We start from the raw sequence: 56,860 nt of genomic DNA on the forward strand, positions 1-56,860 counted from the left end.
GGCGGATAATCTCCGGACTGGTTTTGAAATACTTGAAGGCGGCAGGTTTGGTCATTCCCAAACGCTACGCACTCGCCCTGCCCCGCTCAAGTAAAGTTAATCTGACAAGACCTCTGTGCCTGTGATCGATGCCGACAGCAGCAATATGTGCTATGATTTCCTTTGTTGTTTTCAGAAACGCAAGAGGTCGGACTTGTCTAACCGTCGTGTAGAACTGCGTTATTTTTCAATAGCATTGGTGCCGGTTTTCATTTTTGGATTGCATGAGCTGATCCACCATCATCTGATTGCAACAGATTTGAACGTGCCGCTCGAAATTCTGAATGACGAGAATACATGGCTGGAAGCCGTTGGCCGTCTTCGGTTTCTTGCGGCGTCCTGGTTTTTTGCGTCTCTTGCTGTGTTGGCAGTAGCTTTGCTTATCCGCAATCTGACACGACCAATGGCGCGCGATACAAGAATTGCAGCAATTGCCACGGTACTTGCCATATTCATGCTGGCGGTGGTTCCTACGATCCAACAATATGTGACGTCGACCACTCCCAGAATTTATCATCAGGTCGGTAAGGCTGTGTTTGAAACGGCGTTATCACGTGGAACCCTGCCAGGGTGTTTGGAACCTGACGATTATTGGCTGTTGGGCACGTGCGGAGAGATACCTGTTTTTACGATGTTTATGCGGGTATTGGATATTATCAATGCGCTCGCCGGGCTTGCGGTCGGTGCACTGATAGTTGGCATGATCCTGTGTCTGGCGACCGGAAATCATGAAAGTGTCGAGGAAACGGCTGCAGAATTGGCCAGAGGCCTTCACCAGATGCGGCAGCAACTATACTTGTCCAGCCTGGTTCTGACCTTTGGAATGTTTTTTGCGTCGAGCTGGATGTATTGGCCTCTGCCTTTGATCTCCGAAACAGAAAAAGCCGCTTATAACTCGCTCATTACTGCATCAGCGCTCTTCACGGGAACTTACTTCTGCCTGCTTATGCTAAGTTTCTACCTTCCGGTCGCACTGATACTGGATAGCAGGGTCAAAAACCTTACTCGTGTGGTCAGCCAAGTTGAAATGAATAAGAAGGGCTTTGATATCGAAGACTGGAAGGCCTCGCGTGGGTTGAAAGAAGGTGTGGGTGAAGTCTTGCGCACAGGGTTCGCAATCGTTGCACCAATTCTGGCATCGTTCGCAGGTGGAATAGCTCCCCTTGCTGTATAGTCCGTGTTGCAGGACGAATGCCATCCGGTCTCTGGCAGGTCATCGAGGCTAACATTAAGCCTCCCCGATCGAACGAAGTACCCGGTCAATACGGGAGCCAAACAATCACCCCACCGGATGAAACCGCAGACCGTCTCCTCTGACCCATAAGTGCTAAACTCAGGCGTCGGTGCTGTCAGACGAATTCGAACCAGTCTGAGCTAGTCCAGTAGAGCTACCCTTTATGCCGCACCAAGTTCGCGCCACTCGGCGAGAGCGGCGGTGCGCATTAGCTTGAATGTGTCTCGGCTGGCTAGCGATCTTTCCTGGTTGAAGTGGTTGTAGACGGAGGAGTGGACGGAGGCGAATTTCTGTAAACTTCGCATGCGTTTGAAACGTTGCATGGCGCGTTCGCGTCGTCGAAACGGCAGGTGCGAGTTCTCGACTCGGTTGTTAAGCCACCTGCCCGTCCTTTGATTTTTGAGCGCGCCCATTTGTCCGAGCGCAGCCTTGTAGGAAGCGAAGCGATCTGTGACGATCTCTTCGGCGCAACCGTGCCGCTTCATCAATTTCTTGAGGAATTTTAGTGCTGCAGCTTTGTTTCGGCGTTTGGTGACAACGGCTTCAAGCACTTCACCTTCGTGATCAACTGCACGCCAGAGGTAGTGACGTTTGCCGTTCACCTTCACAAATACCTCGTCCACGTGCCACTTCCATTTGGAGAACGCGCGCAGCTGCTGAACACGCTTCCGTCTGATCTCAGCAGCAAACATCAGCCCGAACCTGTTCCAACAATATCGGACGGTTTCGTGGCTAACGTCGATCCCGCGTTCGTGTAGCAGATCTTCGACATTCCGAAGCGACAATGGGAAACGGATGTACAGCATCACCGCAAGGCGGATGATCTCGGGACTGGTTTTGAAGTACTTGATTGAGGCAGGCCTGGTCATGGGCAAAAGCTACGCAACCACCCTGCCCCGCTCAACCCAAGTTCTTCTGACAAGACCTTCTAATAGTTCATTGAAACAGGCTGTAGGGGCGTTCTTGATACGAGCAGGCAAGCTAAGATTTTGAACGAGCCTTCGGGGGCATGACGGCGGCGGCGACTTTGATGCCGTTTGTGATTTCCAAAGCGCTAATGGCCGCCTTGCTATCTAAAACTGTGATTTCGTGATATCCTGATATCGCCTTGGGGGGCTGTTATGGGCGATTTCATTTGGATTGGAACGGCAATCGGCACCGCGATTGGCCTGCTCAATATGTTGTTCATTTTGAGTTCTCGCCTCGGTCAAACCGGGTTAAATCAAGCTAAGACAGTTTGGCAAGGCCTGTGGGTGTGGGCGCTATGGATCGTGTTCGGTGCCTATGTTCTGGCGCTGTGGTTTCTAGGCGTCGTTCTCCTGAGTTTTTCGCGATTTTTGCGACGGGGAACTGAGGCATGATAGTAGGGAAGGTCAAAACCGCCGTTATCATTGGTGCCGGGGTTTCTGGGCTTGCTACTGCAAAATGCCTTAAGCAGGTCGGCATCCACTGCACTGTTTTTGATCGCAACCCGTACCTTGGCGGCGTCTGGGCGGATGGATACCACGATTTTGGCGTTCAGGTGCAGAAGGACCTGTACGAATTCCCGGATTTTCCGCTTTCCGAAGAAGCGTCTCATTTCACTCCGGGGCCGGTCTTTCGGGAGTATCTGGAGGACTATTGCGATCATTTCGGAATACGAGAGTGCTTACGGTTAGGCACCCGCGTCACCATGATTGAGCGCAAAGGCGACGGGTGGTTACTTGAGGTTGGTGGTTCCGAAAGTTCTGAAACTATTGAGGCCGATCTCGTTGTCGTTGCAGCCGGGCTCTATTCGGAGACACCAAATGCCCCAAACATTCCCAAACGTGAAGATTTTGGAGGAGAAGTCCTTCACGCGAGCGAAATTAAAGACATATCACAACTCAAAGATCGTCGTGTCGCTGTAATCGGTTACGGAAAAAGTGCCACAGATATAGCGGGTTCGGCTGTGGGTGTCGCGGAGAAGGTTCACCTCGTATTCCGAACCGCACACTGGCCTGTTCCGCGCAAATTACTGGGCGTTCTTCCTTTCAAATGGGGAATGCTTACACGCCTTGTTGCAGCTCTGATCCCTCCGTATGTCAGACCCAGCCCAATCGTGCGCGCTATCCACTCAATAGGATATCCGTTGCCCTGGCTGTTTTGGCGTGTCGTAGAACTGCTGCTAAGCACCCAGCAAAGATTGCGAACGCAAATCGAACATGGTGAGACCCTGATGCCTGAGACGCCTGTCGAATTCGACGCGTTTACGGAAGTGACCATGGTTCCACGTCCGGGGCTCATCGACTTTATCCGATCAGGTAAGATTTCAGCACATCGAACAGGTGTGAATGCATTCTCTTCCAACGGGATCGACCTTGCGGACGGGGATTCTCTTGAGGTCGATTGCGTGGTCTTCGGCACAGGTTGGAAGACCGGCTACCCATATCTACCGAAGTCGATCCTTGCGTCCTTGGATGATGGCCCAGATGGATTCTATTTATACCGCCATGTTCTACACCCCTCGGTGCCAAACCTTGCATTCGTGGGTCGGGCGTCCTCCTTCATGAGTGTGACGACCTTCGCGCTTCAGGCCAAATGGCTTGCGGAAGTCGTTGCAGATCGTGTGCTCCTACCGGATGCTGAGGCCATGCAAAGCGATATCGATGCGCTCAAGTCCTGGAAACAATCTTGGATGCCAGAAGGGCCAGCACGTTCCGCCACACTTCTACTTCACATGTGCCACTATCACGATGAACTCTTACTCGACATGAGTGCGGACCCGCTTCGCAAACGCGGTTTCCTGGCGCCGATTTCTGAGCTGATTGTGCCTTATCGTGCGGCCGACTTTCGAGACGTGGTCTGAGCGATTTGTACGCGAAGTCCCTAATATCTTTTTGACATTTCTTTAAATGGATACGAGTGAGGATTTTTGTTTGGAACGACACCTGGCGGCCATACTCGCAGCTGATATTGTCGGTTACAGCGCTCTTGTTGGTGCGGACGAGGAAACTGCGCTACGCACATATATAGGCCACTTTCGAGCGCTGGAACCGCATGTGGCTTTGAATGGCGGGCGGCTATTCAAGAAAACTGGGGACGGTTTTCTTGCAGAGTTTACCTCGGTTGCGGATGCCGTGGCATGCGCGGATACGATGCAGCGTCAGATGGTTGAGCGGAACGCGGCACGCGGACAAAGCCCGGAGATGCAATTCCGCATGGGAATTCACGCGGGTGATGTTTTTGATGACGACGGTGACATTCTTGGTGACGGCGTCAACATTGCAGCCCGATTGGAAGCTCTGGCTCCTCCCGGAGGCATCATCGTTTCAGGGCGGGTATACGAGGACGTCATAGGGAAAGTGGATGTTTCGTTCACCGAATTGGGGCCACAATACCTAAAGAATATTGCGCGCCCTGTGACAGCTTACTCAGTACAGACTTCATTCACCACCACACGCCCAGCAGCTCAATCTCGCCCTGACAAGCCTTCCGTGGCCGTATTGGCGTTTGATAATCTGTCACCAGACGCAGAACAGGACTACTTTGCAGAGGGTATTACCGAAGACATTATTACCAGCTTGTCCAGAGTGCCCTGGATTTTCGTGGTCGCCCGAAACTCCTCTTTTTCCTACAAAGGGCTTTCGGTTGATGTGCGCCGCATTGGCCGTGAACTTGGTGTTCGCTATGTACTGGAAGGGTCTGTCCGTGGGGCAGGTAACCGGCTGCGTGTCACGGGTCAGCTGATTGATGCGGAAACAGGATCGCATGTCTGGGCGGATCGATATGACGGGATGCTCGACGGTGTTTTTGATCTCCAGGATCAAATTACTGAGGCCGTCGTGGCTTCGATTGCACCGGGCATAAGACAGGCGGAAATAGACCGTTCTGCCCATAAACGCCCGGATAGTCTGGGAGCATATGACCACTTCCTACGCGCGCAGTCCTTGATCTACCGGTTCAATTTCGCAGAAGCGGACGACCATCTGTCAAAAGCTCTCTCGCTTTCAAGTGAGTACCCATTGGCCAGCGCCCTTCGAGGCTGGATCAGAACTTTGCTTTGGAACCCGGACACGCGCCCAAGCAAGGACCGTTTTGATTACGCTATTCAGCTGGCACATGAGGTTCTGAGGGCGTCATACATTGATCTGGAGGCGCAAGCATATGCCGGCTACGTGCTTGCGTTTCTGTCCAAAGACACGGAGTACGGCTTATCCTTGGTAGATCGCGTGGTTGAATCAAGCCCGAACTGCGTGTCAGCCTGGGGCTCTAGTTGTTTGTTGCACGGCCTGATGGGCGAGGCGCAAGTGGCCCAAGCTCATGCCAGAGAGGCAATCCGGCTCAATCCAAACGATCCGCTGAATTACCGGGTCTACATGGGAATTAGCCTATCGCAAATTGCAGAAGAGAATTGGCTCGGTCTAAAAGAAACCGCTCAAAAGATGAGTGCATTTCATAACACTGTGACTGTATTCCGCCTAAACGAACTTGTCGCAGAGATGGCTCTCGGCAATGTGGAACGAGCCAAAGAACTCGCGCGTATTCACATGTCGCGGGAACCTGACTTTAGCGTTTCAATGTTTCGGGAAATGCGAGCGCGTATCTCTATCGCAAAGCCAGAGATCTATGACGCCTACTACACGATGCTGACAGCCGCAGGCATTCCTGAATAGCGCCACCAATTGCAAACTAACTGCCAATAATCAAAAGCGATCAGTATGTAGAGGAGAAATTTTTCTGGATGGTTGGATGTCTGGTGAGGGCTTCCAACAGTCTAATGTTCACACCGTAGAAAACGGCGACACTGAACTCAAAGCTGACCCAACCTTTTAGACATCTAGGCCATTTGCTCTGCCGAAGTCTGTGTAGAAAGTCTCGCTGCGAAACTCCGCGAGCGATTTCTCATCAACTTCGCTGGGCTTCTTGCTTACTCTACTGATCCCTGTCCCCTCAACGAGCCGGTTCACCAAATTGAACACTCCACAAACCTGTACCGCATCGAAGAGTGCATCTTCAGACCACCCCGCGTCATACACCGCCTTGGCATCCTCTTCAGTCATATGGGGAGGAGAAAGAGTGAGTTTCGAGACATAGGCCAGTATAGGCTTGAAACGTTGATCGACGGGCGCTGAATGAAAGTTTTCCATGAGGGCTTCGATTAGTTCTGGATCGATGCCATAGGCGCGGGCAAATATCGTATGGGCACCGTGGCAGTAGGAGCAAGAGTTCAGCCCGGACACGTAGGCAGCGATCAATTCACGCTCAGAAAAGGAAAGCTCGCTCTCACCCCGCATCACGAGGCTTTCATATTCGCACCAAGGGGCAAGCTTATCCGGAAACGTGCTAAACACACTGCCAAGCGTCGCGTCTTCAGAAAGAGAAGGGAATAGCCGCTTCATTGTTGCCCCGTCAATCGGGCCTGGCATTGATCTTGCCGATGCCTGTTACCATTTAATGCGGCTAGTTTAACAGCATTTCCCTGTTTGGGAAGTGACCGCATTAATGTGCATGCTGGAAACTGCAAAGCTCAGTCATGAATGTCCGGCTAGGGCCGCCAACTTTTACCGTATCCTCCGCAGAATTAGTCGCCTCAAAGGACAAAAGTAGTCGCTTGATCTAACGAATTATCGACAGTCTTTCACTCAAAGAGACCATCTTCTGACTTATCGGCAGCGGCAAGAATATGCGGCCGGGGTTTGGTCAATTGGAAACTTGGTCGAGAAAGCAACGGTTCAAAACGATCAAAGCGCGCATCAGCCAATTCTCGTCCAGCCACCTCACGATCACGTGCCCAGTATAGAAAAACGGCGGCGACCATACTGGCGATCTCTTCGATTTCAATTTTTTCGGATAACCAACGTATCGTCCGGATGAATCTATCCAAGTTTCGCGCACCCGGTTCAAAACCCAACCCGTTTTCGGCAAATTGGCCGAGTCCAGCCCATTGCTGATATGCCGCCTGAGCCAATACGTCGCCGGCAGAAAGAGCAATCACCAGGTTCCCACGTGTTTGATCGTTGTAAGGATACGGGGCGTTTTCGGCGGCAAGAGGGGACAGGTGCTCAATTATGTTGAGCGTTGGAAATAATGGAGACTTACCTTCGCGGATCAAGAGAGGAACCTGCCCCATTGGTGTCAATGCATCTGTTTCAGGCGGCAAGGGAAAGGGCACTTCAGTGCACTTAACTTCAAGCCGCCACTCATGAACCAAAATTCTGGCCACTCGTGCAAATGGTGAGCCGTCAACATAAATCAGTTCCATCGCAACCAACCCTCTTATTGTTTTTGAGTACCGAGCCAAAGGCCGACGCAACCAGCTGGTCTCAATAGTAAATCAGTCAGCGGCCACGTCAGGCGGTAAAGCAAGCTCGCAGCGCTGCACCGCCTTCATTGGCTCAACTTGGTGCCAATTGCCCAATTTCAGTCGTTCCCGAGATTACAGCTCCAGAAGAGAAACCAGGTCGAGCACCAGCGCAATCTTATCGACAGGCTGTGCAAATGAAGCGGTAAGTCAACAAACGACGTTCATCCAGAGCCAGAAGTTGGATCTGAACCATATCGCTGGCGATTTCCCCAAATAGAATCTATGCCTGTAACCTTAGCGTTTGCTTCTTCCGCAATTGTTCTAGTGACCCCGCCCAGACCACAACCAATATCAAGCACATTCGCACCTGGCGCCAGCGCCAGTTTCTCCAGCAGCTGCGAAGTCGCTTGTCTGCCTCGAAAATGAAACTCATCGATAGGCTCAAAATCAGCGGCGCGCAGTTTCGTGGGATCAACGCCCGCGTCCCTAAGGCCATCAACTATCTGGTCGATTAAACTGCTGCTGCGGCCGTAATGGTCGGAAACTTGCTCTCTCATTCTCAACCCCTTTCACCAAGCATGTTGAATGCCACTGAATGCCCATAAGATCAGAATTCTCGGAGGGTCGGCGGGCACTCAAGTGCTCAAGGTAGAGCTTCGAACCAGTCGAGAACTTCGTCCCGCCAGCCCTCTGGAACGCCGTGTCCACCTTTGGTGACCTTCAACCGGATGGAGCCTTCCTCACAGTCCACCCAATCCTTTTGCATCGAGTCATCGTCGCCAAAGCTGTTTTCCGCGCTTCCCAAACAGGCGTTCTCGCGGCGCCAGACATCCACGCCCTTCATGACGTTACCCTGGTGAAAATCAACACCCTCCCATGTCAGCTGTCGGCCTTCGAACGGCACCATTCGATCCTTGAAGCCATGTACGTGAAATAGGTGAACTGGCGCATCGCACTCAGTGGTCATGGGCTCCCAGAATGCTCCAGCCACAGCGGCAAAGCCTCTTGCCATCTCTGGCGCTTGGCACGCAATGTCCCAGACCATAGAACCGCCGCGGGAGAAACCTGCGATCAGTATTCTCGACGGGTCTATACCGAAGCGCTCCACCGCGTCGGCGCGCACGGCGTCGATAAAGGCGACATCATCGCGTGCCAGGTCATACCCGTCAGCCACGCCCCAATCGAGGTCTTTGTTATTAATACTGGGCTGCCCGCTCGGCATAATCACAGCGTAGCCGCGCCGGATGAAAGGATCGACATAGGCGGAGTTCTGGATCATCCCTTTCCCAGACCGTCCATAACCGTGTAACCAAATGATGGCAGGCGGTTCATCCGGAGCCTCTGGCAGGGCCACGTAGTACTCACCGCCTTCCAGTGTGCAAGGTGCATCTGGCGCGCCACACTCTCCATCAGAAGCGAGGGCAGCGTTCGGCTTCGCAGCAGTAAGAACAATGGCAATACCGAGCGTCAAAATGCGATTGCGCGTTTCCGGTCGCATCATAAGTGTACCTCTGTCGCTAGATCACAGAAATCATAGCACAGCGTAGCGCATCTCCGAATGTACCGGCCCGGATGTCTGGGAACACCTCTACTGTGTACTTCAGTGGCGACGAGTGATCACTCTGAGCCCATAACACCAGAATTCGCGCCGTGATATGTTGAGCCTATCATCAATGCCGGGAAAACTTCATGACGCTGCCTGATCTTATTAAGCGATTTTATCACGAAGTATGGAACGCGGCGGACATCGACTGCGCCCGAGAAATCCTACACCCAGAGTTCGATTTTCGTGGGAGCCTTGGGCCGAAACGCTCAGGGCCGGATGAGTTCATTCGCTACATGGAAGAAGTTCGAGCGGCTCTTCCGGATTCTCAATGCAATATCGTTGAAATCGTCGATGCCGAAGAAAAAGCAGCTGCGCGAATGTCCTTCGTCGGCACGCACCATGGTAAATTCTTCGGTGTAGACGGAACACAGCAACGGATCGAATGGTCCGGCGCGGCATTCTTTACATTGCGGGAACAAAAAATCGGGAGTCTCTGGGTTTTGGGTGACATTGATTCAATCAAGAGACAATTGAATGCCCACCCAAAAGTTGCGTTTCTTGATCCATATGCATAGCGGCGGCTTTGGTTGCGAAGGCAGACCTCGACGTGACGTGCGCTGGAAGGTGTGTAATTTTGAGGGATAAAGGGAGCTATCCCAAGCGGGAAAGGACACGCTATGAAACTGAAAAGAAATTCCCGCCGTAAATTTCTAGGTGGCATCACAGGACTAATTGGCGTCAGTTCGCTGGGTGCAAAGGCCGCTGCGGCTGTGCTAACACCAAGCGCCGCAGAAGGGCCGTATTATCCAACACCAACCATGCGGACGCCCGATATAGATAACGACCTCGTTAAGATCAGAGGACGTGTTGAAGAAGCCGGTGGCGAAGTCTTTACACTGCGTGGGAGGCTCACGGGGGCCAATGGACAACCCCTTGCCAGACATCGCATCGAAATCTGGCAATGCGACATGGACGGCAACTATATGCACCCGCGCGACCTTCGCAGTGCTAACTTTGATCAGGCTTTCCAGGGCTTTGGCCACGACATAACTGACAACGGCGGGAACTACGTGTTTCGCACAATTAAACCTACGATCTACCCAGGGCGTGCACCACATATTCATGTAAAGGTATTTGACGGAAAGCGCGAACTGTTGACGACGCAGTATTACATTAAAAGACATCCTAACAATTCCCGCGATGGTTTATTCAACCGTATGTCCAAGGCAGAGGCCGATGCGGTGTCTATGGAATTTGTACAGGGTGCGACTGGTCTTGAAGCGACCATCAATGTTGTCGTGTAAAGAGAAAGCATCAGCCCGCAAAGTTGGAGTTGCAAAGCTTGATTTTAGATGTCCGCTTTGGGCTGCGACCAGCCAATCATGCAAGCCGCAGAGAACGGAAACACTGAGCCCATCCTGTGAATTTAGTTTTCTCGCTGCGCGCAATCGCAGCACAGATTTTGCCGCGTGCGCATCATCAATTGCGGGCAATGCTGAACAAAAAGCGGCCATTCGTACCGCGCGCAGCGAGATATTGTCGGGCATTTTGCGAGACGAGGGACAAAGTTGCTGTTGCTCACTATCTCAGGTCTGATCGGACTTCTTTCTTTTCTGCCTGTTGGCAACGCGCGTCTCAGAAGACGAAGGTGTTGGGCCAGAACTTTGTTCGCCTACAGAAACCCAACGAGAGGACATCCGCGGATCTTCTTCTGTTCTAATTCTGGGTAAGTCGTCGTGTATGTCCACCCATGGGATTTGACTTTCCACTCCATAGTGCAGTTCGGGTGGAAAATCGGCTGGGTTGTCCAGTGTTCCGACCCGGATTGAATAATACCCGAGGTCGCTAATGTCGGTATAAATGCTCGTCCCGCAATTCTTGCAAAAGGCTCGCTCAGAGAGCTTCGAAGAAGCATACAAACCGGGCTCCTCACCCTCGAAGGTCACATTTGGCTTCTCAAAAATCGCCCATGCATTGACAGGAGAGCCAAGAGCCAGTTGGCAATGCCTGCAATGGCAAAATCCAACTGCAACTGGCTGAGACCAAACCTGGTACCGAATTGCGCCGCACAGACACCCACCTGCAGTGACCGGTTCACTTTTCGCCGCTGTGAGGAAAGGCCACCCAATTGGTTTCGCCTCTTCACCGGAAGCTGTCAAAGTCGAACGATAGGCGCGGACAGGCTGAACGATGTTTTTCAGCTTTCGATGGCCAATATCTACAAACGAATGCTCAATCTTTTCTTTTACTTGGTCCAAGACGCTCCCGGAGACGCAGAGCTCACCGGGTTTGGCAATTTCCTGAAGTCGGGACGCCTGATTGACACCGTCGCCATAGATATCGTCGCCTATGACGACAATATCACCAAGATTAACGCCAATGCGAAAGGTGATTTTTTGTTTACCCGCGTTATCGGCTTCACGTTCAGCCATAACCGTCTGGACTTCCAGCGCGCAAGCGACCGCGTCAACAGCAGTAGGAAACTCGATCAGTAGGCCGTCGCCCATCGATTTGACTATCCGCCCGTTATGAGTCGAGACCCGACGTGAAACGATGCCGTCAAAGTACATGCCGAGCCGCGCCAGAGTGCCTGCTTCGTCTCTTTGCATAAGGCCCGAGTATCCTACGACATCGATCGAAACGATAGCAGCAAGTTTTCTGATCTCTGGCTTTGGCATGTGGTCAAGTTACGGCAGTTTAACCACCGCGCATAGTCTGCGTCGTTGGTTGCGGTGACTTTGCTTCTGCCTGAAATCCCGACACCTCACATAGCATTTGAACGACTGCTTGGGGCTCAGGAATGGTCATTCAATGAAATCTGTTAACATCTGGTATGCGGACGGAAGCTGCCGTCCAGCACCTCGAAGTGGATGTCAGCTTCAACTATTTTCAGAGCGAAGCTCCCAATTTAGTAGCCTTCACACGGTAAAAGGCTTCCACTGCGATCGCGGTGTCCTGTGCGCCGGTTCCCGTCAAATCGCAGATCGTCACGGCACCAGCTGGGCGCGAAAATTGATCCGCTCCTGAAATGATTGAACCGAGTTCTAATACTTTTCTGCTGCCTTCGTCCAAACTCTGAAGCTCGCCGCCGATAACGCACTGATCAATCACATCACAAACCACGACGTCTGCGCGCTCGAGTACATTCGAATGTAGTTCTTGTTTGCCTGGTAAATCCGATCCCATGGCAGTGATGTGCAAGTCGGTGTGAAGCCATTCGGCCATGATGATTGGTTCCGTCGCCGGGGTCGTTGTGACGACAACTTGCGCAGACGTCACCAACTCCGCGAGGGACTGGCAAGGTTGCACCGGAATTCCAAGCAGATTTGTCATTTCAGAACAGTAGCTCGAAACAGATGCCGCGTTGCGCCCAAAAACCAGAAGGCGTTCGAACCTACGCACAAGGGCGAGGCTTTCAATCTGATATCGGGCCTGTACACCAGTGCCTACCACGCCGACAGTTTTTATTTCTTGGGGTGCTAGGTGCTTTGCAGCCACTGCACCGGCAAGTCCGGTGCGCAAGTTCATCAAGTATCCGTTGTCTAGGAATATACAATCAAAGGTACCTGTCTTTGCGCTCATCAAAGCGATGATACTACTGCAACTGGGCAGTCCGACCTGCGGGTTCCGAAAGAAGCCGGTGGCGATTTTGACAGCAAGATGCTCGAGGCCATTCACAAAAGCGCCCTTCGTGTCGACAGCGCTCTCCTTATCAATGTCGATATGCATCACGGGCGGCATTGAAACACGCCCTTCTGAAATCCACGAAAAGGACTGTTCGGTTGCGCCGAGCGATCCGTTGTCTATCGGAAGACAATTTCTCGGTGCTGTCAGACGAATTCGAACCAGTCTCAGTTTCCCACAGAAACCGCGAACCTATGCGGAACAAAGTTGACGCCACTCGGCGAGAGCGGCGGTGCGTGTCAGCTTGAAGGTGTCTCGGCTGGTGAGCGATCGCTCCTGGTTGAAATGGTTGTATACGGAGGAATGGACAGCGGCGAATTTCTGTAAACTTCGCATGCGCCTGAAACGCTGCATCGCGCGTTCGCGTCGTCGAAACGGCAGGTGCGAGTTCTCAACGCGGTTGTTGAGCCACCTGCCCGTCCTTTGTTTTTCGAGCGATCCTAGTTCTCTGAGGGCAGCCCTGTAGGATGCAAAACGATCCGTCACGATCTCATCGGCGCAACCATGGCGCTTCATTAATTTCTTGAGGAATTTCAGTGCTGCAGCCTTGTTTCGACGCTTCGTGACGACGGCCTCAAGCACTTCACCTTCGTGATCGACAGCACGCCAGAGATAGTGGCGTTTGCCATTCACCTTCACAAAAACCTCATCCGCGTGCCATTTCCATCTAGAGAACGCGCGCAGCTGCTGAACACGCTTCTGTCTAATCTCAGCAGCAAACACCGGCCCGAACCTGTTCCACCAATATCGGACAGTTTCGTGGCTCACGTCGATGCCTCGCTCGTGCAACAAATCTTCGACATTCCGAAGCGAGAGCGGGAAACGGATGTACAGCATCACCGCAAGGCGGATGATCTCGGGACTGGTTTTAAAGTACTTGAAAGAGGCAGGTCTGGTCATGGAGAAAAGCTACGCAACCGCCCTGCCCCGCTCAAGCAAAGTTAATCTGACAAGACCCTCCGCGATATCTCAAGAAACACCGTTTCTTGCCCTACCTCCTGAAAGCGCGACGTATTCACCTTACACAGAAGATGAGTTTCCGGACCAAGTTTACTTTGGCGACACACACCTTCACACAGCGCTCTCGGCTGATGCTGGTCTGGCGCTTGCTTCGCTGACGCCTGACGATGCTTTCCGTTTTGCCAAAGGAGAAAAGGTCATTTCCTCGCTGGGCGTTCCAGCGCGGCTGAAACGTCCGTTGGACTGGCTCGTTGTGACTGACCACGCGGAAAACCTTGGCCTGCCAGTGGCGCTCGAAACGAATGACCCGATCATGCTCAAGAACGATTGGGGGCGCGACATGGTGGATGTCTACGCGCCAAAAACCCAAGACTCTACGCGGGCTGCCTATGTGAAGTGGTTCGAGCCGGTCGCGACGCCGGGTGCGCCCGATCCTATGGCCGGTACGGGCTTGGCCGAAAGCTATTGGGGTATGGCCACGTCTGCCGCAGAATTGCACAATCAGCCAGGCTTGTTTACGGCCATGATAGGGTTTGAATGGACATCCGCGCCGGGTGGCAACAACCTGCACCGCAATGTCATCTTCCGCGACGGCAAGGACAAGGCCGACCAGATCGTTCCGCTGTCCTCGTTTGACACGGTTGATCCGGAAGACCTCTGGGACTGGATGCAAGCCTACGAGGATGCGACTGGTGGCAAACTGCTTGCAATTCCACACAACGGGAACCTCTCCAACGGCCTGATGTTCGATGATGTCACACTGTCTGGAGAGCCGTTGACTGCAGACTACGCGGAACGTCGCCAAAGATGGGAGCCCATCTACGAGGTCACTCAGATGAAGGGAGACGGCGAGACTCATCCCATGCTTTCGCCTGATGATGCCTTTGCCGAATACGAGAAATGGGACACAGGAAGTTTCGGCCCTGAAAGAAAAACCCCGGAAATGCTGCCACGAGAATATGCGCGAGAGACATTCAAACGTGGAATGGCCTACGAAGCGCAGCTTGGTGTGAACCCGTTCAAGTTTGGGATCATCGGTTCAACTGACAGCCATACGGGCCTATCCACAGCACAGGAGAACAACTATTTCGGCAAGGTGTCCGCGTTTGAGCCAAGCAACGACCCTATCCGCTTTGCCGAGCCCATTGTGGGAATGCTTACCCCTGAAGACCCCAGCGATGACATTGTCAGTTCGCAGGCGTCTGCCTCCGGCATGGCTGCCGTCTGGGCTACGGAAAACACGCGGGAAGGCATTTGGGATGCGCTCAAACGGCGCGAGGTTTATGCGACGACCGGCTCGCGTATCCGGGTGCGCGTCTTCGCCGGATACGATTTTGAAGAATCTGACCTGCCCCGGTCAGACTTTGCGGCGCATGGCTATTTGAATGGCGTCCCAATGGGTGGTGAATTGGTCAGTGGCAATGGCCGTGCACCACGGCTGCTCATTCGAGCGCTCCGGGATCCAGATGGAGCCAACCTCGACCGGGTGCAGGTTGTCAAAGGATGGCTGAACGCCGACGGTACAACGAATGAACAGGTTTTTGATGTCGCCTGCGGTGGACGCGCGTTGTTGGGCAGTCGTTGCGACGGCGAGGTTGGCAACACAGTGGATTCTGAAAGCGCGACCTGGACCAATGATATCGGTCAGGCAATCCTCTCCGCCTATTGGGAAGACCCCGACTTCGATCCAGTACATTCTGCTTTCTATTACGTGCGCGCTATCGAGATACCGACCCCACGTTGGACAACCTATGACAGCGTGATCTTTGGTGTCGATATTCCTGAAGGTACACCGCTCGACATACAAGAAAGAGCGTACACCTCTCCGATCTGGTACACACCAAGCTAAGGAATTTAAAATGAAAACCTTCTTTCTTTCCTTATCGGCAATCGTGTTGGCAACCGCTGTTTCAGCCCAAGATAGCTTCATTCCTGAAAATGCTGAAGGCGTCCTTAAGGGGCCTTCCTATTCGCCCTATGCGAACCGAGGGTTTCCAACCAATGTGTATTTTGGAGATACACATGTTCATACCGCGCTTTCAGGTGACGCGGGTGGTGCGGGCACTCGGTTGATGCCGCGTGACTCCTACCGCTTTGCACGAGGCGAGCAGGTGACATCAAATACAGGTCAACCGGTGCAACTCTCGCGGCCTCTGGATTTTTACATGGTCACTGATCATTCGGATGCCATGGGCGCTATCGCCGATGTCATCAACGGGGCGCCGCATGTCCTTGCTGACGAGCAGGGACGAATGTTCCATGAGGGTTTCAACTCGCCCGATCCGCGGGTGCGAGTCGATACAGCTCGGGTAATGACGCGAACATTTGGTTCTGGTCAGCTGTCTGACGCGCTGAATTATCAGCCGGGCAACCCGGCATTTGCCGATGTATGGCAAGGAATCGTCGAAGCATCAGAAGAGTTCTATGACCCCGGTGTATTCACGACATTTGCGGCTTACGAATGGACATCCTTTGAGGCGGGTCGGACGCTGCACCGCAATGTGATTTTTCGGGATGGGCCGGAAAGAACGCTGCAGATCGTGCCGTACACAACAACTCCACCCATCGGCTCGAACGATCCTCGGGATCTATGGAAATGGCTTGAAAATTATGAAAGCGAAACCGGCGGTCGTGTGCTTGCCATCCCTCATAACGGGAACATCTCGAATGGATGGATGTTCCCTTTGAGAAATGACTTCGCAGATGGCGAACCTTTGGATCAGGCCTACGCCGAAACGCGCCAGAAATGGGAGCGTATCTACGAAACGACGCAGTTCAAAGGCGACGGTGAGACACATCCCGCACTGTCTCCAGAAGACGAATTTGCAGATTTTGAAACATGGGATTTTGGAACGGGCGACGCCACGGAGCGTAAAACAACAGACATGCTGCCGGGCGACTACACCCGCTCCGGTTTGAAGCGTGGATTGCTGCTTGAAGCCCAACTCGGAACGAATCCTTTCAAGTACGGGTTGGTTGGAGCAACAGATACCCACACAGGTCTGACTGCTTACGAAGAAGAGAATTTCTTCGGCAAATTTCCTGCGGAAGAGCCTTCGGCTGAACGCTTCGAGGGTGTGGGTGCGAGATTCCCGGACGGGTCACCAGCTGTTTTCGGTTCAATGTTTCAAGCATCCGGTCTGACAGCTGTTTGGGCAACTGAAAACAGCCGAAAGGCCATCTGGGACGGTATGCACCGCCGAGAGACCTACGCTACAACGGGCCCGCGTATGCGCGTACGTCTCTTTGGAGGGTGGGACTTTGACGAAAGCGATGCACATCGTCGTAACCTTGCTCAGATCGGTTACTCCAAAGGTGTTCCAATGGGTTCTGACCTGCGTCCGGGGAACGGGTCTCCGTCCTTCCTTGTCTACGCGCTTCGGGACCCAATGGGCGCGAACCTCGACCGCATTCAGATCATCAAAGGCTGGCTCGACGCGAACGGTGAGCAGCAGGAAATCGTCCATGACGTTGCTTGGTCTGATGACCGCGAACCCAACGGCGAGGGTAAGCTGCCTAAGGTCGGTAACACGGTCGATCTGAGCGTCCCATCATGGACAAACACCATAGGCTCGCCAGAACTTGGAACGGTCTGGCAGGATCCAGACTTCGATCCCAAGCTCTCCGCTTTCTATTATGCCCGCGTCATCGAAATTCCAACGCCACGCTGGACGGCGTATGACGCGGTCCGGTTCAACATCAAAATGCCGGAAGATGTGCCTCTTGTTACACAAGAGCGCGCTTACACCTCACCGATCTGGTATACGCCTTAGAGCCATAATGAAGGTGATTGTTAGAAGTTCAATTGCCGGAAGATTGTAAGTGTGCCTTGGGGTTGCGCCTGTAGCGAATGGTACTCCGGCTGGTCGATATGGCGGAATCAAGTAATAGGGGATGGGAGTTGGCTAAGCGCCGATCATGCTCAACTAAAACCCTCAAAACTGGCTCGGTCGTTCAATCTTCGCAGGGCACACGTGTGAATAAGAACGCACCAAGATCGGCAGGTATTGGCGCGGGCCGTTTTGTGCGCAACACGCAAATTTTCGCGGCCTGTCCGTCGAAATGTCTGTACCCGACTATGCTGTCATAGAAGAATTCGCCATTGATCACCAAACACTGCATGGGCGCAACTCCGACGCATGGCACTCGATCGGTGGCAATCTCGAACACCAGTTTTTCATCATCATTGCCAGCATTCGCGCTTGGCACAGGAAACGCGCAGATAACCGCCATGATCGCAATCGTCGGGGATCCGGAACATCTCGATTTAATCATTAGGATTAACGTGCCTCATGCTTGTTGAGTGTTTCCGCCGCAGTATCGGGTGCCAGATCTTAAATACCGCGAATCCAACAGCTTAGTTCTGAACCAAAGAAATCCCCGGATGATCAGGTACAGGCATGTTCAGAACCTTGGGATTTTTCAAAATGCCCGCGTCCAATACGGGCAGGTCAGCGGTCAGCTTCTCATGCGCATCTTCGATCGCATCCGCAAGATCCGCAACAAGGCTGGCTTCAACCCCATCGCGTGCCACAAGAGCGGCGACGACGGATATCGTGGGTATTTCTCGACCCGGCTGCCCATATGGTTCCATGTTAATTGTAGCGATTTGATATACCGGATTTTGGCTCAGGAATTCTGAAACGCTGGGGCCCGTGACCGATACTATTGTCGCCTCACATCTGTCTAATGCCTGTTGGATCAGTTGATTGGGATGCCCCAGCACAAAGATACTCGCATCAATGCGCCCTTCGCAAAGCTCTTGCAGTGCATTGGACGGTTCCAATTCGTATGTGGAACCGAACCAATCCAGCCCGAAGCCCGTTTGGTCAAAGAAACTTCGGATGGATGCGTTTCTGCCGGACGCAGAACGCCCTAGATCCACAGCTTTGCCGCGTAGATCACGAATTGTTCGGATACCTGAGTTAGGCGCGGCCAGGATCGTCACCGCCTCTTTGAACAGAGGGGTGACGACGCGCAGATCGTCCATTGCTCCATCTTTCGCGAAAAGGGTCGTGCCCTGAAAAGCCGCCTGCTGCCAGTCGGACTGTGCGATCGCAAATTCCAGCTCACCGGATTGCATCATTTTCAAGTTGTATACGCTACCCGGTGTAGGCTCTGGGCTGCATCTTCGCAACGAGTCGTCCCGGCTGTTGAATGCGTCGCAGATTGCACGCGCAACGGGAAAATAATTTCCGGATACATTCCCTGATCCTATACTAAAAACTTTGACGTCCTGAGCGGTCAAAAATCCAGGAAAAAATAGGGAAAAACTCAGGAAAACGCCGAATAACCGTTTTGTCATCGTTCGAACCAATCGTATTATTTCAAGGGTATTTACAAGTGGCAGGGATATGCCTGATTTCATTTATGACATCCCGACCCAAAGCTTGGCTATATGGTTTGTTCTGATCGCTCTGGCTGCGGTCGTGATCGGGCTGTTTGTTGTCAAACCCATTCTTCGTATTCTTCTGGGAACGGGCCCGGATTTCAATTCATCAATTAACTATGTGACGTCCGGGTTCAGCTTGTTTTATGGCCTTTTGCTGGGCCTTCTGACGGTTGCAGCCTACCAGAATTCTGAACGTGTCAAAGAAAGCATTCTGCTTGAGGCGACTTCGCTGGGATCGCTTTACGCGCAGCTCAACGTCTACGCTGAACCCTACCGCAGCGAAGTAAAGCTGATCATGCGGGATTATGTGCTCTACACCATCCACACTGAGTGGCCTGCCCACCAAGAAGGCCAGATTCTAAACGGCGGTTACAATCGCGCAGAGGCTATTCGCCGCAAGCTGGCCGAGTATTCTCCCCAGACCGGGGCCGAGCAAATCGTGCACACCGAAGTTGTGTCATCCTTTCAGGACTTTTCCGACGCACGGCAGTTGAGATTGGCCGGAGTTGGAACGGCAATTCCAGACGTGCTATGGCAGGCTGTTCTGGTAGGTGCCGTAATCAGCATTCTGTTGATGACCATGTTTCGGATCAGGATCCGTCAGCACCTTGTTCTGGGCAGCATCACGGCGGTTTTTCTGGGTGTGATCCTCTTCGTTATTGTAACCCTTGATCGACCCTTGCGCGGTGGCGCGGCGTTGCAACCCGAACCCTTCAGGCTTCTCTGGAGTCGCCTGATGGTCTGGGATGAACCCCCGGGCGAGAGGTTCTGAAATGGCCAGATTCGACGTTACAAATGTTGAGGGGATGCGCCAGTTGCGTATGCATCTGGATGAGGAAACGGTTCAGGCCGCCCGGGGCGCGTTGTCGAACTTTCGCGGTGACATCTCCTTTACGCCCAGACTGCCCGGGGTGGGTGATATCTTTCGCAATATCTTCGCTCGTGAATCCCGGATCAGGCCATATTACAGCGGGACCGGGACAATCCATTTACAGCCATCGCTTGCCGGGTTTCACGTGTTCGACGTTCAGCCAAACGAGAAATGGATACTGGAGCCCGGCGAATACTGGGCAAGCGAAGGATCGGTAAAGCTTGGCCTGCACCGCGACCCGATGCTGGCAAGCTGGTGGGCCGGTGACGGACTGTTCGCGTGGAAAACAACACTGCGCGGTGCCGGCAAAGTAGCCATCAACGCGCCGGGCCCGGTCGAAGAGATTTCTGTGACCGACGGAGAGCTCAAAGTGCAGGGCCGCCTTGTTTTAGGCCGCACCTCGGGGTTGAAGTTTCGGTCCGTGCGATCGGCGAGGTTTCCCCGGAACCTGATTTCTGGTCAAACCCGGCTGCGGTTGTTTGAAGGAACCGGAAAAGCGTTGGTGTCCTGGACGCCTTACTGGAACGAGTACCTGCATAATCAGATGAGCGGTGGGGACCATATCCAGGGCTCTTTGTTTGAATAGCGCAAGGTCGCTCTTGGTACGTTCAATTCGCAATTTCTGTGATCATCTCAGCGGGAAGGCGTCCGGAGTGATAAGACCTGTCTCTTCCACGATCCAGTCACGTGATATTAGGTTGTCCTTTGCGGGACCGGATATTTCGCCCAACACATAGAGCGCGACCGGGCCTTCGCTCACCTCCGTAAGATTTACATAGAATGTATCCAGCGTTTCGGTCCAACTCAGAATGTTCCAGCAAGACCCATAGTAGTTTCTACGGCATCGTCTCTCTTTTTTGTCAGTTTTTGCCAAGCTTGATCGATGGAGATGGACGGGCTCACTTCCCGATGTACCGCAGCAGTTCGGTGTCCCACGCCGGGCTTTTTCGCACAGAAAGCAAAGCGCGATTGAGAACCTCGACATATTCGCTCTCATCCTGCAGGGCGAAGGCGTAATTCTGTTCTTCGAACTCATAAGGCAGCACTTCAACATCCTGGAAACGCCCCTGCTCTCTGCCACGCAGGATTTCATATTTCAGGGCGGGTGCATCCATAACAACCGCATCGACCTGGTCCGCATCCAGGCTGGTCACCACTTCTGACAAAGTAGCAAAGCTGCGCGCGGCGATGCCTGACCGTTGCAGATATTCCGCCGACGTTGAATCCGCCAGCGTCGCAACCCGCACATTTGCCAGATCGTCAGGCGAGCGTATTTCAGATCGGATTTGCTCCAAGGTAAAGGCACTGGCCAGTATGGCTGTGATGCTGGCAACCATAATCGTGCTGCCCACTGCTAATACGGCGGACAGAATGCGCGCCGTTGGTGTTTTGAACTCGTAGTACCGAATGGGACCGCGCGTCACGAACAACAGGCCGATGACCAGCGCCTCCATCACCTTGCCACCGCGCGTTTTCATCGCATAGAGCTTTGCGTTTATTTTATGTTCGAGCAGATAGAACACCCCACCCACCAGCGCGGCTGCACCCAGCACGATGATGATCGCGGTCAGAATGCGTGGGCTTAGCAGGAATTGCCGAATAGAGCTGAGGTAGCTGGCTTTCTTGACCCCGATGGCCTTGTGGGTCTCGAAAAACGAATGCGAGAAATCCACCCGTTCTTCGCGCTCGGAGGTGATCGACAGGCAGGAAATCCCAACGGCCGATTGCCCCGTAGCAACGCTGTCGATCATGTCTCCGAAGTTCATCAGTGTGATGTCGTAGTCCAGCGCAAGTTCCCGGGCCACCCGATCCCACAGGAAGATGGCCAGACCATCCAGCTTGTCTGCCTCACCAATCACAAACGGCGGGCACAGCGCGGCGGCAACAGGCACTGGTCCCGAACGCTCTTGTGCCTGCGACGACATGGGAGCAAGCACTGCGAAGATCATCAGGATCGCGGGCAAAATCAGAAAACGGCTATGTGTCATATCCTTTGCGCATCAGGGCTAAAAACTCACGGACGGAAAACAAATGCGTCTGTTGCATCCACATTATCTTCAAACAAACTCAGGCAACCAAAAGAGGCTTCGGCAAGAATGGCCTTGCCCATTCTTGCACGCAGGCCCAAACGAGTCGACCAGATCGGGCACGGTGGACGATCGCCATTGCAGGACAGCGGAAATAGAGAGCGCTGAAGTATATCCCAGAACTGGCTCAATAGTCGTCCTGACGGCTGCTATCAGTCTGAATTTCATTCGTTTTCCTTCAAGGTCAGAGTTGTCTTGCTGCGAAGGTATCGCAGCTGTTGGGGTTTCCGGACTTGTAGCCACGGTAAAACCAGTTTTGCCGTTGTGCGCTGGTGCCGTGGGTAAAACTGTCCGGGACGACCACGCCCCGTTGCGCGCGTTGCAGTGCGTCATCCCCGATCGCTGCGGCTGTATTGAGTGCTTCTTCAATGTCGCCAGGTTCCAGCACCCCAAACCGTTGATCCATGGCCCGTGCCCAGACGCCGGAGTAGCAATCGGCCTGAAGTTCCACGCGCACGGACAAGGCATTGGCATCGGCCTGGCTGGCCTGACTTTTGGCGCGGTTCACCTGCTCCAACAGTCCCAGGCTATGCTGAACGTGATGGGCCACTTCGTGTGCAATGACATAGGCTTTGGCAAAGTCACCACGCGCGCCGAGGCGCTGTTCCATCACCTGAAAGAAGGATGTATCGAGATAGACGCGCTGGTCGATCGGACAATAAAATGGACCGGTCGCGGACATAGCCCGCCCGCAAGCCGATTGGGTTCTGCCTGCAAACAGGACCAGCACCGGTGGTGTGTATTGAATGCCCGAGTCTCTGAATATCTCACCCCAGACCACTTCGGTATCTGCAAGGACGACGGCCACAAACTCCTCTGTTTCATCGTCAATCTGAACCGGCGCATTTGCCTGCGGAGGCGCAACCTGCCCCCCACCACTTAGAAACGGTGTGATATCAACGCCAAAAAGCAGGCCGATCACGAGGACCACAACCAATCCGGCGCCACCCATACCGGCACGAGATACGCCACGGGATCCATGGCGTCGGTCGTCGATGTTTTTGCTTGTACGTCGTCCTTTCCAGCGCATGTGGCCTCCGATCCATCCGGGCGTCTCAAAACCAGTTTCTGACGGTCCCCCGATCTACGAGGTTTGAACGGGGAACCGATCCGGAATTTCAAAACCTGAGGCAGTGACAACCGTTACATCAGGACGATATCGGGTGTCACTTCGCCACCACTCAAATTGCGCTCAGTGTTTTGGGGCATCCGAATTCCTTATCCGTCGATACCTGCAGTATCGCGTGCAGTCTCAGCCGGTGTGCATCTGTTGGTGCTGACACCAATCGTCGCTTGCTGGACTTGTCTTTTGGCCGCCTTTTCCGGCGTGCAGTCCGGATCTGCGATATCGCAGCCTGCAAGCATGAATGCAGCAAGCAACATCACCCCTCCACATGTTTTGATCATTGTCCCTTCTCCTTCCTTCTTTTGTTCAAAATCCGGCGAGCCGTTCGGCCAGCCAAAACGCTGCAATGCATCCGATGGGATATCCAAGCATCTGGCGCGACGGCCCATGTGCCATTGACCAGCCCCAGACAACCTCCAGTGTCTTTTTCAGTGTCAGGAACACACCTAGCACGGCAAAGATGAAAGCCAGTTGCCCGGCCTCGACCCCAAGGTTGAAGGCCAACAAGGCCGCGGGGATGTCTTGATCGGGTAGGCCGATCTCGGCCAGCGCTCCGGCAAAGCCCAGGCCGTGCAGCAGGCCGAACCCAAAGGAAATCACCCAAGGGAACCGGCTGGCCAATGTCTTGGGTTTGTCGTCAGAGCGCAGAACTTCGGTCGCCAGAAAGACAATCGACAGGGCAATCACGGCCTCAACCGGCGGGCCCGGGACGTTCAGCACGCCGAAAGTGGCCAGACCTAACGTGATCGAATGCGCGACGGTGAAGGCAGTCACCGCCCAGATCAGCTGGCGCAGGTTGCGGATCAGTACCAACAGGGCAAAGACAAACAGCAGGTGATCCCAGCCTTCGAGGATATGTTCAAACCCCAACACGCCATATTGCCATAGCGTCTGGAGAAGCCCCTGTTGCGCGGGCAGCGTCACAGCGGGAGCATCCGGCGTCAGCCGGAAGGTCGCCATGTTCACCGTGTCCAGATATCCCACCCGCAGCAAAACGTCCGTGCGTTGCGCTTCAAGCTTGTCGATCCGTATCGCGTTGCCACGCAGGTCTTCGGTGCAGGTCATGCGCCAGATCTGAGTCCAGGCGCGACCGTCAAAGACTGGTGCATCAAAGGTGGGCGCGGTACAGACCTCCGGAAGCACAACGTCGATATCCATTGGAGCGCCCCGAACATCGGGCTTGCGCCAGAACACGTACCAGTCGCTATCGGTCTCCTGCGAGATTTCCAGATACCCCGGCTCCAGCGCGTGGGCATGGCTAAAGGCGGGCACCAAAAGCCCAACCAGCAGCGCGATCACGGGCAGAAGATGCCTCATGACTCACCCGCGGGCATGCCCGTTGTCCCAAGGTCTTCGATCACATAGGTGGATCGCAGATTGTCTATGAACAGTTCCGTCGCACGCTCGGCTTGCTTCTCGCGCCAATCTGCCAAAACGCGATCCCGGATCGCGCCAAAAGGCGGTAAGACGGCATCCCATCTGTTGTCGATCCGAACCATGTGAAGCCCGAAAGACGATTGAACAGGTCCGCTCCACTCCCCCAATGGCAAGAGCTGCAGTTGATCAAAAAAGCCCGTTCCAAAGTTGCTATCAACCGAAGTACGAGCGCTCAGTTCAAACCCTGCCGGAAGTAATGATGTCTGACCCAATTGGCGGTGATCTTCCCCCGTAGCCAAACGTGCTCGCGTCTGGTCGACAAACGTGCCGCTGGGATTTTGACCCAGGTAAACAAGGCTGGCCGCAATGCGCGGGGGAGTCGTGAACGTCTCGGCATTGTCCGTCAGGTAGGTCTGCAGCACCTCATCCTCGGGGCGGGCCGCGCCTGCCTCGGAGGTCAGAAGAAAGTTCATCTTCTGCACCATCCGGTTGCGGATGATCTCATCATTGCCATCCAGCCCCAGCGCCAGCGCCTCGCGGTACAGAACCTCGCGGTTAAGCCAATCCTCTTTCATATTGGCCAGCTCTTCAGCTGTCGGAGGGCGCCGCCAGGTGTCTTCGAACTGGCCGGCCAGAACATCGATCTGCCGCTGATCAATGATGATGACCCGTGGATCCGAACCCGCAGACCACTCGCCCGGTTGCGCAAGTTTGAACCAGCCAAAGATCGCAAGGCTGAGAAGCGCAAAATGGACAAAAGGTTCCGTCACAATCCGCCGGATCAGGCTTTGCTTGCGTATCGACGGCAGAGCCCCAGATGGAGGGTTCGTTGTTTGCCAGCTCACATTCATCAGATCATTACCCATCTCTTCAGACGCCCTTGGGCATCAGCAGTTTCAACGTAAAGCTCACCGTGTCGGCGGCCGAGATCGTGTCATCGTCAAAGTTGTGTTCGTAGGACAAGGACCACTGCCAGGGCAGACCTCCGCCTTTGACGAGCCTGGACACTTTGACCCCCAGCGGCAGGCTGCTGAATTCGCCGGCTTCCCAATCATAAACGAACACCATCTCGGATGTTCCGGCGGACCAGCCATTGCCAAGGTTGTAATTGAACACGGGCTGGATTGTGGACAGGTTGACATCTGGCCGGTCGTCATCTCCGGCGACGGTGAAAAGGTTCTGGTTGAAAAATCCCCAGAGCCCCCATTTTTCCTGTTTCGCAAATCCTGCCGCTGGTCCCAGAGCCCATTTTTCCGCGCTCAATCCATCCTCACCGGCGGGCAACAGAGCCACGGCACCCACTCCGAAACGACCCCAGCGCCGATCAAAGGTTATGAGGTCAAACAGGGTGGTGTCGCTCAGCCCCGACTGCCCAGTGGCGCTGTCCGTCACATATGGCAGTGTAAGCCGTGCAATGTGGTTGGTTGATCCCAACGTAAACGGGATCGCGGCGCGGAACTGTACCAGACTGCTGTCCTCTGGCGAGTTGTGCAGATTGAACGAATGAAACCCTTGCAGCTGAAACGACATGATCGACGCCGTCGGATCGTTGGCTGCAGATTGCAAAGACTCAGATGTCTCCTGTGCGTGGATAACGCAAGGGACCAGAACTCCTGCAATCACCCATGACAGTGTCAGCTTCATGTTGAAAATCCCGCAGGTCAGAACGCTAATGAAACCACGGCCGTCAGGATATTGCTTTCGAACCGCCGCTTTGCCGCAAACTCATGTGTGTATTTAAGTTTGAGGGAAGCTTCGGCGCCCAACAGCGTTCCGCCATCATAGGTAACAAGCGGCCCGATACCGCTGACCTGAGCCCGCAGGCTACTTGCCCCCAGGGCGATCCGGGTAAGCTCAGCACCCGCGCCGCTGTCATCTTCAAGCTGATGGTAGGTATAGCCAGCTAGGCCAACGCCCCAGCCCGAGCGGAAGCGCTGCACCACCGCACCTTCTAATTGAAACGCGGGAGCCGTCTGATAGTCGGTCGCATCGTTTTCTTCGCTGAACAAAAGGCTGGCCGCGCCTGAAACCTCAAAACCACGTTCCGGAACGAACCACGTCGCGGCAAAAAAGGGCTGAAAAGACCAGAAATTCTTGCCCGCATTCAATACGTGAACTGTGCGCTCCTGCAGATTGACGGATGCCGTATTATACTCGCCAGTTGGCGCATAAACGGTCAGCCCCGTGCTGTAATGTAGATTACCGCGGTGCCACCCCATCAAACCTGTCAGGCTGATGTCCCCGAAGCTGGAGAGCGTGTCGTCAATGTTCGCACCCTCCAAAGGGGGGCGGATTGCAGTGAAGGTCAGCTCTGCGATGGGAAAAGGAACAGTTAAGTTAAAGGCAGGTGTTCCGCCAAAAATTTCGGCGTCGAACACCTGAGTAACACCCAGTCGCCAGAGATTAAGTTCAAGGTCTGCGTCCGCTGCAATCGGAAGCCCTGCAAGCGAAACGCCGTCCACGCTGCCATCAAGATGGTCGAATGTCAGGCTTGTGTAAGTTCCCGGCTCGGGGACAAAACCCGCAAACGTATCTCTGGTTCCCAGAAAATAGGCGCCCAACCCTCCTTCAACCGCAATTGCTGGTTTTACCGTCAGAAAAGTAAGGGCAGCAATGACGGCCGCGCCCATCATCGGGCGCTTGTCACGCAAAAACATCTTCATTTGTCACCTCGTTCAAATCACTTCACGCGTTTGCCGCGCTTTTTTCGAGTTTTAGGATCAGGGCGTGTACCAAATGGGTGAGGTATAGGCCCGTTCCTGAATAGTCTCAGGCGCGCCTTCAGGCAGTTCGACACCAAAGAACTTGCGGTCATAGGTCGTCCAGCGCGGGGTCGGGATTTCCAGAACCCGCACGTAATAGAACGCGCTCTGATCAGGATCGAAATCCGGGTCTTCCCAATAGCCGCCTAATATCGCCTGACCGATATCGTTTGTATATGTGGCCTCTTGCGCGTTGACGGTATTGCCGACCACCCCATCGCAGGCCGCGTCAATCACCTCGCGCCCGCCGCAGGAAATGTCGTAGACCTTCTCGCTGGTGGAGCCATCCGCATTCAACCAGCCCTTGATGACCTGCACCCGGTCCAGGTTGGCCCCATCGGGATCACGCAATGCCCGAATTAGGAATCGCGGCGCACGGCCTTCACTCTTTCCCAGATCACCCCCCATAGGTACGCCATTGGCGTAGCCATGCGCCGCGAAGTCCGACCGAGGGAGGTCGGATGCTTCAAATTCATACCCGGCAAACACACGCACACGAAGCCGCGTGCCCGAGGTCGCATAAACCTCGCGCCGCATCATCGCGTCAAAGATTGCCTCGCGCGTATTCTCGCGCGCCCAAACTGCCGCCAGACCGGACGCTGATGTTTGCCACGCATGGATCGCATTTTCAGGCGCACCCAGTCTTCCGGCGATGGTTTCTTCGAACCGAACGGGGTCAGCAGTGGGTTCAAGCTGCGCAACCTTTCCAAAGAAACTTTCTTCACGCGTTGTGGGCAGCGAGGTATGCGCGTCTGTAGATCCGATCATGCCGAATTTGAAAGGGTTTGCACCCAATTCAGCTTCGTAAACCAGACCCCTTCGCAATGCTGGTCGAGCGTATTCGTTCGGCAACATATCCGGTGTTTTCGCATCGGAGCCAAAATTGGCCGTGTCCCATGTTTCGAAATCCGCGAATTCGTCGTCCGGTGACAGCATCGGATGCGCTTCACCGTCCCCTTTCATCTGGGTGACCTCGTAGATCGGTTCCCATCGCGCGCGACGCTCGGCAAAGGCCTGATCAATTTTTTCATCCGAGCCATACCGGGTGTCGTCGAACATCAGCCCGTTTGACAGGTTGCCGTTGTGCGGAATGGCAAGCACGCGCCCACCCGTTTCTTCCTCAAGCGCCTCCATCCAATCCCAAAGGTCTTCGGGGTTTACGCCTGCATCCGACGAAAGCGGAACACGGGCGTTCGCGACGTCCTTGCCGTCGCGGTAAACCACCACGCGGTGCATGTTGTTTCCATTTGGAGTTGAAGACCATTCGAACCCAATAATCGCCGAGAACAAACCCGGTTCGTTTGCGGATTCCGCTGCGTCAATTGTTTCTTCCCACGGACCACGCGAGAAATCGGGGTTGTTCGAGTATGGGTTCTTACCTTCAAACCGGGAGCCGGCCCACAGGTTCCACGCTTCTCCAGCCGCCTCGGCTGAACCATCCTTGACATAACCATGCAACGTTTGACCGAATTCGGTATCCAATACTGCGGGGTCGTCCCGCTTGAGCATGGGCGCGACGCCAAGCCCTTCGGCGTGATCCGAGATCACCAGCCAGTCTAACGGACGAATGAGGCGCACGGTAACACCCATCTAAGACTCAACCTCTTCGCCCTTAGCGAACCGAAACGCTTCGGCAGGGCCAAGGTTGTTGCCGATCATTCCGGCATCCGGCGAATAGGATGTGTGCAGGTGGGTATCACCAAAAAGGACCTGATTAGGGAAATCCTGTTGGGGGTAAGGTGAGTACTCACGCTCGCCCGGATTCGGCGGTGGTGCGTCCTGAGCGAAGGCCGTTGAGTACAAAGCAATGATGGATACCGTAAGCGCTTTTAGATGCATGGTTAAATCCTCAAGATGGCGTGTACCAGATGGGGGATGTATAGGCCCGTTCCTGGATTGAAACCGGAGCGCCGTCGGGCAGTTCGGTGCCAAAGAACTTGGCGTCGAAGGTTGTCCAGCGCGGGGACGGAATTTCAAGCACGCGAACGTAGTAGAAAGCCGACTGCGTCGGGTCGAAATCGGGGTCTTCCCAGAAACCGGCCAGAATGGCCTGACCGATATCGTTGGTCCAGGTGGCCGTTTTCTGATCGACCGTATCACCGACCGGACCATCGCACGCCCCATCTATCAGCTCACGCCCGCCACACGCGATGTCGACGACCCGTTCGGTAGTGGTGCCGTCAGCATTCATCCAGCCCTTAACGATCTGGACCCGATCGAGATTGGCCCCGTCGGGGTCTCGTAAGGCTCTCACCATGAAACGCGGTGCGCGACCATCGCCCGAAACGGCCAGACTCGCGCCCATCGGTACTCCGTTCTCATAGCCGTAAGTGTCGAAATCCGAGCGTGGCAGGTCCGTCTCTTCAAAGTCATATCCTGCAAAGACACGAACTCTCATGCGCGTCCCGGTCGTCGCAAAAACCTCGCGTCGCATCATGGCGTCAAAGATGGCCTCGCGGGTGTTTTCGCGCGCCCAAACGGCTGCCAACCCCGAGGCCGATGTCTCCCATGCCTTGATCTGGTTGGCCTCGTCGCCGAGCCGGCCAGTAATAGCTTCATTGAAGCGCATCTCGTGGGCCGAAGGCTCAAGGGCTGTGATCTTGCCAAAGAAGTTCTCTTCGCGGGATGTGGACAAGGACGTATGAGCGTCCGTCGATCCAATCATCCCAAACTTGAACGGGTTAGCGCCAAGTGCGGCCTCATGTTGCAGACCCAGACGATAGGCCGAGCGCGCATATTCGCGCGGAAGCATTTCGGGTGTTTTGACCTCGGTTCCGAAACTGCCTTTGTCCCATGTCTCAAAGTCCGCGAATGCGTCATCCGGTGACAAGGCCGGGTGGGTTTCCCCGTCCCCTTTCATCTGGGTCACCTCGTACAGAGGCTCCAGACGTTGCCGCCGCTCGGCATATTCTGCGGACAAAGGTTCCCCCGAGAACCGTTTGTCATCAAACATCAGCCCGTTGGACAGGTTCCCATTATGTGGGATGGCCAGAAGCTGGCCGCCGGTTTCGGACTGGTAGTCCTCCATCCAATCCCACAGCGCCTCGGGATCATTGCTAAGCTCATTGGACAGAGGAATACGGGTATTCGCCTCTTCCTTGCCATCCCGATAAACGACGACACGGTGCAAGTTGTTGCCGTCCGGGGCCGAACTCCACTCATATCCGATAAAGGCGGTAAAGCTGCCCGGCACATTGGCCTCTTCAGCGGCATCGATGATCTCTTCCCACGGAACCTTGGGGACATTCTGATCCGACGCCAGATGGTTCGTACCTTCATAGGCGCGGCCCAGCCACAGGTTATAAGCAGCTTGTGTGCTTTCGATCGTTTTCTGGTTGACCAGTTCGTATAGTTCTGCGCCCAGTGGATCTTCCAACAATGTCGGATCAGCGCGTGTCAGCAGCGGGGCGATGCCAAGCCCGTCGGAATGATCGGATACCACCAGCCAGTCCAGTGGTCTCTGCAATCTGGCCGGGATGCCCGTGGACGCAACCACCGTTTCGCCTTTGGCAAATTTATAAGCATCCGCGGGGGACAGTTTGTTAAAGACCAATCCGGCATCCCACGAGTAAGACGTGTGCAGATGCGTGTCGCCGAAAAAGACCTGATTGGGAAAACTCTGATCCGGATATGGGGAATATTCAGCCCGATCTGGCGCAACATTGGGCGCATCCTGCGCCACTGCCGAATGTGCTAATATACCTGCAATGCAAGTCACAACAACGCAAGTGACCGCAGAAGTCGAGAATAGAAGTCCACGAGAACCCTGAGCGGAATACATCTCCAATGCCCCCATAATATTGTTTATTATCAGGTAATTACGCTATTGTAACGTGAACGTTATTGGGCAAAGCTAACAGAACGGTTTGCCAAATACTTTCCCATATGGGGTAATTGAGATGAAGAAATCCGAGGTTCAGCTTTTTCCCATTTTCTCCTCCGCCTGGCTCAAAGGTGTTTCGGAAGACAGTCTGGAACAGCTCAAACAGATTTCGGAAATCGTCACGTACAAGGACAAGGAAACGATTTACGCTATTGGTGGGCCGCAAAGCTTTCTCTATGGCACCGTCTCGGGAAAGGTTCAGGTTCGCCTCGCCCTGACCGAAATAGAGCCGGTCTTGGGCCATATCCACCACCCCGGTGCCTGGTTCGGTGAATCAGAGTTGTTGCTTGGCGTTGACGGCCTGGTGGAAATGAAGGCCGCAGGCGGTGTCAGATTGGTCAGGATCGCCTATTCCCGGTTTCGGCCACTGGCCAACGAACGCCCTGATCTGTGGGAGGCATTTGCCCGCCTTGCCTCGATGAATCAGCTGCTGGCCATGTCAGCGGCCAATGACCTTGCGCAACGAAACACACGCAAACGCATCACGGCCGCGCTTTTGCGATTGGGCGGATGGCGTGGCGCTTTGCAGGGTGCCGAACCGACAGACACCGTTGTAGCCAGCCAGCAGGAACTTGCGGACCTGTCGAATATCGCCCTGTCAAAGATCTCGGTGTATTTAGGAGAAATGGCGACCGAAGGCCTGATACGCTTGGAATATGGTCGCACCGTCTTGCTCGATTTGGACGGGTTGCGTCGCGTGGTCGAGGAATAGAGCTATGCTTGCTGGGGCTCATCATATGCACAACCGATTTTGGAAACGAACCCCCCTGACCTTTTCTCGGGTTTTAACAATCGTTTTAATCTTCTGTTTTGGGGTGTTCGGTCCACGTTCGGCTTTGGCATGCCAAATTTGCGTCACGTTGCCCGAGACTTCACTTGCGGATCATTTGATCACGGCAGATGTCGTCGTTTTGGCGGTACCGGCGCCGGACAACGCGTTCAAATTGGTGCTGTCAGACGAATTCTAACCAGTCTCAGTTTGCCGCAGAAACCGCGAACCTATCCGGAACAAAGCTGACGCCACTCGGTAAGAGCGGCGGTGCGCGTCAGCTTGAAGGTGTCTCGGCTGGTTAGCGATCTTTCCTGGTTGAAGTGGTTGTGGACAGAGGAATGGACGGAGGCGAATTTCTGCAAACTTCGCATGCGCCGGAAACGTTGCATGGCGCGTTCACGCCGTCGAAACGGAAGATGCGAACTCTCTACGCGGTTGTTGAGCCACCTGCCCGTCTGTTGTTTTTCGAGCGCGCCCATTTCTCTGAGCGCAGCCTTGTAGGAAGCGAAGCGATCTGTGACGATCTCTTCGGCGCAACCGTGCCGCTTCATCAATTTCTTGAGGAATTTCAGTGCTGCAGCTTTGTTTCGGCGTTTGGTGACGACTGCTTCCAGCACTTCACCCTCATGGTCTATGGCCCGCCAGAGGTAGTGCCTCTTACCATTCACCTTCACAAAGACCTCGTCCACGTGCCACTTCCATTTGGAGAACGCGCGCAGCTGCTGAACACGCTTCCGTCTGATCTCAGCAGCAAACATCGGCCCGAACCTGTTCCACCAATATCGGACGGTTTCGTGGCTAACGTCGATCCCGCGTTCGTGTAGCAGATCTTCGACATTCCGAAGCGACAATGGGAAACGGATGTACAGCATCACCGCAAGGCGGATGATCTCGGGACTGGTTTTGAAGTACTTGAAAGAGGCAGGCCTGGTCATGGGCAAAAGCTACGCAACCACCCTGCCCCGCTCAAGCAAAGTTAATCTGACGAGACCCAGTAAAATTCTTCTGACAAGACCCCCTAAAGATCTCGCATCGCTAGCATTGGCTCAGCGAGTTACGTGAACCGAACACTTGGCGTGATGCACAACTTTGTTCGCAGTGGAACCTAAAAATAAATCCTCGAAACCAGGCTTGTGCGAAGCCAAGACGATGCAATCCGTGTCGCTCACATTTGCGAAGTCGACAATGGCCCTGCCCGCGTGCCCAGAGATGAGCCGAGCCTTCGAGCCTGGAAATTCAGAGGCAGTCTGCTGCAGGTTTTCCAGGATTTCATGCCGCGTATTGGCAAGTACTTCGCTGGGGATCTGAGACCCTACGTAAGCCGGAATTGGCTCTTGGACGTGCATCACGGTGAATACAGCGTCCGCATCAGCCAATTGGCGCGCGGCCTCAAACGACGCTTGTGTGTCGTGTTCTTGGTCCAGAGCAACCGGGATCAGGATATTCTTGTACATTTGACCTCCTATCTACTGCTCCGATGATTTCAATTTGGTTCCTCGGCAGCAGGAAACCTACACAGGCTCAGACTTTGAAGATTTCCCCGCGCTCTTTGTAGCGGCTACAACATCATCAACTGTTTTCTCAACAGCTTCAGCTTCGGTTTCAGCGACATAAGATGCACAACGGGACACGGTTTCGAACCATTCCTGCGCGTCAGCAACCAACCGCTCAGCCGAATGGCGCTGCCATTCCGCAATGCTCTGAAGAGCTTTCGATGGATCGGACGGGTTCGCGGAAGACACATTGCGTGCAGCTTGTAGAGCCGTCCGGACCGCCTCATGACGCCGTTCGAACCAATGCTGCGCAAAGGCCTCTGTTTCTTCGAGCAATTTTTCTTGCGCGTCCCAAAATTGTTCGATCTGGGCACCGAAGGCCGGATTGCCAGACATGGGCGGCTGCATTTGCTTGAAAACATCCAAAAGTGAGGTCGGGTTATTTGTGTTGGATTTCTTTGTCGACATCGAAAACTCCTCCTCATCTACTGAATGAGCTATTGTGCCACCTGCGGCGCGCTTTCGCCTTAATACAGATCAATATCCCTTATTTTTAAGTCCCTTGGCATAGGCTGCGACGGGACACTCGCATTCTTTCCAACATCGGTTCCTAGAAGGCAGGGTTGGAGTTAGAGTCGTTTAGACAAGAACTTAACGCTTGGTTTTCTATGCACATTGCCGGCTTTCTGATTACCCTTGGTGTCCTCTTTCTTGCCGGATTGGCGGCCGACCAACTTGGCCGGGCCACGCATCTCCCTCGTGTTACAACCTTACTTTTCCTCGGTCTGATCGCCGGGAACGCCGGAATGGGGTTGATCCCACTCGACGTTGCAATGTGGTTCGACGAGATATCCATTGTGGCCTTGACGATGGTCGCGTTTCTTCTTGGAGGATCTTTGACCCGCGAGAACCTGGTTCGGCATGGCCGAGCCATTCTGACGATTTCGGTTTCAATCGTGGTGGCAACCCTTGTTATTGTGTCTGCCGGACTGACCGCAATTGGCGTACCCTTCGGGTTGGCGTTGGTGCTGGCGGCAATTGCTACGGCTACAGCTCCGGCCGCAATGACAGACGTGATCAATCAATCTGGGGTGTCCAACAGCTTCACCGAGACATTAAAGGGCGTCGTCGCAATTGATGACGCTTGGGGTCTGTTAGTTTTCAGCATCGCCTTAGTTCTGGCCGGTCATTCGGATGGTTGGGCCACAGTCACGACCACGGCGATTTGGGATTTCGGAGGGGCTATTTTGTTGGGTTCCGCACTAGGCGTGCCATCCGCTTACCTGACTGGCCGCTTGAAACCGGGAGAGCCAATGCAGGCAGAAGCAGTGGGAATAGTCTTTCTTACAGCGGGCCTCGCGCTTTGGCTGGAGGTTTCATTCTTGGTCGCAGGCATGGTTGCGGGCGCAGTGATCGGGAATCTTGCCCGCCATCATGATCGTGCTTTTCACGAGATCGAACATATTCAGTGGCCGTTCATGATTTTGTTCTTCCTACTGGCTGGCGCCACGTTGGAAATTGAAGCCTTCGGTTTGATGGGCTGGGCTGGTGCTCTTTTCCTATTCTTGCGCGCCGTCGCCCGCCTTGTCGGGGGTTATTGCGGAGCAAAACTGGGCGGCCTGCCTCGCCGTCAGACCCGCTGGTTCGGTCCCGCTTTGTTGCCACAGGCTGGTGTCGCGGTAGGTATGGCCCTTGTAGCTGGAGAACAATTTCCGCATTGGGCCGCGTCGATCATGGCCTTTACTCTAGCCAGTACTGTGGTCTTCGAGGTGTTGGGGCCGCCACTGACTCTCATGTCAATCAAACGCACGGCTGACACGGACTAGCAGATTGGTCGGTGACTATTCAGACTGGATCGACTCAAGGAAGGCGAGCAAATTCGCCAACGGCAGGCCGACCATCATAGGTTGCCCATTAGGTAGAGCCACTGCGATTTGTTGGTCTGTCTCAAACACCGCGCCAAAGATTGGCATTTCGCCGCCATGGGCGAGCAATTGTGAACGACCATCAATCTGTTCAGCTATGCGAACTGTCGGAAACACACCGTCGTTTTCGCCCGCCAATTTGGTTAGGTCGGGTGTTCGAATAGCCAGCATTTCGGCCATTGGTCCGTCTCCGGTCGCTTCGAAACCGTGACATTGCCAGCAATACGTCCGGTACAAATCACTTCCCTCACTGACGCTGACCTCCTGCGCTAGTGCAGGCCCCGTGAACAACAGTGCCAGTAAAATCCCTCGATAAACCTGCATATTCTCCTCCAAATCGCTGCCACAAAAGAAGATCCCATTAAACAGTATAGCTAAGGAACGTGTTTGGCCTTGCTCATGTTGTCCGCACCAGCACGAACATTGGCGTTTCAGTCGAATAGCGTTTGAGCACGCGCCTAATCTACTCCAGGCAGGCCTCCAACTACGCCACTTCGTCATTGACCTCACCACCCTTGCGCCCAGACGGCACTCCTTCCAATGCGTTCAAATGCCAACGAATTCGCCAGAGGTGATAAGACACGCGATGTAACCATCTGAGGGCATCCAAGCGAGCCCAGACCACGTCGTCCGGCAGACTGTCAGTCGCAGCGTCGGAGATGAGCAAGTCTCTGCGAAGTCTCCTCTGTCGTCGCAGAAAACGGCGAACGCGATTCAGCGTGATTTCACACTGCGCTGGATTGTCGATTTCCAAATAGCCATCAGTCGCTGCAATCGCCACTAAAGCAAGCCGTTTCAAGCGCGGGTCTTTCGGCAACTCGTTTATCCGATCATCTTGGCTACACCGGTAAAGCAACCGATCAAGATGATCGAGGATATGGTACATACCCTTGATGCTGGATAACTCTACGTCGAACCTGCTGGACAATTCTATCTTATCTAGATACAAGCGCGCTTCGGATATAGCAGTCTCAATGTTGTCCTGCCCAAAGTTGATTCCGTTTGGCTGAGATGCCCCCATACATAACCGAAGGTGCGCTACTTCGGCCCTTACAATTTGTTCGACTGCAGCTTTTGCTGCATCCACAGCTATTTCCGGCGTCCCAAGGACAAGCGGATCCAGAGGTCTCGTTAACTCAGCACCTCGGTCGGGTACGAGCGCCTCGACAAATCTGGCAAAGGGTTTGGCGAAGGGCAATATCAGCGCCACGCCTATGGCGTTGAAGAAACTATGGAACGCGACAAGCGCAGTCAGAGAATTTCCTGCCCCCGCCCCGCTTATAAAGACCGAAGTAAATGGCTCCAGCAAAAAACATGCCATTACTCCTGTCATCACGTTGTAGATCACGTGAGCAAGACCGGTTCGACGAGCCATCGTGCCTCCACCAAAGGTGGCTAGAACAGCGGTGAAAGTTGTCCCCACGTCCATTCCAATGACGAGTGCCGCCGCTTGAGGGAAGTTCACAGCACCAGCGCTTAACGCAGCCAATGCTGTCGCAACGCCAGCGCTCGAAGACTGCGTCACCATCGTTATCAGGGTGCTGTCAGACGAATTCTAACCAGTCTCAGTATGCCGCAGAAACCGCGAACCTATCCGGAACAAAGTTGACGCCACTCGCTAAGAGCGACAGCGCGGGTCAGCTTGAAGATGTCTCGGCTGGTCAGCGATCTTTCCTGGTTGAAGTGGTTGTAAACGGAGGAGTGGACGGCGGCGAATTTCTGTAAACTTCGCATGCGCCTGAAACGCTGCATGGCGCGTTCTCTTCGTCGGAACGGCAGGTGAGAGTTCTCAACCCGATTATTAAGCCACCTGCCCGTCTGTTGTTTTTCAGTGGCTCCCAGTTCTCTGAGCGCGGCCCTGTATGACGCGAAGCGATCCGTTACAACTGTATCCGCTGTACCGTGTCGTTTCATCAATTTCTTGAGGAATTTCAATGCTGCCAGCTTGTTTCGACGTTTGGTGACGACGGCTTCGAGCACCTCGCCTTCATGATCGACGGCGCGCCAGAGGTAGTGACGTTTGCCGTTCACCTTCACAAAAACCTCGTCCACGTGCCACTTCCATTTGGAGAACGCGCGCAGCTGCTGAACACGCTTCCGTCTGATCTCAGCAGCAAACATCGGCCCGAACCTGTTCCACCAATATCGGACGGTTTCGTGGCTAACGTCGATCCCGCGTTCGTGTAGCAGATCTTCGACATTCCGAAGCGACAATGGGAAACGGATGTACAGCATCACCGCAAGGCGGATGATCTCGGGACTGGTTTTGAAGTACTTGAAAGAGGCAGGTCTGGTCATGGGCAAAAGCTACGCAACACCCCTGCCCCGCTCAAGCAAAGTTAATCTGACAAGACCTTACTGTTTGAGTAGAGCATTGGCGTCCAAAAAATCAGGTGTCTCAAAGCCTTCAGAAAACCAGCTGCAAATTGGTGTCAGTAGTGATCTTGCCCGGGACTCGCAGTTTTGGTCTCGCCACAGTAAAGCAAGACTGGTAGCTGCTCGTAACTCCAGTGATTTTGCATGTTGCGCGTGCGCTCGGTCAATCGCCTTTTGAAACTGCAGTTCCGCGCTAGCAGTGTCACCAGATTCTAAGTGTAGGATGCCTTTTAACCGTTCCAGCTCAGCAAGGAAAAAGCGTTCTTGGTTTGAAGATTTAATAGCTTCGGCTTCCTCCATGGCAACCCATGCCGAGTCAAAGTGGCATGCGTCAATGCAGCTTGCAGAAAGGAAAGCAAGCCATTGAGTATCACCAAGCCCTGCACCCGTTTCGTGCCATTTTTTTAGCCCGGTTCTCAACTGATCCAAACCCTCCTCATACTCGCCCAACCCACATAGAGCGCGGCCCCGGCACATTCCTCCAAAGGCCAACCAAGCCGCCAGACCATGTTCCCGGGCATGCGTGACGGCCGCTTCAGATGCGGACAGAGAAGCCGCGAACTCCCTGCGGTGATTGAGAATAACAGCCTTGAAGCTCAGCGCCCAACCGACACAATGGCTGACCGACAGATCTTGGCTGAAAGAGAGCCCTTCTTCTGCCATATGGACGGCACTGTCTGGGAACCCGCTCAACCACAAATTCCAGGCTGAGTACAACCTGCAAATAACACCAGCGCTATCGCCATGAATCGCGACTTCTTCCCGACGTTGCCGTTCACAAAGAGTGTCGTCAATTTCTATACCCGCTTGAAGGTGTTTCGCAGCTTCCTTGGATTGGCCTACGAAGAATAGGCTCGTGCCGAGAACTCTGTGTCCAAGTGCACGCCGCTGCGCATTGCCCTCTTTTTTAGCGAGAGAACCCAGCTTCTCTGCAAGGTTCAAAGCGTGTCGGTGTTCTCCTCTGGAGAGGCGATAGTTCCAATACCCCCTCAGAATTGGGAACAAGTCTTCCGTTCGGCCAAGGCGGTCACAAAGTTTGCGCGCTCGCTGATACGCCCTCCTCACTTCCGGCGCTGTCCAGCCCTTTGAGAATGTCAGAGGGACAGCCAATTTGGATTGTAGCTCTAACTCAACCTCCATCTTTCTGGTTGGATGATCAATGGCGGGAACCAATTTCAACCCAATGTTAAAATGCGCTATAGCCTCCACGTTTGAAGAACGAGCTATCGCTTTCTCACCGGCTTTGATCCAGAATTTAATCGAGGCATCATGCTTGCCTGCTTCCAAAAGATGGTAGGCCAATGTTTCAGGCCTTTTGCCCGCAATCTCTGGACGCATCGTTTCGATTACCTCTGCTGAAAGAGCGTGCAATCGTCGCCGTTTCGCCTTCAGCAAAGACGCATACGCAGTGTCACGGACTAGCGCATGCTTAAATTCATACTTCGCGTGAGGCGGTTTTCCCCGTTGTTGAAGCAGCCCGGCGGCCACGAGTCGAGCCAATCCTAGTTGCAATTCCTCATCTTCAATTGAAGAAACAGCAAGCAGCATTTCATAGTCGAATTCTCGACCAAGTACGGCACCAAATTGCGCTATCATTCGTAATTTGGGAGACTGGTCCAATCTTGCCATGAGGGAGTCCTGCAACGTTGCTGGGACAGCTGTATCCGACAGCTGGCCTTTTAACTCGAGACGTCCATTTCGCTTTTGTACGAAACTCGCCTCCAACATCGCTTTGGTAAGTTCTTCAACAAAAAGTGGCACTCCGTCAGTCTTGCCCACGATATGCTCGACCATTTCCTGTGGCAGTTGATCTCCTCCAGTTTGCAAATTTATCAGGTTTTCGACTTCAGTCCTCTTCAAACGATCAAGGACAATTGGGCGCATGCATCGGCGGCTTGGCCAGTGCGGTTTAAATTCCGGGCGAAAGGTGAGGATATTGAGGATTGGAGCATTTGTAGATTTTTCGAGTTGGAACGCCAACAACTCCAATGTTGACGGGTCCGCCCAATGCAAGTCTTCCCAAGCCAAAATGACCGGTCTTTTGCTGGCCTCGTCCAAGAGCCAAACAACGATTGCCTTCATCGTTTGCAATTTTTGCTGCTGCGGTGCCAGTCTTGTTGGCGGATACCTGTCGTCAGGAAGCGGAATCGACAACAATGAGGCTAGCAAAGGTATCACTTCAATCAACGGTAAGTTTAGACCGCGAAGAGCTCCTTCCAGTTTTGCCAACTTGCCATTGGCTCCATCTTCGCGGGCAAATCGCAACACGTGCTCCAAGTGGACGATAAGAGGGTAAAATGGACTGGTTGTATGATGGGGTGAGCAGCTGATCGTTATCCGTGCGTAGTCCGTTTCGCCAAACTCTTCGCGCATTGCTTCTAACAATCGGGATTTCCCTATCCCAGGCTCCCCGCTTATCAAAACAACCTGACTTGTACCTTCCCGACTCAACTGCCAAGCACGATTTAACAGGTCTAATTCATGTTTGCGCCCGACAAATGGACTGAGAGTACCGGAGTGTGCTGACTTAAACCGGGTCTCGGCTGCAGGCTCACCGACCACCCGCCAAGTCGCAACGGGTTTTTCAAATCCCTTGAGTCGTTGTGCCCCAAGTGCTTCAAAATCCAGCGCACCCCCGATTAGTTTGTGGGTAAAGGCATCTGTCACTACTTGGCCTGGTAAAGCCACATTTAGCACCCGGGCAGCCAGGTTAGGAGTTTCACCGACAACGGCATCCTTTTCCGTCGTGGTTTCGCCTACTATGTCGCCGATTACGACCTTTCCGGTGGCCACTCCGACTCTGGCCGTAAGTGATTGCTCGGAAACACTTTTTAAAGATTGCACCGCTTTTGTGACAGCCATTCCTGCGCGAACAGCACGCTCCGCTTGGTCCTCATATGCGCGCGGCCAGCCAAAGAAAGCGAGCACTCCATCGCCGAGAAACTTGGCAACATGACCTTCGAAACGAGCAACCAAACCGGCCACTGTGTCCTGATACCGTCGCATAACTTGATGCAGGTCTTCTGGATCGAGCTGTTGTGAGAGTGCTGTTGAGTCAACCAAATCGCAAAACATTACAGTCAGTTGTCGTCGCTCGGCATCAGCCGTGCGCATGGACGTTGACCTAATTCCCAAGCTCGTGGTTTCTGACGGTTCAGCTCTTTTTTCAACAAGAGCAGCGATGGCGCGCGACAACGACTTGCGATCGCCCATGGCTTCAACACCTAGTTCGATTAAATCATCTTCACCGAGGTATGGTAGGTGCTCAAATTTGATCCTGTTTTTGGCGAAGGATTCACTGTATTCGCCAAGGCCCAATTGTTCGAGCCACTCACCGACGTTATGAGACATGACTGCCTCTTGGACAGTTGAAGTGACTCCAGTCTAATAGGTTTTTGCTCTTCAAGCTATCTTGGCTGGGCGCGCGACCTTGTTGGGCAGTGGCAAGTTGACCGCGCCCTCCTCCGTCAAGCCCAGCAAGGCCATGAGATTCTTGCGATGTCGTCATTTCCGTAGCGAAATTTCTGCACCGTGTGTGCTGTCAGACAAATTCGAACCAGTCTCAGCCAGGCCAGTATAGCTGCCCCTTATGCCGCACCAAGTTCGCGCCACTCTGCGAGAGCGGCGGTGCGTGTCAGCTTGAAGATGTCTCGGCAGGTGAGAGATCGCTCCTGGTTGAAGTGGTTGTAGACGGAGGAGTGGACGGAAGCGAATTTCTGTAAACTTCGCATGTGCCTGAAACGCTGCATGGCGCGTTCTCTTCGTCGGAACGGCAGGTGAGAGTTCTCAACCCGATTATTAAGCCACCTGCCCGTCTGTTGTTTTTCAGTGGCTCCCAGTTCTCTGAGCGCGGCCCTGTATGACGCGAAGCGATCCGTTACAACTGTATCCGCTGTACCGTGTCGTTTCATCAATTTCTTGAGGAATTTCAATGCTGCCAGCTTGTTTCGACGTTTGGTGACGACGGCTTCGAGCACCTCGCCTTCATGATCGACGGCGCGCCATAGATAGTGCCGCTTGCCGTTCACCTTCACAAAGACCTCGTCGACGTGCCACTTCCATTTTGAGTATGATCGCAATTGCTGAACACGCTTTCTTCGTATCTCGGACGCGAACATCGGACCAAATCGGTTCCACCAATATCGGACGGCCTCCTGGCTCACTTCGATCCCACGCTCGTGCAAAAGGTCTTCCACGTTTCGAAGTGAAAGCGGAAAGCGGATATACAGCATCACTGCGAGGCGAATAATCTCGGGACTGGCTTTGAAATACTTGAAGGCGGCAGGTTTGGTCATTCCCAAACGCTACGCACTCGCCCTGCCCCGCTCAAGTAAAGTTAATCTGACAAGACCCGATAGGACACTGTGTACCGCAAATAGAAGTAAACAGCGTACAAAACTGCATCCTTGGGGAAGTGACAGCCCTTTAACGAGATCATGCAAAAAAACCTGTTCGAAATATTTCGACCGGTAAAAACCTCAGATCACGCAGGCTCGTCAACTAGACCCTAGAGTTTGCGACACATCCAGCTTGCGTCTCACAGAGAGCTTTAGGAATGCCGACCCGTATTCTGGGGTACTACAATCGTGTACCAACCCCGAATTTTCTTCCAGATAGATATGGTGGCTGTTATCACTGTGGTTAGTTTTTCAAATTTTTTTGCTAGCAACGGGGCTTTTTAGTTCCGTTGTCCATCTGGTTGGGGAGATCCAAGTTATGGATAAGAAGACTTTTGAATCGATTGCACAGGTTAAACATGACCCTAAATCCGGCCCCTTGACCGAAGACGAACTGCTGCAGGCGCTCCATGAACAAAGGCTGGCGGTCACCGGTGCGAAGATTGATCGCGATTTTAACCAGATTAGTGAGTTTCAGCGTTTCGTGCGGCTCGAACTTGAGGCGGGCAAGGGGCCAGCATGGACGCCGGAGGTTCAAGATCTGGCAAAAGTAATTGAAGAAGAGGCGTTTGTGCGGATGTACGCCGAGCTTGGGCTGCAGCAAATTCCAGCTGAACGTAGCCACTTTAACAGTGTCCATCAAATGCTGGATGCAATCAATTACGTCGTGCACACTGCGCCCATCTACAAGGACGTAAGCTCTATTTCATGGCAGTTCCCTCTGTCCGCACTGATGAATTTCTGGATGATGACGCCCGCGGGCAAAAGATTGATGCGTATGCCGCAATTCAACTCTGGCATGAACGCGATCATGAAGGCCTGGTGCAAATTCCTTGATAGCCCGGACAGCCGATATGTTCTGAATACCGGACCGACGGGGTGGCTCAATCCGAAGGCGCTTGAATACAACCAGGTCCTTGAAGATTACGTTATTCCGGATAAAGCCGCGCCTTATTGGGGGTGGAAATCCTACAACGACTTCTTTCACCGCATGGTGCGCAAGGATAAGCGCCCAATTGATGACCGTGACACTAATCGCACCATCAATTCGCCCAATGACGGTGTGGCCTGGGCACTGGAGAATTATGTTCAGCGGGCCGACGCGTTCTGGTTGAAGAGTCAGGCCTACTCGATGGCAAACCTTCTGAACAACAGTGAATTTGTCGACCGTTTTGTCGGGGGTTCGGTCTATCAGACTTATGTCAACGGTGGCGCCGATTGGCATGGGTTCAGCGCGCCAATCAATGGAACAGTGGTCGGACTGGAATTGATCGAAGGGTATGCATGGACTGAAAGCGATGCTGTCGGCCCGGATCCGATGTCTGGGCCCTATTCGCAAGGTTGGGCAGCCGGTGTTGCTACACGCGGCCTGATCTACATTGACAGTCACGACAAAAAGCTTGGGGTCGTCTGCGTGGTTCCGATTGGCCTAACCGAGGTGTCCTCGCTGGAGTTTGCACCCCACCTGGCAGTTAACAAGCCGGTCAAAAAAGGGGACTTGCTAGGTAATTTCAGCTTCGGCGGATCTTCGTTTGCCCTGGTTTTCCAGCCCGGCGCAGTCAAGGAGTTTTTGGTTAAGCCTCCGCTTATCGGACGCAACGCACAGCCTGAAGATACGCTGCGCGCCAACGCTAAATGTGCGATTGCCAATCTGGAAGGCGACGACGACTGACCTGCATATCCGGCGGTCTGTTCCGCCGGTTGCCGGAGCTCGTACTGGGGGAGGGGGCGCATGTCGAACGAAGCACAACTGGACCGAAAATATGCGGAACTTCCTGCTGTGATGGCGAGGAAGCTGCCCGCTGACAGACACGCCGTTTCAGATTGGCATCGTGATCTACGAAGGATCGTGGCGGGCAAACGTGACGCCCCTCTACACCCGTCTGTTGCAGCCTTCGATCGTCTGATGAAGCGTGATGGCGTCGTCAGAATGCTGGTCAGCGAAATGATCGACGAATTGGATCCGGAGTATAAACACGTCGATGATATCCCGGAACTTCTTGCTCAGCTCAGCTATATCGTCACCGATGCGCCAATCTGGGAAGAGAAAGAGGAAAAGCGGAACTTCTTCCCGATGTCCAAGCTTTTCACCTATATGATGATGACAAGTGCGGGCGAGGCCGTTTTCCGCAATCGCGCCATGAATGACGCATTGCGGCTTATACTGCGTGAATGGTGCCGTTATCTGGATAGCCCGGCCAGCAGGCATGTGATCAATCGTGGCGCTCATGGTTGGCTGTCGCCGGGAGCGTGGGCTTATAACGAACTTGATGAGTTCATCATTCCCGACCCCGAAGCCGAACATGGTGGCTTTGCAAGTTTCAACGCTTATTTTCACCGTGAGATAAAGCCCAAAGCCCGCCCGGTTTCCGGGCCTGGAGAACCGAAGGTCGTGGTTTCCCCAAACGACGGCAAAGTTTTCCGCGTTGCCCGCGAAGTGGATCTGGAACGGGAGTTCTGGGTAAAAGAGCAGCCCTATTCTTTGCGCGACATGCTTGCGGGCAGCGATCTGACCGAGATGTTCAACAAAGGTGATGTGCTCCAAAGCTATCTGTCGGGTGCAGATTACCATCGCTGGCACGCGCCGGTTTCCGGAAAGATACTGGCCACTGATGTTATCGAGGGGCTGATGTTTTCGAATCTCGCGAGCCTTGGTAATGCGGTCAAGGGTGTCAGCGCTCAGGGCTATTACACGGCCGTCAACACGCGCGGGCTTGTGTTTATCGAAGCGGATCACAAGGCGCTTGGCATTGTGTGCGTTATGCCGGTGGGCATCACCGAGATATCGTCGATCAGACACACAGTCGCGCCGGGTGATCACGTGTCAAAAGGACAGGAGATCGGGCGGTTTTCCTACGGCGGGTCCAGTATGGCGATTCTGTTTCAGAAAGGTGCGATTGACTTCTTTGATGTGAAGAATCCGCCCACGCCCGAGGAAAGTGAAACAATCAAGGTAAACGCAGCCATTGCAGTCTCGAACTGAACGTACTCAGATTCCGCCGCTGCGTTCGATTTGGGCTATTACCCGTGGACTGCCCGATTAGCAGGGTACGGCTGTATCTTGGGACTGCAAACGCATCCGTTTTATGTCGTTTCCAGCGCCGGTTTCAGGATGTTGATCCGGATCGGGTCGACCAAGCCGCGCAGTGGCGCAGAACCAGCATCAAGCAATGGAAAATCCTTTGTCAATCGCCGAGCCGTATTGCCGGAGACAATCACCATCGAGCCGCGCTCCTTGTTCAACTGCTCGAGCCGCGCAGCGGTATTTACCGTCGAGCCAACGACTGTGTAGGTCAGACGCGATCCGTCGCCGACATTGCCTGCAATCACATTACCGGTATCTATTCCAATTCGCGTGCGCAGAGTGATCCCGGCAAACTGTTGAGTTTCTGTGATTTTGTTGATTTCCATGGCCGCCAAAACGGCGCGGTCCGCGTGGTCCGGTAATGTGACCGGAACATTGAAAAGGGCCATGAGGGCATCGCCTTCGAAATTGTTTACGATGCCGCCTTGTCTCGTAATCGGCTCAAGAACTGTATGGAAATACGCGTTCAACATCTCAAGTATACGTTCGGCGGGATGGCTTTCGACAATTCTTGTGAAATCCACGATATCGGTCATCAGAACCGTCGCAACGGTTCTCGTCGGCTCCAGGTCTCCTCCGCTTTCGACCATCTTCTTTGCGACAATATCGGGGATGTATTTGCCCAACATGTCGCGAATGAATTCCATCTGCTGCCGCACCGCGTCATTGAGACGTTTTTTGGTCAATGAACCACTGATCCTGGCTTTCAACAGGACTGGATCAAATGGTTTGTGCAGGTAGTCTTCCGCGCCGAGTTGAATGCACGCTATAGCATCTGACGTCTCATTGATTGCAGATACGACAATGACCGGTAAGGTTCGCAGGTTTGGGTCCGCCTGCATTTCGCGCAAAACTTCGTGACCGGTCATTTCCGGCATGAGGATATCCAGCAAAACAAGATCATATATATTCGCGCGCATCATTTCCAAGGCGACCAGACCGTTTTCCGCCTGATCGGATTCGTGCCCAAGCGCACGAACTGCCATGGACAGTTTCAGGCGGTTGGTTTCGTGATCGTCGACGATGAGTATTTTGCCCGGCTGATCCGTCATAGAATTTCCCCGTCTCTGATCTGTTGCGAGACAATAACAAGCTCGGCTTCCACGGCGCTCCATTCCGAGGCAGCTTTTTGGATAAGCTTTACTGCATCTTCCGCGTCCCCGGACGCACCGATCTTTTCCAACTCGGCGCATTGCGCGGCAAGCGCGGTTGCACCAAAATCTGCGGCGCTCGATTTCACGGTATGCGCGGCGATGCGAAGTTTGTCGGGATCTCCGGCGGCACCGGCTTTGAGTTCGGTGAAGAGTTTGGGCGCTTCTTTGCAAAAGCTTTCAAGCAGTTCATCGAACATGGCCGGTTCCCCACCAATGAGGTCCATCAATCGTTTTATCGCGGACCTGTCGATCAAGGCTTCTGCCTTCTGACGGTTATTGGTGGTTTTTTTGCCCGACCGCTCTGCACATTCCGCCTGTGTGCTTGGATTTTCTGGCGAAAGACCATTGTCGGCTAGCGCGGCGTGGCAAGCTTTTAGAACGGCTATTAATTTAGGAATTTCTATGGGTTTTCGGACAATGTCCACGGCCCCGGCCGCCTGACACGCCAACCAGTCCTGTTGCATAACATTCGCCGTCATCATGACAACGCGGGGCCATCCGGATGGGAACCGGCGCCGCACTTCGGCTGTTGCGTCCTGGCCATCCATTTCCGGCATATGAATGTCCATGAGCACAAGATCATAGGTCTTTTCCTCGAGCCTTTCCAATGCTTCGATGGCATTTTCTGCCGTGTCGATTTTGTACCCCAGCCTTTTCAGGATCTGCGTGGCAAACTTGCGGTTGGTCTGGTGATCATCCGTCAGCAGTATCCGCAGGGGACATCTTTGCGCCAGTTCAGGATCAAGCGTGGATGCAACCGGCTTGAGCGCTTCCGTGTCCGAACCGTCTCCGAAAAGCGTATCTATAAGGGTATTATACAGAATGGACGGTTTGAAGGGTTTCTGAACCAATGCGGTGAACCCATCCAACTGCCCGGCGGAATGCCCCAAGCGCACCAACGCGATGCCGGGGGTCGACTGAATCGCGTCCCTGAATTCAGCATGGTTCGCTTCTGCTTCTGTATAGTGATCCGCATCCACAGCAAAAACATCGAAACGCGTTTCGCCATTGAGCAGGCGAACAGCATCCTGAACGGTTTCGGCCGTGGTGATCTGCATCCGCCATTTTGAAACATACCGCTTCAATTCCTCGCATGTGGTGGACCCGCCATCGCATAGGAGCAACATTGACTTGCCGGTCAGTTCGGCACCCCCAAGCGTCTGATCTTGCGCGATGTCCTGCAGGCCAAGATTTACGCTGAAAGAGAAAGTGGTGCCCACGCCAACGGTGCTGGTTAAACCAATCTCGCCATCCATCAATTCCACCAGCCGTTTTGAAATTGCGAGGCCTAGTCCCGTGCCCCCGTATTTCCGCCTTGTCGAAGCATCCACCTGCCTGAAGGACTGAAACAAGCGGTCGATACGATCCTCGGGGATGCCGATACCGGTGTCGCGTACTTCAAAGTGGAAAGTGCCTGTATTTGGTGACTCCTCAGCGATATAGCGGATATCAATGACCACTTCGCCCCGTTCGGTGAATTTGACCGCGTTGTTGAGCAGGTTGATGAGGATTTGCCGAAGCCGCGTAATATCTCCAACAACCGCTTCCGGCGTACCGTCGTGAATGCGATAGGCGAGGTCGAGATCCCGATCCGACACAACAAAGGCAACCATGTCCAGCGTGCTTTCGACGCAGTCCCGCAGGTCGAGCGGCGCATGTTCAAGCTCCAGCTCACCTGCTTCGATCTTTGAAAAGTCGAGGATGTCATCAATGATCGCGACCAGCGCCTTGCCGCTGTCATGAGATGTCTGAACATAGTCGCGTTGCTCACGGGACAAGGGCGTATCCAACATCAATTCTGCCATACCCAGGATAGCGTTCATCGGCGTGCGAATTTCGTGGCTCATTCTGGCCAGGAATTCGGTTTTGTGCTCGCTTGCGCGTTCCAGCTTGTCGTAAAGCGATTCCAGCTCTGCGCTCATTCGATTGACATTGTCGGCCAGCTCGCCCAGTTCGTCCCGGTTTGCTACAGTCAGCTTGCCGGAAAAATCGCCTGACGATATCTGCGCCAACCGGGTGTTCGTGCGCTTCAAGGGGCGGACGATAGTGCCAGAAAGCGCGTAGCCGACCACCAGCGCGATCAAAACGCTGACAACCGCTGTTGCGATCAGCGTGTACCGCGAAATCTGATAGGCTTTCTTTCCTTGCGCGGCCTTCTGGATCATGTCGGCTTCGGCACTGGCAATGAGTGCGTAACTAAGCCGTTCGATGTTGTCGCCCAGCCGCGCTGCTGTGCGCATCTGGTTGGCCTCGGCAACCTCTGTTTGTCCCGCCACCAACAGCCCGATAACTTCGTAGCCGATCTCGACAAGTTGCGCGTAGTCGCCCTTGATCGTGTTGACCTTTTCCCGGTCTTCGGCCGAAACGAATTCCGCACGATTGAAGTCATACGCGATCTGGCTGATTTGCCGCCGCGCGGTATCCAGATCGCGTGCGCTGTTTTCCAAAAAGGCGTTCGAGACGATAAAGCGCAGCGCAGTCGTATTGCTTTGAAGTGCCTGATACGCAGCTATTTTCCTCTGAAGTTCGATAAGCGACTGAGTTCGCCTGTCCGAGTCTCGGAGTGCTCCGATGCCGACCGCGCCCAGCACAACAAACAGACCAACAAGACCGAACAATGCGATGGAAAGCTTGAAGCTAATCCGTGCGTCGATACGCGCGAAAATTTTTGGCAGCCAGTCGAGCATCAGCTCCGCGCGTGGTCCGCAATTGCGCGGATATCTTCAAGCAGTTCATCCGTGTCGAACCGCTCGCCCAGATACTGAACGCGCATGACGCCATCTGGGTCAATTACTGTGGTGAGGAGATTGTGATTGATAGTGTTACGTGTGTCCGTTGCCATCAGAACGCCAAATGCATTGGCAACGCGACGCACGTCGGCATGCCGACCAGTCAAAAACGACCATCCTTCGGGCGAATAGTCCAGGTTTGTCGCGAACTCCTTGAGAACTTCTGGGTGATCGTATTCCGGGTCCACTGTCACGGACACGAAATAGACGTCTTCGCGATACTCTTCCTCCAGGTCTTCCTGCATTGTGGCGAGCTTGGACGTCAGGATCGGACAAAGGTCATAGCAACGCGTGAACATGAAGCTGACAAGCACAACCCGGCCTTCGACCTCTGAAAGCGAAAAGGATTTTCCGTTCTCGTCGATAAGGGTAAACTCAGGAGCTTGACCGAGGTTTGAATAAGGCGAGTCGTCTTGCCGAGCCCCCGCCATCCAGATGATGGCCCCGGCCAACACTGCCACAACACCCGCGCTATAAAGTGTGCTGCGTCCAAAAAACCAGGTCATTTTCAGGACTTCATCTCTTTCAGGAGCTGGTTCAAAGGCGCCCAGTCCGTGCCGGAAGCGATGATGCTTTCGGGGGTGGCATCAATGATCCCGGCCTCATTCAGGCGCAGCGCATAAAACCGCAATGTGTCTTCGGGATCATAGGTATCCCATGCGTCGTAGGGAAGGTCCTGTAGCGTTCGCATTGCATAGTCGATTGTGGGTGACTGACCTTCATCGACAAGCCATTGCGCTGCAATTTCAGGCGTTTCGGAGCACAGTTGGTTGGCCTTGAGAATGGCGCGCAGCGCCCGCTTTGCCGCAATCGGGTTCTCGGCCGCAAACGTTTTGTTGGCTGCAACCATGCAGCAGAAATAGTGCTGCCAGGGATTGTCGGTCGTGGTGTTCAAAATGACATGTCCGATCCCCTCGTCGTGCAGAATGTAGTTGAGCGGCGGAAAGCTGGCCATTGCGTCGATTTTGTTTTCCGCCAGCATGACGGCCCAGTCATTGGGGTGTGCAAAAACCCATTGAACATCCTTTTCTGGATCCAGCCCGATATAGGCGGCAACGCTGGCCAACAGATACCGTTCAGGGCTGCCCAGCCCGTGAATGGCCACACGTTTACCCTTGAGATCGCCCACTGTTGCAATGCTCTCATTCGCAAAGATTTCGACGCAACCTGCATGCAGCCCGCTCAATACGACAATTGGTTCGCCTTGAGAGATCGGCAGTACCCAGTCGACACCAAGTGCCGCGCTCATATCTGCTGTACCATCCGTTAACGCATGCGCGTACGAACCGTCGTCGCCAAGCGACACATACTCGATTTCTGTGAACCCCTCCATTCGCAGGAACTGTTCCGCAACATACTGCGGTGCGTAACAGAGCACTGGAAACTTGCGGTCGCGAATAAGTCGAATGCGTGTGGTTTCAGGCGCTCCGTCTGCTCTGGAAGAAACCGACCCGATACCAACCGCTCCGGCGGAAACGGCAGCAGCACCAAGTGTAAAACCACGGCGATTGAGTAAATTTTTGTTAAAACGCATGTTTTTGGCCTTTTCTGCTTGCTTATAGCGCAGAGGCTATGCGCGCATGATAGCAGAATTTTTTCCTAAGTCATTTGTGCCGATTACATGCAGTAACACGTCGTTTGTTGCGGCTTGAAAAATGTGCCGTCTTGAAGGGGAAGCTTTATCTTGGACTTATCAAAATGCTTGGATGCTGCAATCGCGACGTGGTGGGCTATACGAAGGCTAATGGCTTCAGTATTCTTGATTGCCTCATAGAAATGGGTGGTGAAAGCGTCCTTCGCTGCTCCTGCACTATTCCTTAGACTAGACGCTAAAAGCGAAGGTCGGTTGGTTGATTTGGAGCGACCCTGTGCCGCGTCTCCAATCGCTAATAACAAGGCCCGAAATTCATCGAAAAACTATTCACGCCGAGGTCTATTCACGCCCGAACTCCGTCCGTTTCAGCAGTTTATCCAGCTGGCGGGATAATCGCCGCTCCAGTTCCGTCTACGCAGCTCTCAGAGAAGTTTGCGACAGAACCCGCTGACGTCGGCAAATCTACCGCTGTTAGAAATATTTGAACTGCTATTGGCAATTCGGGCCGGGTGCTCCCGCCATCTACCTTAAAAACGGCAGGTGAGGTTTCGACTATGCTAGCCGATTGGATCAAAGCTTGATCCGGAATGCCGCGAAACCGTCGGTACCTTCTCCGGCGTCCTCTATTGAGACACCTTTGACATCATCCATATACGCACGAGCCTTTGGGCTGGTCTCAAACAACACAGTCGTGTCCTCAAGTGGAGCAAACGACCAGTTGGCGTCTGCTTTCGGGTCGATTGTGCCCTGCTCAACGATATAACGCACGATAACGTCGCGGTTGGTATCTGGCGCCTCGAATACGACCGTGTCACCCAACGCGCCGGGGAAGGACCCGCCACCCGAAGCACGGTAGTTGTTGGTCGCGATGATGAATTCCATGTCATCGGTGACCGTCTCGCCGTTGAAGGACAGGTTCACGATTCGAGCGGCATCCGGGTTGATCTCTTCACCCTTCGGTCCAAAGCGCGAAGGCTGCGACAGATCGATCTGATAAGTCACGCCGTCCATCACGTCGAAATTGTAGGACGGGAATTCAGAGTTCAGCAGGATTGCATCCTTTGATCCGGCTTCAACCTGATTGAACATGCCAGCCGACCGTTCCAGCCAACCCCGAACCTCTGCACCATTCACCCGAACTGCGCGTACGGTATTAGGGTACAGATAAAGATCGGCCACGTTCTTGATGGCGACATCACCGACTGGAACATCGGTGTAGTATTCCGGGCCGCCACGGCCACCAGCCTTGAAAGGGGCTGCCGCAGACAAGATCGGCAGGCCTTCATGCTCAGTGCCTTTCAACATCTCTTCTACATACCATTTCTGCGCGATTGAGACGATCTGAACAGATGGGTCATCCGCGACCAGTGCAAAGTAACTGTGCAACGGGGCCGACGTTTTACCAACCGCGCGACGGACATAGGCAAGCGTTTCCTCGTGGTCCTTTGCAACCGAGTCGAGAACCTTCTGATCATCTCCGACCAAGGCAGTGATCGAGCGGTCCTCGTTTCGTTTGGAAATGGGTCGCGCTTCGGAGGTCGTGGTGACAACGCGCCATTCATTGCCGTCCCGCTCCAAAAGCAGGTCGAGCAAGCCGAGATGCGAACCCCAGAACCCGCCCATGACGGCGGGTTTACCCATCAAGGTGCCCTTTTCCACATCAATGCCGGGGCGATCGGCAAAGGTTGGCGACGGGAAGACCAAGTGATTGTGGCCCGTAACCAACGCGTCGATGCCGTCGACACCAGCCAGAGCGACCGATGCGTTTTCCATGCCCTCTGCATGATTAGCGTCACCGATTCCAGAATGCGACAGGGCGATGATCAGATCGCACCCCTGTTCCTTCATCTCAGGCACATAGGCCTTCGCCGTCTCAACGACGTCTCGGGCTTCGACATTGCCGTCCAGGTGCTTGCGATCCCAGTTCATGATCTGTGGCGGGGTAAAGCCAATGACGCCAATTTTGATCGGATGTTTGGTGCCGTCACCCATTTCGATATCGCGGTCGAGAATAGTATAGGGTTGCATCAGCGTTTTATCCTCGCGGGGACTCGCGCCTTTCTCTTTTGCCACATTGGCCAAAACAACCGGGAACTCGGCGCCCGCCAAAGATTTACTCAAAAACTCCAGGCCATAGTTGAATTCGTGGTTGCCGAGCGTGGCGGCATCGTAGCCTACCGTGTTGAACGCGGTGATGATTGGGTGGCTGTCCCCGTCTTTCATGCCGCGCTCATAGGCGACGTAATCGCCCATCGGATTGCCTTGAAGAAAGTCGCCGTTGTCCACCAACAGAGAATTCGTCGCCTCGGACCGGATTTCATTAATGATTGTTGCCGTTCGGGAAAGCCCGACAGTATCACGGGGTTTGTCAGCGTAATAGTCATAGGGGAAAACATGGACGTGGATGTCCGTGGTTTCCATGATCCGCAAGTGCGCCTGATTGTTGGCCGCCGCAACCGAGAAGGGGTGCAGGGTGATCATTGCAGCGCCAGCTGTTGTTGTGGCCAGGAACTGGCGACGGGAAAAGGACGGGCGGCTGGAAAAGGACATGTGAAACCTTTCAGGAGTGTTGGTCGATGCGCTTTCTGGGTTCTATTCAAAACAAAGATGTGACGACGAGTACACTTTCCTACGGCGATTGTCGAAAGAACCCGGTCCACAATGCTGATCAAATAGAGATCGACTCCTTTTAGACCTTACTTGGAATACCGCATTTCCATCTCGTCATAGTAGTCCTTGCGAACCGCGCCTTGCCGGACTTGGAAACTTGCAACCGGTCCGCTTTCGTCCATACGACCATCCGTCTTCAGCATCGAAAGCGCGTCATGCATGCCCTTCAGCGCGCCCTGCAACGCGACATTGGCATAGAGAACCAGCCCAAAGGGTTGTGTCGCAAACTTTTGGAACGACCAGAGCCAGCGATATGCTAGACGCAGTTATCCTGCGATCTCAGCAAACATCCGAAAGCCGGAAGTCGTATCACTAGAGAATTGCTTCTTCCGGATCATGTTGGCTACCTCAATGCCATCCAGTGTGGCTGAATCTGATCTGAACGACTTGAACCCACACATGTGCCGCACGCGTAGTTTGATGAATCTGTGATCCTGTTCGATCATGTTGTTCAAATATTTGGACCTGATCGTCTGTACTTTAGCTGGGCAGCCGAACCGCTTCAGGGTTCTGTTCACTTCGCGAATGCTAGCTGCATTGGCGCCACTCTTGTCTATGACGATTTTGATCGGGATCCCGTTTGAGGAGAGTGCTTTGGCAAAGAACCTGGTGGCTGCTGGACGATTACGTCGCTCGGACAGCATGAAATCAAGGGTGTTTCCCGCTTTGTCGACCGCTCGATAGAGATACATCCACTTGCCACGCACACGGAGATAGGTTTCATCCATGCGCCAGGAGTTCTGAGTTGGACGCTTCCTTGATTGCGCACGAGCAGCGACTATCGGCGAGTATTTCACTACCCACCTATTCAGTGTGGCGTGGTAAACTCGCACACCGCGTTCAGCCATGATCTCTTCCAAATCACGATACGACACTGTGTACCGCAAATAGCAGTACACAACGTACAAAACGGCATCCTTGGGGAAATGGCAGCCTTTCAAGGAAATCATGCTGAAACCTGTTGGAGAACAATACGCGGACTACAAACGTCGGATTCTGCATGCTCGTCAATCTAGGCCTAAAGTTTGCGACACAACCCTCTATGAATCCTCAAACTGGGCGCAGCGAATTGCCTGGTTGATTGGCTTATCTACACTATTGGTATTCGTTGCCCTGATAATAATGGCTCTAAGTGGAACGCCATTTGAAGGTTCTGTCGCAAATTTCTTAAGCTCACCTCCAAGCGGATAATCTCTGGATTGGTTTTGGGTGCTTGATGGGCGATCGATTATTCATGGAACAAGACCAAGTGAGCACCCTGCCCACCTAAACCCAAGTTCTTCTGATAAGATTTCAAGAACGTCTCGGGTTGGCAATCAGAAGCCAGACTCTGGAAAATGAGCGTCATCTGGTATGTTGGGTTTGTTCGACAATCCACTTCGCGAACCAATCTGAAGGGAGGACTAATTCATGATATTTAAGAATTCGATCGTCGCGGCTATGGCCGCGAGCTTGCTAACAGGATCTGCATTCGCGCAAAACTGGACAAATTCGAAGTATGGACCCGACGACATGGCGGGCGCGTCGAACCTCATGACGAGTGAAAAGGCGCTGCAGGCAGTTGGCCTAATCAAGACAGGTACGGTGTTGTCGATTGGACGAGACTACACCTCTGATATGCCTTTGTTCGGCACCAGGGTATTTGCCGTACGAGGCACTAGAGGATTAGCAGGCGGCCCACTCGGGGCCAATGAGATCATCTGGATGGACGACTTTATCGCCACGGAGATTGGCCAGGTTGGAACGCAATTCGACGGCTTGAGCCATATCGGCGTCGGCGGCGACGAACAGATGTTTTATAACGGTATACCGGCGAGCGAGGTAGCTGGTGGAATTGGCACCCGCAAACTCGGAATCGAACATGTGAAACCGTTTTTCACGCGTGGTATCGTGCTCGACTTCGTCGCGTTGCGAGGCGCGCCGCTGGAAGCTGGCGACGAGATAACAGTGGCCGACATCGAAGCTGCACTGGCCGCGCAAGGGCTCGACGAACCTGGGCCGGGTGATGTCGTACTTCTGCATACTGGCTGGGGGCGTCATTGGATTGAAGACAATGCGACCTTCAATAGCGGCGAACCCGGAATTGGAATGGAGGCGGCCGCCTGGTTGATCGAACGGGATATCGCGATCGTCGGCGCTGATACCTGGGCGATTGAGGTCCTGCCGAATCCCGACCCTAACGTCGCTTTCCCAGTGCACATGGAACTAATTCCCAAAAATGGTATATTCATCCACGAAAACGTTGCAACTGAGCGTCTGATTGAGGTCGGGGTTTCGGAGTTTGCTTACATTTACTCACCGGTTCCAATTGCAGGAGCGACAGGATCACCCGGTGCGCCACTGGCAGCGTATTGACCAACCAAGTTTGAGAGAAGCTGCCGTGCGGCTTTTCTCTGCCGGCAAATGCCAAAATCAACTGCAGATGGCAAGACAAACTTCCTCGCAATCAGTGCGTGTCCGCTTCGCGAGAGGGTGCTGTCAGACAAATTCGAACCAGTCTCTGTTTGCCGCAGAAACCGTGAACCTATCCGGAACAAAGTTGACGCCACTCGCTAAGAGCGGCGGTGCGTGTCAGCTTGAAGGTGTCTCGGCTGGTCAGCGATCTTTCCTGGTTGAAGTGGTTGTATACGGAGGAATGGACGGCGGCGAATTTCTGTAAACTTCGCATGCGCCTGAAACGTTGCATGGCGCGTTCACGCCGTCGAAACGGCAGGTGCGAATTCTCGACGCGGTTGTTGAGCCACCTGCCCGTCCTTTGTTTTTCGGTAGCGCCAAGCTCTCTGAGCGCGGCACTGTATGAGGCGAAGCGATCCGTGACGACGTTTTCCGGTCGACCGTTACGCTTCATCAATTTCTTGAGGAATTTCAGTGATGCAGCTTTGTTTCCGCGTTTGGTGACAACGGCTTTCAGCACCTCGCCTTCGTGATCAACAGCCCGCCAAAGATAATGCCGCTTGCCATTCACCTTCACGAAAACCTCGTCCACGTGCCATTTCCATCTAGAGAACGCGCGCAGTTGCTGAACACGCTTCCGTCTAATCTCAGCAGCAAACATTGGGCCAAACCTGTTCCACCAATACCGGACAGTTTCGAGGCTCACGTCGATGCCTCGCTCATCCAGCAGATCTTCGACATTCCGAAGCGAGAGCGGGAAACGGATGTACAGCATCACCGCAAGACGGATGATCTCAGGACTGGTTTTGAAATACTTGAAAGAGGCAGGATTGGTCATGGGCAAAAGCTACGCAACACCCCTGCCCCGCTCAACCCAAGTTCTTCTGACAAGACCCCCGCCAGTTTGGTCGGGTCATTGCCATTGCCGTTCGTGCCAAATGGCCCTTGGCGGTGCCTTTGTAACTTGGGCTAAAGTGGCCGCCGA

50 protein-coding genes and 2 pseudogenes are annotated in these 56,860 nt (G+C 53.8%); 15 read left to right on the forward strand and 37 right to left on the reverse strand.

Annotated features, from left to right (window positions below; genetic code table 11):
• Nucleotides 1–193: 193 nt before the first annotated feature.
• Nucleotides 194–1,213, forward strand: coding sequence for a hypothetical protein (locus tag ACR0ER_RS21705; protein ID WP_480770720.1), 1,020 nt, complete (start codon nt 194–196; stop codon nt 1,211–1,213).
• A 221-nt stretch (nt 1,214–1,434) separates the two neighbouring features.
• On the opposite strand, the gene ACR0ER_RS21710 is transcribed toward ACR0ER_RS21705, so the two are convergent.
• Nucleotides 1,435–2,142: an IS6 family transposase gene (locus ACR0ER_RS21710; RefSeq protein ID WP_480770721.1), complete on the reverse strand. Its 708-nt coding sequence runs from the start codon at nt 2,140–2,142 to the stop codon at nt 1,435–1,437.
• A 252-nt stretch (nt 2,143–2,394) separates the two neighbouring features.
• Here ACR0ER_RS21710 and ACR0ER_RS21715 point away from each other — a divergent pair, with 252 nt between their 5' ends.
• The 3 genes from ACR0ER_RS21715 to ACR0ER_RS21725 all read left to right on the forward strand — a co-directional run bounded on the left by ACR0ER_RS21715 (nt 2,395) and on the right by ACR0ER_RS21725 (nt 5,907).
• Nucleotides 2,395–2,634: a hypothetical protein gene (locus ACR0ER_RS21715; RefSeq protein WP_480770722.1), complete on the forward strand. Its 240-nt coding sequence runs from the start codon at nt 2,395–2,397 to the stop codon at nt 2,632–2,634.
• Nucleotides 2,631–4,100, forward strand: a complete 1,470-nt coding sequence (locus tag ACR0ER_RS21720) for a flavin-containing monooxygenase (RefSeq protein WP_480770723.1) — start codon at nt 2,631–2,633, stop codon at nt 4,098–4,100. The genes ACR0ER_RS21715 and ACR0ER_RS21720 overlap by 4 nt, the downstream gene beginning before the upstream one ends.
• 70 nt (nt 4,101–4,170) lie before the next feature.
• Complete coding sequence (locus ACR0ER_RS21725; protein ID WP_480770724.1) at nt 4,171–5,907, forward strand: adenylate/guanylate cyclase domain-containing protein; 1,737 nt, start codon at nt 4,171–4,173, stop codon at nt 5,905–5,907.
• A 156-nt stretch (nt 5,908–6,063) separates the two neighbouring features.
• On the opposite strand, the gene ACR0ER_RS21730 is transcribed toward ACR0ER_RS21725, so the two are convergent.
• The 4 genes from ACR0ER_RS21730 to ACR0ER_RS21745 all read right to left on the reverse strand — a co-directional run bounded on the left by ACR0ER_RS21730 (nt 6,064) and on the right by ACR0ER_RS21745 (nt 9,039).
• Nucleotides 6,064–6,633 (reverse strand): carboxymuconolactone decarboxylase family protein, encoded by a 570-nt coding sequence (locus ACR0ER_RS21730; protein WP_480770725.1) that lies wholly within the window; start codon nt 6,631–6,633, stop codon nt 6,064–6,066.
• 239 nt (nt 6,634–6,872) lie between these two features.
• The gene (locus ACR0ER_RS21735; RefSeq protein WP_480770726.1) at nt 6,873–7,496 is read right to left on the reverse strand and encodes a glutathione S-transferase N-terminal domain-containing protein; all 624 of its coding nucleotides are present in this window, start codon (nt 7,494–7,496) and stop codon (nt 6,873–6,875) included.
• A 263-nt stretch (nt 7,497–7,759) separates the two neighbouring features.
• Entirely contained in the window at nt 7,760–8,095 is a 336-nt protein-coding gene (locus ACR0ER_RS21740) for an SAM-dependent methyltransferase (RefSeq protein WP_480770727.1), read from the reverse strand.
• An 86-nt stretch (nt 8,096–8,181) separates the two neighbouring features.
• Nucleotides 8,182–9,039, reverse strand: a complete 858-nt coding sequence (locus ACR0ER_RS21745) for a CE1 family esterase (protein ID WP_480770728.1) — start codon at nt 9,037–9,039, stop codon at nt 8,182–8,184.
• Between the two features lie 188 nt (nt 9,040–9,227).
• Between ACR0ER_RS21745 and ACR0ER_RS21750 the strand changes: the two genes are divergently transcribed.
• On the forward strand, nt 9,228–9,659 hold the full coding sequence (locus ACR0ER_RS21750; RefSeq protein WP_480770729.1) for an ester cyclase: 432 nt from the start codon (nt 9,228–9,230) through the stop codon (nt 9,657–9,659).
• A 102-nt stretch (nt 9,660–9,761) separates the two neighbouring features.
• A complete protein-coding gene (locus ACR0ER_RS21755) occupies nt 9,762–10,388 on the forward strand; it encodes a dioxygenase family protein (RefSeq protein WP_480770730.1) in 627 nt (208 codons plus the stop codon).
• Between the two features lie 282 nt (nt 10,389–10,670).
• On the opposite strand, the gene ACR0ER_RS21760 is transcribed toward ACR0ER_RS21755, so the two are convergent.
• The 3 genes from ACR0ER_RS21760 to ACR0ER_RS21770 all read right to left on the reverse strand — a co-directional run bounded on the left by ACR0ER_RS21760 (nt 10,671) and on the right by ACR0ER_RS21770 (nt 13,668).
• Complete coding sequence (locus tag ACR0ER_RS21760) at nt 10,671–11,762, reverse strand: GFA family protein (RefSeq protein WP_480770731.1); 1,092 nt, start codon at nt 11,760–11,762, stop codon at nt 10,671–10,673.
• 211 nt (nt 11,763–11,973) lie between these two features.
• Entirely contained in the window at nt 11,974–12,939 is a 966-nt protein-coding gene (locus tag ACR0ER_RS21765) for an ornithine cyclodeaminase family protein (RefSeq protein ID WP_480770763.1), read from the reverse strand.
• A gap of 21 nt (nt 12,940–12,960) precedes the next feature.
• On the reverse strand, nt 12,961–13,668 hold the full coding sequence (locus ACR0ER_RS21770; protein WP_480770732.1) for an IS6 family transposase: 708 nt from the start codon (nt 13,666–13,668) through the stop codon (nt 12,961–12,963).
• Between ACR0ER_RS21770 and ACR0ER_RS21775 the strand changes: the two genes are divergently transcribed.
• Together ACR0ER_RS21775 and ACR0ER_RS21780 are read left to right on the forward strand one after the other, a co-directional pair.
• Nucleotides 13,667–15,577, forward strand: coding sequence for a DUF3604 domain-containing protein (locus tag ACR0ER_RS21775; RefSeq protein ID WP_480770733.1), 1,911 nt, complete (start codon nt 13,667–13,669; stop codon nt 15,575–15,577). The genes ACR0ER_RS21770 and ACR0ER_RS21775 overlap by 2 nt on opposite strands.
• Nucleotides 15,498–17,501: a DUF3604 domain-containing protein gene (locus ACR0ER_RS21780; protein ID WP_480770734.1), complete on the forward strand. Its 2,004-nt coding sequence runs from the start codon at nt 15,498–15,500 to the stop codon at nt 17,499–17,501. Before ACR0ER_RS21775 ends, ACR0ER_RS21780 begins: the two co-directional genes overlap by 80 nt.
• A gap of 181 nt (nt 17,502–17,682) precedes the next feature.
• Here ACR0ER_RS21780 and ACR0ER_RS21785 read toward each other — a convergent pair whose 3' ends face one another.
• Nucleotides 17,683–18,003, reverse strand: a complete 321-nt coding sequence (locus ACR0ER_RS21785) for a DUF4377 domain-containing protein (RefSeq protein WP_480770735.1) — start codon at nt 18,001–18,003, stop codon at nt 17,683–17,685.
• A gap of 82 nt (nt 18,004–18,085) precedes the next feature.
• A complete protein-coding gene (locus ACR0ER_RS21790; RefSeq protein ID WP_170337339.1) occupies nt 18,086–19,096 on the reverse strand; it encodes a TAXI family TRAP transporter solute-binding subunit in 1,011 nt (336 codons plus the stop codon).
• Between ACR0ER_RS21790 and ACR0ER_RS21795 the strand changes: the two genes are divergently transcribed.
• Together ACR0ER_RS21795 and ACR0ER_RS21800 are read left to right on the forward strand one after the other, a co-directional pair.
• Nucleotides 19,083–19,892 carry a bestrophin-like domain gene (locus tag ACR0ER_RS21795; RefSeq protein ID WP_170337340.1) on the forward strand — a complete coding sequence of 270 codons (810 nt, stop codon included), beginning with the start codon at nt 19,083–19,085 and terminating at the stop codon, nt 19,890–19,892. The genes ACR0ER_RS21790 and ACR0ER_RS21795 overlap by 14 nt on opposite strands.
• A 1-nt stretch (nt 19,893) precedes the next feature.
• Nucleotides 19,894–20,577, forward strand: a complete 684-nt coding sequence (locus tag ACR0ER_RS21800) for an AIM24 family protein (RefSeq protein WP_170337341.1) — start codon at nt 19,894–19,896, stop codon at nt 20,575–20,577.
• A 313-nt stretch (nt 20,578–20,890) separates the two neighbouring features.
• Here ACR0ER_RS21800 and ACR0ER_RS21805 read toward each other — a convergent pair whose 3' ends face one another.
• The 10 genes and pseudogenes from ACR0ER_RS21805 to ACR0ER_RS21850 form a co-directional block, all read right to left on the reverse strand.
• The gene (locus ACR0ER_RS21805; RefSeq protein WP_480770736.1) at nt 20,891–21,979 is read right to left on the reverse strand and encodes a transporter substrate-binding domain-containing protein; all 1,089 of its coding nucleotides are present in this window, start codon (nt 21,977–21,979) and stop codon (nt 20,891–20,893) included.
• Between the two features lie 26 nt (nt 21,980–22,005).
• Entirely contained in the window at nt 22,006–22,209 is a 204-nt protein-coding gene (locus ACR0ER_RS21810; RefSeq protein ID WP_480770737.1) for a hypothetical protein, read from the reverse strand.
• A gap of 53 nt (nt 22,210–22,262) precedes the next feature.
• Entirely contained in the window at nt 22,263–23,108 is an 846-nt protein-coding gene (gene ypfJ, locus ACR0ER_RS21815; protein ID WP_480770738.1) for a KPN_02809 family neutral zinc metallopeptidase, read from the reverse strand.
• 188 nt (nt 23,109–23,296) lie between these two features.
• Nucleotides 23,297–23,485: a hypothetical protein gene (locus tag ACR0ER_RS21820; protein WP_480770739.1), complete on the reverse strand. Its 189-nt coding sequence runs from the start codon at nt 23,483–23,485 to the stop codon at nt 23,297–23,299.
• Between the two features lie 25 nt (nt 23,486–23,510).
• Nucleotides 23,511–24,521 (reverse strand): HupE/UreJ family protein, encoded by a 1,011-nt coding sequence (locus ACR0ER_RS21825; protein WP_480770740.1) that lies wholly within the window; start codon nt 24,519–24,521, stop codon nt 23,511–23,513.
• A complete protein-coding gene (locus tag ACR0ER_RS21830; RefSeq protein ID WP_170337249.1) occupies nt 24,518–25,426 on the reverse strand; it encodes a peptidylprolyl isomerase in 909 nt (302 codons plus the stop codon). Before ACR0ER_RS21830 ends, ACR0ER_RS21825 begins: the two co-directional genes overlap by 4 nt.
• Before the next feature lie 25 nt (nt 25,427–25,451).
• Nucleotides 25,452–26,225, reverse strand: coding sequence for a hypothetical protein (locus tag ACR0ER_RS21835; RefSeq protein WP_480770741.1), 774 nt, complete (start codon nt 26,223–26,225; stop codon nt 25,452–25,454).
• A 17-nt stretch (nt 26,226–26,242) separates the two neighbouring features.
• Nucleotides 26,243–27,244, reverse strand: coding sequence for a SphA family protein (locus ACR0ER_RS21840; RefSeq protein WP_170337256.1), 1,002 nt, complete (start codon nt 27,242–27,244; stop codon nt 26,243–26,245).
• 57 nt (nt 27,245–27,301) lie between these two features.
• A pseudogene (locus ACR0ER_RS21845) lies at nt 27,302–29,182 on the reverse strand (DUF3604 domain-containing protein).
• Nucleotides 29,183–29,192: 10 nt separating this feature from the next.
• Nucleotides 29,193–31,025 carry a DUF3604 domain-containing protein gene (locus ACR0ER_RS21850; RefSeq protein WP_480770742.1) on the reverse strand — a complete coding sequence of 611 codons (1,833 nt, stop codon included), beginning with the start codon at nt 31,023–31,025 and terminating at the stop codon, nt 29,193–29,195.
• A 217-nt stretch (nt 31,026–31,242) separates the two neighbouring features.
• Between ACR0ER_RS21850 and ACR0ER_RS21855 the strand changes: the two genes are divergently transcribed.
• Entirely contained in the window at nt 31,243–31,938 is a 696-nt protein-coding gene (locus ACR0ER_RS21855) for a Crp/Fnr family transcriptional regulator (protein ID WP_170337265.1), read from the forward strand.
• A 287-nt stretch (nt 31,939–32,225) separates the two neighbouring features.
• Here the strand turns inward: ACR0ER_RS21855 and ACR0ER_RS21860 are convergent, their stop codons facing one another.
• The 3 genes from ACR0ER_RS21860 to ACR0ER_RS21870 form a co-directional block, all read right to left on the reverse strand.
• Nucleotides 32,226–32,933: an IS6 family transposase gene (locus ACR0ER_RS21860; protein WP_480770743.1), complete on the reverse strand. Its 708-nt coding sequence runs from the start codon at nt 32,931–32,933 to the stop codon at nt 32,226–32,228.
• A 111-nt stretch (nt 32,934–33,044) separates the two neighbouring features.
• The gene (locus tag ACR0ER_RS21865) at nt 33,045–33,452 is read right to left on the reverse strand and encodes a universal stress protein (RefSeq protein ID WP_480770744.1); all 408 of its coding nucleotides are present in this window, start codon (nt 33,450–33,452) and stop codon (nt 33,045–33,047) included.
• A gap of 57 nt (nt 33,453–33,509) precedes the next feature.
• Nucleotides 33,510–33,959, reverse strand: a complete 450-nt coding sequence (locus ACR0ER_RS21870; protein WP_480770745.1) for a phasin family protein — start codon at nt 33,957–33,959, stop codon at nt 33,510–33,512.
• Nucleotides 33,960–34,159: 200 nt separating this feature from the next.
• Here ACR0ER_RS21870 and ACR0ER_RS21875 point away from each other — a divergent pair, with 200 nt between their 5' ends.
• Nucleotides 34,160–35,317 carry a cation:proton antiporter gene (locus ACR0ER_RS21875; protein WP_480770746.1) on the forward strand — a complete coding sequence of 386 codons (1,158 nt, stop codon included), beginning with the start codon at nt 34,160–34,162 and terminating at the stop codon, nt 35,315–35,317.
• A gap of 15 nt (nt 35,318–35,332) precedes the next feature.
• Here the strand turns inward: ACR0ER_RS21875 and ACR0ER_RS21880 are convergent, their stop codons facing one another.
• The 6 genes and pseudogenes from ACR0ER_RS21880 to ACR0ER_RS21905 all read right to left on the reverse strand — a co-directional run.
• Entirely contained in the window at nt 35,333–35,740 is a 408-nt protein-coding gene (locus tag ACR0ER_RS21880; protein ID WP_480770747.1) for a c-type cytochrome, read from the reverse strand.
• Between the two features lie 160 nt (nt 35,741–35,900).
• The gene (locus tag ACR0ER_RS21885; RefSeq protein WP_480770748.1) at nt 35,901–36,944 is read right to left on the reverse strand and encodes a Na/Pi symporter; all 1,044 of its coding nucleotides are present in this window, start codon (nt 36,942–36,944) and stop codon (nt 35,901–35,903) included.
• Between the two features lie 62 nt (nt 36,945–37,006).
• The gene (locus ACR0ER_RS21890) at nt 37,007–37,714 is read right to left on the reverse strand and encodes an IS6 family transposase (protein ID WP_480770749.1); all 708 of its coding nucleotides are present in this window, start codon (nt 37,712–37,714) and stop codon (nt 37,007–37,009) included.
• A gap of 57 nt (nt 37,715–37,771) precedes the next feature.
• Nucleotides 37,772–41,143 carry an AAA family ATPase gene (locus tag ACR0ER_RS21895; protein ID WP_480770750.1) on the reverse strand — a complete coding sequence of 1,124 codons (3,372 nt, stop codon included), beginning with the start codon at nt 41,141–41,143 and terminating at the stop codon, nt 37,772–37,774.
• A gap of 236 nt (nt 41,144–41,379) precedes the next feature.
• Nucleotides 41,380–42,087, reverse strand: a complete 708-nt coding sequence (locus ACR0ER_RS21900; RefSeq protein WP_480770751.1) for an IS6 family transposase — start codon at nt 42,085–42,087, stop codon at nt 41,380–41,382.
• Between the two features lie 44 nt (nt 42,088–42,131).
• Nucleotides 42,132–42,230: pseudogene (locus tag ACR0ER_RS21905) on the reverse strand (IS6 family transposase); the annotation flags it as partial.
• 278 nt (nt 42,231–42,508) lie between these two features.
• Here ACR0ER_RS21905 and ACR0ER_RS21910 point away from each other — a divergent pair.
• Together ACR0ER_RS21910 and ACR0ER_RS21915 are read left to right on the forward strand one after the other, a co-directional pair.
• The gene (locus tag ACR0ER_RS21910; protein WP_480770752.1) at nt 42,509–43,861 is read left to right on the forward strand and encodes a phophatidylserine decarboxylase associated domain-containing protein; all 1,353 of its coding nucleotides are present in this window, start codon (nt 42,509–42,511) and stop codon (nt 43,859–43,861) included.
• A gap of 60 nt (nt 43,862–43,921) precedes the next feature.
• Nucleotides 43,922–45,172: a phophatidylserine decarboxylase associated domain-containing protein gene (locus ACR0ER_RS21915; RefSeq protein ID WP_480770753.1), complete on the forward strand. Its 1,251-nt coding sequence runs from the start codon at nt 43,922–43,924 to the stop codon at nt 45,170–45,172.
• A gap of 101 nt (nt 45,173–45,273) precedes the next feature.
• Here ACR0ER_RS21915 and ACR0ER_RS21920 read toward each other — a convergent pair whose 3' ends face one another.
• From ACR0ER_RS21920 to ACR0ER_RS21950, 7 genes are all read right to left on the reverse strand, one after another.
• Nucleotides 45,274–46,326 (reverse strand): adenylate/guanylate cyclase domain-containing protein, encoded by a 1,053-nt coding sequence (locus ACR0ER_RS21920; RefSeq protein WP_480770754.1) that lies wholly within the window; start codon nt 46,324–46,326, stop codon nt 45,274–45,276.
• The gene (locus tag ACR0ER_RS21925; RefSeq protein ID WP_480770755.1) at nt 46,323–49,115 is read right to left on the reverse strand and encodes an ATP-binding protein; all 2,793 of its coding nucleotides are present in this window, start codon (nt 49,113–49,115) and stop codon (nt 46,323–46,325) included. Before ACR0ER_RS21925 ends, ACR0ER_RS21920 begins: the two co-directional genes overlap by 4 nt.
• Nucleotides 49,115–49,723, reverse strand: coding sequence for an SCO family protein (locus ACR0ER_RS21930; protein WP_480770756.1), 609 nt, complete (start codon nt 49,721–49,723; stop codon nt 49,115–49,117). The genes ACR0ER_RS21925 and ACR0ER_RS21930 overlap by 1 nt, the downstream gene beginning before the upstream one ends.
• Nucleotides 49,724–49,725: 2 nt before the next feature.
• Nucleotides 49,726–50,751 carry an ABC transporter substrate-binding protein gene (locus tag ACR0ER_RS21935; RefSeq protein WP_480770757.1) on the reverse strand — a complete coding sequence of 342 codons (1,026 nt, stop codon included), beginning with the start codon at nt 50,749–50,751 and terminating at the stop codon, nt 49,726–49,728.
• A gap of 630 nt (nt 50,752–51,381) precedes the next feature.
• Entirely contained in the window at nt 51,382–53,361 is a 1,980-nt protein-coding gene (locus tag ACR0ER_RS21940; protein ID WP_480770758.1) for a bifunctional 2',3'-cyclic-nucleotide 2'-phosphodiesterase/3'-nucleotidase, read from the reverse strand.
• 146 nt (nt 53,362–53,507) lie between these two features.
• A complete protein-coding gene (locus ACR0ER_RS21945; RefSeq protein WP_480770759.1) occupies nt 53,508–53,642 on the reverse strand; it encodes a hypothetical protein in 135 nt (44 codons plus the stop codon).
• Nucleotides 53,643–53,747: 105 nt separating this feature from the next.
• On the reverse strand, nt 53,748–54,431 hold the full coding sequence (locus ACR0ER_RS21950) for an IS6 family transposase (protein ID WP_480770760.1): 684 nt from the start codon (nt 54,429–54,431) through the stop codon (nt 53,748–53,750).
• Nucleotides 54,432–54,891: 460 nt separating this feature from the next.
• On the opposite strand from ACR0ER_RS21950, the gene ACR0ER_RS21955 reads away from it, so the two are divergent.
• A complete protein-coding gene (locus ACR0ER_RS21955; protein ID WP_480770761.1) occupies nt 54,892–55,836 on the forward strand; it encodes a cyclase family protein in 945 nt (314 codons plus the stop codon).
• A gap of 169 nt (nt 55,837–56,005) precedes the next feature.
• Here the strand turns inward: ACR0ER_RS21955 and ACR0ER_RS21960 are convergent, their stop codons facing one another.
• Nucleotides 56,006–56,713, reverse strand: a complete 708-nt coding sequence (locus tag ACR0ER_RS21960; protein WP_480770762.1) for an IS6 family transposase — start codon at nt 56,711–56,713, stop codon at nt 56,006–56,008.
• Nucleotides 56,714–56,860: the final 147 nt, after the last annotated feature.

It is taken from the genome of Ruegeria sp. CH8 (genome assembly GCF_056536985.1).

What these genes read in the sequence shown, in the direction of transcription:
- ACR0ER_RS21800 (WP_170337341.1), top strand. Translation starts at nt 19,894, where the DNA reads ATGGCCAGATTCGACGTTACAAATGTTGAGGGGATGCGCCAGTTGCGT.
- ACR0ER_RS21750 (WP_480770729.1), top strand. Translation starts at nt 9,228, where the DNA reads ATGACGCTGCCTGATCTTATTAAGCGATTTTATCACGAAGTATGGAAC.
- ACR0ER_RS21950 (WP_480770760.1), bottom strand. Translation starts at nt 54,431, where the DNA reads ATGATTTCCTTGAAAGGCTGCCATTTCCCCAAGGATGCCGTTTTGTAC.
- ypfJ (WP_480770738.1), bottom strand. Translation starts at nt 23,108, where the DNA reads ATGCGCTGGAAAGGACGACGTACAAGCAAAAACATCGACGACCGACGC.
- ACR0ER_RS21775 (WP_480770733.1), top strand. Translation starts at nt 13,667, where the DNA reads ATGGAGAAAAGCTACGCAACCGCCCTGCCCCGCTCAAGCAAAGTTAAT.
- ACR0ER_RS21960 (WP_480770762.1), bottom strand. Translation starts at nt 56,713, where the DNA reads ATGACCAATCCTGCCTCTTTCAAGTATTTCAAAACCAGTCCTGAGATC.
- ACR0ER_RS21805 (WP_480770736.1), bottom strand. Translation starts at nt 21,979, where the DNA reads ATGACACATAGCCGTTTTCTGATTTTGCCCGCGATCCTGATGATCTTC.
- ACR0ER_RS21745 (WP_480770728.1), bottom strand. Translation starts at nt 9,039, where the DNA reads ATGATGCGACCGGAAACGCGCAATCGCATTTTGACGCTCGGTATTGCC.
- ACR0ER_RS21920 (WP_480770754.1), bottom strand. Translation starts at nt 46,326, where the DNA reads ATGACGGATCAGCCGGGCAAAATACTCATCGTCGACGATCACGAAACC.
- ACR0ER_RS21955 (WP_480770761.1), top strand. Translation starts at nt 54,892, where the DNA reads ATGATATTTAAGAATTCGATCGTCGCGGCTATGGCCGCGAGCTTGCTA.
- ACR0ER_RS21895 (WP_480770750.1), bottom strand. Translation starts at nt 41,143, where the DNA reads ATGTCTCATAACGTCGGTGAGTGGCTCGAACAATTGGGCCTTGGCGAA.
- ACR0ER_RS21870 (WP_480770745.1), bottom strand. Translation starts at nt 33,959, where the DNA reads ATGTCGACAAAGAAATCCAACACAAATAACCCGACCTCACTTTTGGAT.
- ACR0ER_RS21720 (WP_480770723.1), top strand. Translation starts at nt 2,631, where the DNA reads ATGATAGTAGGGAAGGTCAAAACCGCCGTTATCATTGGTGCCGGGGTT.
- ACR0ER_RS21790 (WP_170337339.1), bottom strand. Translation starts at nt 19,096, where the DNA reads ATGAAATCAGGCATATCCCTGCCACTTGTAAATACCCTTGAAATAATA.
- ACR0ER_RS21755 (WP_480770730.1), top strand. Translation starts at nt 9,762, where the DNA reads ATGAAACTGAAAAGAAATTCCCGCCGTAAATTTCTAGGTGGCATCACA.
- ACR0ER_RS21885 (WP_480770748.1), bottom strand. Translation starts at nt 36,944, where the DNA reads ATGGTGACGCAGTCTTCGAGCGCTGGCGTTGCGACAGCATTGGCTGCG.
- ACR0ER_RS21760 (WP_480770731.1), bottom strand. Translation starts at nt 11,762, where the DNA reads ATGCCAAAGCCAGAGATCAGAAAACTTGCTGCTATCGTTTCGATCGAT.
- ACR0ER_RS21710 (WP_480770721.1), bottom strand. Translation starts at nt 2,142, where the DNA reads ATGACCAGGCCTGCCTCAATCAAGTACTTCAAAACCAGTCCCGAGATC.
- ACR0ER_RS21930 (WP_480770756.1), bottom strand. Translation starts at nt 49,723, where the DNA reads ATGACCTGGTTTTTTGGACGCAGCACACTTTATAGCGCGGGTGTTGTG.
- ACR0ER_RS21935 (WP_480770757.1), bottom strand. Translation starts at nt 50,751, where the DNA reads ATGCGTTTTAACAAAAATTTACTCAATCGCCGTGGTTTTACACTTGGT.
- ACR0ER_RS21925 (WP_480770755.1), bottom strand. Translation starts at nt 49,115, where the DNA reads ATGCTCGACTGGCTGCCAAAAATTTTCGCGCGTATCGACGCACGGATT.
- ACR0ER_RS21715 (WP_480770722.1), top strand. Translation starts at nt 2,395, where the DNA reads ATGGGCGATTTCATTTGGATTGGAACGGCAATCGGCACCGCGATTGGC.
- ACR0ER_RS21825 (WP_480770740.1), bottom strand. Translation starts at nt 24,521, where the DNA reads ATGAGGCATCTTCTGCCCGTGATCGCGCTGCTGGTTGGGCTTTTGGTG.
- ACR0ER_RS21735 (WP_480770726.1), bottom strand. Translation starts at nt 7,496, where the DNA reads ATGGAACTGATTTATGTTGACGGCTCACCATTTGCACGAGTGGCCAGA.
- ACR0ER_RS21940 (WP_480770758.1), bottom strand. Translation starts at nt 53,361, where the DNA reads ATGTCCTTTTCCAGCCGCCCGTCCTTTTCCCGTCGCCAGTTCCTGGCC.
- ACR0ER_RS21820 (WP_480770739.1), bottom strand. Translation starts at nt 23,485, where the DNA reads ATGATCAAAACATGTGGAGGGGTGATGTTGCTTGCTGCATTCATGCTT.
- ACR0ER_RS21730 (WP_480770725.1), bottom strand. Translation starts at nt 6,633, where the DNA reads ATGAAGCGGCTATTCCCTTCTCTTTCTGAAGACGCGACGCTTGGCAGT.
- ACR0ER_RS21840 (WP_170337256.1), bottom strand. Translation starts at nt 27,244, where the DNA reads ATGAAGATGTTTTTGCGTGACAAGCGCCCGATGATGGGCGCGGCCGTC.
- ACR0ER_RS21770 (WP_480770732.1), bottom strand. Translation starts at nt 13,668, where the DNA reads ATGACCAGACCTGCCTCTTTCAAGTACTTTAAAACCAGTCCCGAGATC.
- ACR0ER_RS21875 (WP_480770746.1), top strand. Translation starts at nt 34,160, where the DNA reads ATGCACATTGCCGGCTTTCTGATTACCCTTGGTGTCCTCTTTCTTGCC.
- ACR0ER_RS21915 (WP_480770753.1), top strand. Translation starts at nt 43,922, where the DNA reads ATGTCGAACGAAGCACAACTGGACCGAAAATATGCGGAACTTCCTGCT.
- ACR0ER_RS21890 (WP_480770749.1), bottom strand. Translation starts at nt 37,714, where the DNA reads ATGACCAGACCTGCCTCTTTCAAGTACTTCAAAACCAGTCCCGAGATC.
- ACR0ER_RS21865 (WP_480770744.1), bottom strand. Translation starts at nt 33,452, where the DNA reads ATGTACAAGAATATCCTGATCCCGGTTGCTCTGGACCAAGAACACGAC.
- ACR0ER_RS21795 (WP_170337340.1), top strand. Translation starts at nt 19,083, where the DNA reads ATGCCTGATTTCATTTATGACATCCCGACCCAAAGCTTGGCTATATGG.
- ACR0ER_RS21860 (WP_480770743.1), bottom strand. Translation starts at nt 32,933, where the DNA reads ATGACCAGGCCTGCCTCTTTCAAGTACTTCAAAACCAGTCCCGAGATC.
- ACR0ER_RS21900 (WP_480770751.1), bottom strand. Translation starts at nt 42,087, where the DNA reads ATGACCAAACCTGCCGCCTTCAAGTATTTCAAAGCCAGTCCCGAGATT.
- ACR0ER_RS21785 (WP_480770735.1), bottom strand. Translation starts at nt 18,003, where the DNA reads ATGATTAAATCGAGATGTTCCGGATCCCCGACGATTGCGATCATGGCG.
- ACR0ER_RS21880 (WP_480770747.1), bottom strand. Translation starts at nt 35,740, where the DNA reads ATGCAGGTTTATCGAGGGATTTTACTGGCACTGTTGTTCACGGGGCCT.
- ACR0ER_RS21835 (WP_480770741.1), bottom strand. Translation starts at nt 26,225, where the DNA reads ATGAAGCTGACACTGTCATGGGTGATTGCAGGAGTTCTGGTCCCTTGC.
- ACR0ER_RS21740 (WP_480770727.1), bottom strand. Translation starts at nt 8,095, where the DNA reads ATGAGAGAGCAAGTTTCCGACCATTACGGCCGCAGCAGCAGTTTAATC.
- ACR0ER_RS21910 (WP_480770752.1), top strand. Translation starts at nt 42,509, where the DNA reads ATGGATAAGAAGACTTTTGAATCGATTGCACAGGTTAAACATGACCCT.
- ACR0ER_RS21945 (WP_480770759.1), bottom strand. Translation starts at nt 53,642, where the DNA reads ATGCATGACGCGCTTTCGATGCTGAAGACGGATGGTCGTATGGACGAA.
- ACR0ER_RS21855 (WP_170337265.1), top strand. Translation starts at nt 31,243, where the DNA reads ATGAAGAAATCCGAGGTTCAGCTTTTTCCCATTTTCTCCTCCGCCTGG.